Below are 57,671 nucleotides of genomic sequence, written 5' to 3' on the forward strand. Positions count from 1 at the left end.
GGCGATCGCGTTCGACGTCGTCCGTCGGCCGGCGCCGGACATCGCCACGGTCCTGGGCGGCGGGTGGATCGCGTCGGGACCCGCGCTCGCGTCGCGCCAGCCGCGGGCGGTCTGGCCCGAGGGACTGCGCACGATGACGAGGGAGGCCGCGGGCGAGGTGCAGACACCCCTGCAGGGGCCGGCGGCGGCGGAGCTCCGCGCCGGGGACCGGGTGTGGTTCCGGCATGCCAAGAGCGGCGAGGCCTCCGAGCGCCTCGACCGGTACCACCTCGTCGACGGCGATCGCGTCGTCGGCGAGCTGCCCACCTATCGCGGCGAGGGAAAGGCGTTCCTGTGACACGTCCCGGCGGGATCTGGCAGAACTGGGGGCGGACCGCGTCCGTCCGTCCCGTGCGGGTCGAGCGTCCCCGCACGCCCGAGGGCGTGCAGCGCGCGGTCGTCGCCGCGGCCCGCCAGGGTCTGCGGGTGAAGGCCGTCGGCGCCGGCCACAGCTTCACCGGCATCGCCGTCGGCCCGGACGTCCTGCTCGAGCTGGACGACCTCCAGGGTGTGACCGCCGTCGACGAGGCGCGGCGCCGGGTGACGCTCCTCGCCGGAACCCGGCTGCACCGGATCCCGCGGCTCCTCGCCCCGTACGGACTCGCGATGGAGAACCTCGGCGACATCGACCGGCAGTCGATCTCGGGGGCGATCTCGACCGGCACCCACGGCACGGGGACAGGGTTCGGCGGGCTCGCGACCCAGGTCGTCGGGGCGACGCTCATCACCGCCTCAGGGGAGTTCCTGCGCGTCGACGAAGAGCATCAGCCCGAGCTCGTGCCCGCGATCGCCCTGGGCCTGGGCGCACTCGGGGTCCTCGTCGAGGTCACCCTCCAGTGCGTCCCCGCGTTCGTGATGCACGCGGTCGACGCGCCGGCGCCGCTGGACGAGACGCTGGAGCGCGTGCACGAGCGCGCGGCGGACGCCGACCACTTCGAGTTCTACTGGTTCCCGCACACGGACGTGGCACTCACGAAGACGACCGACCGGCTGCCCGAATCGGCGGTGCGCCATCCGCTGCCGCCGGTCGGGCGGTGGGTGGACGAGACGCTGCTGTCCAACGGGGTCTACCGGCTCGTGTGCGCCGCCGGCGTCGTGGCGTCGCCGATCACCGCGCCGTTCAACCGTCTCGCGGTGAGACTGACCGGGAACCGTGAGTACACGGACCTCTCGCACCGCGTGCTCACGCAGCGGCGCACCGTGCGCTTCCGGGAGATGGAGTACGCCCTCCCGAAAGACCAGGTGGTGCCCGCCTTCGAGGAGATCCGCGCTCACATCGCACGGCGCGGATGGCGGATCGAGTTCCCCGTCGAGGTGCGCTTCGCCGCGGCCGACGACCGATGGCTGTCGACCGCGCACGGCCGAGACAGCGCGTACATCGCCGTCCACCGGTACTGGCGGCATGACCCTCGGGCGTACTTCGACGCCGTCGAGCGGATCTGCCTGGACCACGGCGGACGCCCGCATTGGGGCAAGCTCCACGGTCTGGATCGCGACGCGCTCCGGGAGCGTTACCCGCGCTTCGACGACTTCGTCGCGCTCCGCGACCGGCTCGACCCGGAGCGGCGCTTCGAGAACGCCTATCTGACGCGGGTGCTCGGCGACTGACCGCGCCGGCGTCCAGCGGGCGTTCGGGGCCGCGGGGATAGGATGGGCCGAAAGAGCTGAAAGGGGGGCCGGGATCCATGGAAGGGCTCATTCCGGTATTCATCGTCGTCGGTGTGATCGTCGTCCTGGCCGTCGTCGTCGGCATCTACCTGTGGTCGACGTACAACTCGCTCGTGCAGCTGAACGTCCGCGTGGACGAGGCCTGGAGCGACATCACCGTGCAGCTCAAGAGGCGCGCCGACCTCATCCCCAACCTCATCGAGACGGTGAAGGGGTACGCCGCGCACGAGAAGGCCGTGTTCGAGAACGTCACCCGCGCGCGCGCCGAGACGCTCTCGGCGAGCGGCCCGGCGGAGGCGGGGGTCGCCGAAGGACACCTGCAGCAGGCCCTGAAGAGCCTGTTCGCGGTCGCCGAGGCGTATCCGCAGCTCCAGGCCAGCCAGAACTTCCTGCAGGTCCAGCACGCCCTCGTCGACACCGAGGACAAGGTGCAGGCCTCGCGCCGCTTCTACAACGGAGGCGTCCGCGAGCTGAACACGAAGATCAAGGTCTTCCCGAACAACCTGTTCGCACGGAACCTCGGATTCTCCGAACGGGAGTTCTTCGAGGTCGTGGACGGCGCCGCGATCGCCGAGCCGCCGCGCGTCCAGTTCTGAGGCGGGAACCGCCCGCGAGAGGTCCCGCGTCCGAAGAGGGCGCGGGACCTCTGCGCGTCTCCCCGGGGGCGTTCCGAGCCGTGTGATCGGCTCAGCGCACGGCGAGCCGTATCACCTCTGCGTCCACACGGACGTCGCCGTAGACGCTCCATGCGTCCGTCCGGTAGGTGACCGACGCCGCGGACCCGGCGCGGTCCGTCCCCTCGGCGGTCGCGACGAGGACGCCGCCGGTGGCGGAGAACGACGGCGGGTCCAGCTCCAGCGCCGGCATCCGTTCGATGCGGAAGCTCAGGCGATCCAGCGTCGACAGGTCGGCGGCCCAGGGCACCCGGATCCCGCAGTTCTCGGGCGGGGACCCGGCGGACGCCGTCTGCGTGCAGGCGGTCAGATAGTCCTCGAGCTGCGCACGGGCGCTCGCGACGCCCTCCTCGGTGAGCCGCGGGCGCAGGGAGACGGCGGCCTCCTCACCGGGGAGCACCACCGCGCGCACCTCGCCCGACACGAGGGAAGCGGGCGCCGAGGCCACGTCGTAGACGCCGGGAAGCAGTGCCACCGGATCATCGGCCTCGCCGAGCGGCGTCGTGCCGATCCGGGCGCCGCCCCAGGGGCGGGACACGAGCAGCCCGCCGACGGGCGCGTCCGTCAGCCTCCACGCGCCGTCCCGACGTTCGAGCCGCGCGTCCGTCTCGTGCTCCCGGCCGTCGAGCGTGAAGGACACGCGGACCCGCGCCTCGTCCCCGCGCTCCGACGCGGTGAGGACGCGGGGCGCGCTCGGACGCTCGCGCGCGGCCTCCAGCGCGTCCGCGGCACGCTCGTCGACCCCGACCCCGACCCCGACGCCGAAGGCCCTGACCGCCTCCGCGTCTCCGTCCGCGATCGCGCGGAAGGCCGCCAGCGCGGTGTCCGCCGCCGATGCGGGCGGCCGGGAGACCGACCACCAGAGTGCGCCCCCGCCGACCAGCACCAGGAGCGTCAGAGCGATCGCGACGAGCCGCCCTCGGCGGGACCGAACCGGGGCGGACGTCACGCCGCGGGCTCCGTCTCGTCTGCGTCGTCGACCTCGCGCGCCGCGTCGTCGGGCTCTCGGTCCTCGGAGGCCGTCGGGGATCCCGAAGGCGTCCCGCTCGAGTGCGGAGGGCGTCGATCGACGGCGTGGCGAGAGACGGCGCCGCCGACGCGGAGCGCATCCGCGAGGTCGTCGCTCGCGTCGCCCCAGTGCGAGACCGACAGGTGAGCGAGCCGCTGCCAGGCGGCGGCGAGACGCAGCTCCTCCGCGATGCGGGGCGCGTCCTCCGCGGGGCGGGCCTGCGGCTCCCACCAGGCCGACTGCACGCGCAGGGTCTCGGTCGCACGCTCGGCCTTCAGGTCCACCCGCGCGGCGATCCGGTCCCCGACGAGCACGGGGAGGGAGTAGTAGCCGTAACGGCGCTTGTGGGCCGGGGTGTAGATCTCGATCCGATAGTCCAGTTCGAACGCCCGCAGGGCACGCTCGCGGAACCACACCACGGGGTCGAACGGGGTCAGCAGGGCCGTCGCGTCGATGCGACGGGGGAGGACCGCCTCCGCGTGGATCCACGCCGGCAGCGCGCGTCCGCCGCGCTCCCATCCCCGGACCCGCACCGGACGCACCTCGCCGGCGTCCTCGAGATCCCGCAGCGACCGCTGCACCAGCGCCCGGTCCCGGAGGCGGTAGTAGTCGGCGATGTCGGCGGCCGTGCCCACTCCGTGGGCGCGGGCGGCGCGACGCACGAGCTCGCGCACCGCGTCCTCCCGGGGGATCTCCCGGGCGCGGACCTCGGCGGGGATCACGTCCTCGGCCAGTGCGTAGCGCCGCTCGAACCCCACGCGCCCGGCGATCGCGACCTCCCCGACGCGCCAGAGGAACTCCAGGGCGTGCTTGACCTCGTCCCAGTCCCACCAGGGCCCGCGGGGACGCGGTGCCTCCCCGCGGATGTCGGCCGGTCGGGAGGGGCCGCGCTCGCGGAGCTCGGCGCGCACGGCGTCCAGCGTGCGCGGAGACCCCCGGTAGGCGTCCCCGCCGTACTTCGCGCGGAAGTCGTCCATCCGGAAGCGCCACAGGGCCCAGTCGTCCGCGGGGACGAAGGTCGCCTCGTGCGCCAGGTACTCGACGTACCGGGACGAGGGGCGCAGGAATGCACGGTCCAGGACGGCGGGATCGTACGCGCCGAGGCGGGAGAACAGGGGCAGGTAGTGCGACCGGGCGAAGACGTTGACCGAGTCGATCTGCAGCACCCCCATGCGCTGCATCGCCGTGTGCAGGTGGCGTGCCTGCGGGGATGCGGGACGTCGTCGGGACAGGCCCTGCGCGCCGAGGGCGACGCGCCGGGCCTCGGCGGAGCTGAGGGTGTCGGTCACGCGGGCCAGCGTACCCGCCGGCTCCGACATGGCCGCGGGGCCCGGCGCGTGTGGTCGTGCACGCCCGCACGAGCCGGGGCCTGCCCGTAGACTTGGCGGATGAGCGACCGGCGTTCGAACGAGACAGGCCGTCAGCGCCTGCGCGAGCTGCTCCAGAATCGCACCGTGTCCGGCGAGGTGGACCAGGGACTCCCCTCCGGTCTGCGCATCGCCACCGCGTACTCGTGGCGGTTCCTGGTGATCGCGGCCGCCGCGGGAGTGCTGATCTGGCTCATCATGCTCCTGAAGCTCCTGGTGATCCCGTTGATGGTGGCCATCCTCGTGACCGCTCTGCTGTGGCCGGCGTTCGCGTGGATGCTGCGGAAGCGGTTCCCGCGCTGGCTCGCGGTGACCGTGTCGCTCGTCGGCACCCTCGTCATCGTCGTGGGTCTGCTGTGGCTGGCGATCTGGCAGATCCGCCAGCAGTGGGGAGAGGTCCAGGCCCGCACCGCGACGGCCGTGGAGGATCTGCGGACCTTCCTCATCGAGGGGCCCTTCCACCTGTCCGCCGCGCAGATCGAGGCGTACATCGACCAGGGCATGGCCCTGCTGCAGGAGCAGGGCGAGGCGTTGTGGTCCGGCGCCCTGGCCATCGGCACGACCTTCGGGCACGTCGCGACCGGCGCGGTGCTCGCGCTGTTCATCCTCATCTGCCTCCTCGCAGACGGCGCCGGGATCTGGCGCTGGACGCTCAAGCTCTTCCCGAAGGCCGGGCGTCCCGCCGCGGACGCCGCCGCACGCAACGGCTGGGCGACGGTGATGAACTACGCGCGGACCCAGCTGCTGGTGGCGACGATCGACGCCACCGGCATCGGGCTGGGCGCCTTCCTGCTCGGCGTGCCGCTGGCCGTGCCGGTGGCGGTCCTCGTGTTCCTCGGCTCGTTCATCCCGATCGTCGGGGCCGTCGTCACCGGGGCGCTCGCGGTGTTCCTGGCCCTCGTCTACAACGGGCCGTGGATCGCCCTGTGGATGCTCGTGGTGGTCCTCGGCGTCCAGCAGCTGGAGGGACACGTGCTCCAGCCGATCCTCATGGGCTCGGCCGTCAAGGTGCATCCGCTGGCCGTCGTCCTCGTCGTGGCCGGCGGTGCGATGATCGCCGGGATCCCCGGCGCCCTGTTCGCCGTGCCCCTCGCCGCGTTCGCGAACGTCGCGGCGGTGACGATCGCGAGCGGCGCCTGGCGCACCGGCGCCGATCCGCACGGCGACTACATCTGGCGGACCGTCCCCGCCCCCCGACGACCACGCAACGGGGAAGCCCGATGACCCCCGCGGACCCGACCACGACGACGAGGAGCGAGCACACGGTGCAGAACGACCACACGGATCCCCGGCCCGGATCGACCCCGACAGCGGTACCGTCCCTGGCCGAGATCGAGGAGGCCGCGCGCGGACTCGACGGCGTGGTCACGCACACGCCGACGCTGCCGTCGCGCGCCGTCGGGGACGTCCTGGGGTCGCCCGTCCTGCTGAAGATGGAGAACCTGCAGCGGACCGGGTCGTTCAAGATCCGCGGCGCCGTGCACCGCCTGTCGCGGCTCACCGCCGAGGAGCGGGCGCGCGGGGTCGTGGCCGCATCGGCCGGGAACCACGCGCAGGGCGTCGCGCTCGCCGCGCAGGCCCTGGGCATCCGCGCGACGATCTTCATGCCGATCGGCGTCCCGGTGCCCAAGCTCCTGGCCACGCGCGGCTACGGCGCCGACGTGGTGCTGGAGGGAGAGACCGTGGCGACCTCGCTGCGGCTGGCCGCGGAGTTCGCCGAGCGCACCGGCGCGGTCCTCATCCACCCCTTCGACCACCGCGACGTGGTCATCGGGCAGGGCACTCTCGGGCTGGAGATCGTGGCGGACGTCCCGGAGGTCGACACCGTCATCATGGGCATCGGCGGGGGCGGCCTGATCGCGGGCGTCGCCGCGGCCGTCAAGGCGTCGGCGGCGCGGGCGGGTCGCACCGTGCGCGTCATCGGCGTGCAGGCGGAGAACGCCGCCGCCATGCCGCCCTCCCTCGGAGCGGGGGAGCCCGTCGAGATCGTCACCCGCCCGACGATCGCGGACGGGATCCTCGTGGCCAAGCCCGGCGACGTGCCGTTCGAGATCGCCCGGGAGCTCGTGGACGAGGTCGTCACCGTCAGCGACGACGACATCGCCCGCGCGCTGCTGGTCCTGCTGGAGCAGGCGAAGGTCGTCGTGGAGCCGGCGGGGGCCGTCGGCGTCGCGGCGATCCTCGCCGGCAAGGTGACCGGCACCGGGACGACGGTCTCCGTCCTGTCCGGCGGCAACATCGACCCCCTCCTGCTGCAGCGGATCGTCTCCCACGGCCTTGCGGCCTCGGGCCGCTACCTCACGATCCGGATCCCCCTTCCGGACCGGCCGGGACAGCTCGCGCGCGTGTCAGAGCTCATCGCGCAGGCCGGCGCGAACGTCATCGAGGCCATGCACACCCGGCACGGACACGGGCTGCAGATCAGCGACGTCATCCTGGAGCTCAGTGTGGAGACGCGGGGCCCCGAGCACTCCGAGCTCACGCTCGACACGCTGCGGGCCGCGGGCTTCGAGCCGATCGTCGTCCCGGACTGACCGCGCACACGACACCGCCCCTCTCCGGATCGGAGAGGGGCGGTGTCGTGCGGGCCGGCGCTGCGGAGAGCGTCAGCCGGCGAAGGTCTCGACCTTGACGATCTCCACGTCGATCATCCGGCCGTTCGGGGCCTCGTACGAGGTCTTCTCGCCGACCTTGAGGCCCTGGATGGCGCTGCCCAGCGGGCTCGCCTCGCTGTAGACGTCGAGGTCCGTGCCGCCCGCGATCTCGCGGCTGCCGAGGAGGAAGACCTCCTCGCCGCCCGCGACGACGGCGGTGACGACGGTGCCGGGCTCCACGATGCCGCGGCTGGCGGGAGCCTCGCCGACCTTGGCGGTCTTCAGCAGCTGCTCCAGCGTGCGGATCCGGGCCTCCTGCTTGCCCTGCTCGTCCTTGGCGGCGTGGTATCCGCCGTTCTCCTTGAGGTCGCCCTCCTCGCGAGCCGCTTCGATGCGCTTGGCGATCTCCTCGCGGCCGACGGTGGACAGGTGCTCCAGCTCGGCGACGAGGCGGTCGTACGCGTCCTGAGTGAGGAAGGGGACCTGAGCGTCGTTCGACACGGCGATACTCCTTAATTCGGATCCCCGCGGCGACGGCCTGCGGGGATATGGCAAGACGCCCCGGCACCGTGCCGGGGCGTCGTTGATCGAGACGAGCCTATTCGACCCAGCAGGTGTTCACCAAACCCGTCGTCGCGAGACCGACGGTCGGGACCTTCTCGGTGAACGCCCGCGAATGCTCCGCGGAGGCCGGGTAGTCGAGCACGCGCCATCCCACGATCCCGAACTCCTCGTCCTGGGCCTCGACGATGCAGTGCACGTCGCGATCCCGCGGAGCGGTGATCTGGAAGGAGACCGTCACGGCGTGCTCGTCGAGGACCTCGAACCCGGTGCCGGTCACGTCGACCTGATCCGCGGTGGAGCGCACGGTGATCCATCCGGCGACGACGATCACGATCGCCGCGAGGGCGCCGCCGATGATCCAGGGAAGCCTGCCGCGTCGGGTGCGGCCGTAGCGCTCGTCGAGCTGGGCGGGCGTGGTCACGGGTGGGGTCTTCCGATCGTTAGGCTGGATTCCAGGCTAACGCGTGGGGCCAGGAAGGGCGGACACATGATCGATGCGCTCGTGCGGGCGGCGGTGTCGCCGTCTCCGACCCCGACACCCACGGTGGACCCGGAACTGGTGACGCCGGGGCCCTGGGGCTTCGCGATCGTCGCGATCCTCGTGATCGGGGTCGTCGTCCTCATCTGGGACATGCAGCGCCGGATCCGCCGCGTGCGCTACCGCGAGGAGGTCCGCGCCGAGCTGGACGCGGAGGCGCAGGCAGACGCGGCCGTCGAGGCGACGACGGCGGACGACCAGGCGGTGGATCCGGAGGACGCCGCAGGCGACGGACCGCGGGGCTCAGCCGGGAAGACCGAGTGAGGGCGACGCCGGCGCCAACGCGATGAGCAGGCACGCGGTCCAGTGGCAGAGGAACGCCAGGACCGTGCACACATGGAAGATCTCGTGGAACCCGAAGTGGCCGGGAGACGGGTTCGGGCGCTTCATCGCGTAGACCACGGCGCCGAGCGTGTAGAGCACGCCGCCGACGCACACGAGCACCATCATCGCGACGTTCGCGAGGACGAGGTCCACGATGTACATCACCGCGGCCCATCCGAGCAGCAGATAGAGCGCGACGTACAGCCAGCGCGGCGCGTGGATCCAGAACACGCGGAACAGGATCCCCAGGATCGCGCCGCTCCAGACGAGCGACAGCAGGAGGATCCCCTTGTCCGGGGGAAGCGCGAGGACGGCGATCGGCGTGTACGTCCCCGCGATCAGGAGCAGGATGTTGGCGTGGTCGATGCGCTTGAGCACGACCTTCACCCGAGGACCCCAGTTGAACCGGTGGTACACGGCGGAGTTGCCGAACAGCAGCAGGGACGTCGCCATGAACACGGCCGCCGCCCACTTGGCGGGGACCCCGTGTGCGAGCACGATGAGGACGACGCCGGCGGCGATCGCGACGGGGAAGGTGCCCGCGTGGATCCAGCCCCGCCAGGTCGGCTTGATGTCCGCCTGTGCGTCCGTGGCCGCAGCCTCCATGAGCGGCAGCTGAGGGAGGTCGGGGGCGGCGTTCGGGTTCGCGCTGCTCATCTGCTCACTCTAGGCGCCCGCCCATGCCGACATCGGCACATATTCACAGGCGACGCCCGCCCGTACGGGTCCGCCGACCAACCCCGCGGAGGCGGGGCGCGCGCGGTAGCGTAGGGGAGTGAGTGCACGGTCAGAACAGGGGAGCGGACCGCTCTACCGGTTGTACGGTCGGCGACTGCGGCGTCGCCTGGACCCGGCGACCATGCCCCATCACGTGGCGATGATGATCGACGGCAACCGGCGGTGGGCGCGTCAGCTCGGCTACGAGTCCGCCGCGCACGGGCACCGCGCCGGGGCGGCGAAGATGCGGGAGTTCCTGCAGTGGTGCGACGACCTCGGGATTCGCGTCGTCTCGCTGTACCTCCTCTCCGCGGACAACCTCCTCAAGCGCGACCCGCGGGAGCTGGCCGACCTCATCGAGATCATCGGTGAGCTCGCCGACTCGCTGTCGCACCAGCCGACCTGGAGGGTGAAGCACGTGGGGCGTGCCGAGATCCTCCCCGAACCGTTGGCCCGCGTGCTCGCCGACGCGGAGGAGCGCACTCGCGAGAACACGGGGCTCCACGTGAACCTGGCCGTCGGGTACGGCGGGCGCAACGAGATCGTGGACGCCGTGCGGAGCATCATCGTGCAGCACGAGGCCTCCGGAGGCACGCTCGAGGACCTCGCCGCGCATCTGACCCCGGAGATGATCGGGGAGCATCTCTACACGGGCGGGCAGCCGGACCCGGACCTCGTCATCCGGACGAGCGGCGAACAGCGGCTGAGCGACTTCCTCCTCTGGCAGAGCGCCCACAGCGAGTTCTACTTCGTCGAGGCGCTCGGACCGGACCTCCGCGAGGTGGACTTCCTGCGCGCCATCCGCGACTACGCCGACCGGGATCGCCGCTTCGGGAAGTGACGCCGCGCGTCCGGTCGTCCCGACCGCGGGTCGCCCTCGGGCAGAATGGCCGGATGGGTGCGCTCGAGGACTACGTCGACTCCTTCGCCGGCACGGACGGCTACCTGAACTGGGCCGCGTTCGGCCCGTTGTCCCCGGCGGCCCGCACCGCTCTGATCGCCGACGCCGAACGGCAGGCCGACGGTCGCCCGGCGGCGCTCGCCGCCGTGTGGGCCCGCGAGGGGGAGGCCCGACGCGGACTCGCCGGGCTCCTCGGGGCCGCGGAGGAAGACATCTCCCTCCACTCGGCCTCCGGACCCGCTCTGCAGCACGCCTTCGCGGGGCTCTCCGGCCACGTCGTCTGTTCCACGGCCGAGTTCCCGAGCATCACCGTGGCGCTCGCCCGCGCCGCCGAGGCGTCGCGGGGCGCCCTGGTGCCGAGGTGGATCCGCCCCGCGGAGGCCGTCGTGACGGCCGCCGCCGTCCGTGACGCCCTCGACGACGACGTCACCGCGCTCGCCGTGAGCCACGTGGACTTCCGCACCGGTCACCGGGCGGATCTGGCGGCTCTGCGGGAAGCGCTCGGGCCGGATCGACTCCTGATCGTCGACGCCGTGCAGTCCTTCGGCGTCGTGGCGGAGGACTGGGCGCTCGCCGACGTCGTCGTCGGCCACGGGTACAAGTGGCTGCGTGCGGGCCGGGGCACCGGGTTCGCGCGCTTCGCTCCGTCCGCCCGGGAACGGATCGCCCCGGTGCTGAGCGGCTTCGCCGGGACGTCCGCCGCGGGCTACTTCGCCGATGTCATCCCCGACCCCGCACCCACCGGGCGCGCGTACGCGGTGAGCAGTCCCGATCCGCTGGCCGCCGGCCGTCTCGCGGCCGCCGTGAGCGAGACCGCCGCGGCGGGCGTCGGCGCCGTGGCGCGGCGGGTGGATGAGCGGGTGGGCGCCGTCCTGGACGTGCTGGACCGCCATCGGGTACCGATCGTCTCGCCCCGGGACCCCGCGAGACGGGCCGGGGTCGTCGCGCTCGCGCCGCGGGATCCGGCCGGTCTCGGCGGCGTCCTCGCCGACGCGGGGATCACCGCGACGGTGCGCGACGGCCGGGTGCGCTTCGGCGTGCACGCCGGCACCGGGGAGCCCACGGTGGCGCTGCTCGACGACGCCCTCGCCACGGCGGCGGAATTCATCTCCGCTTAACCGACGCTGCCGCGTGTCGGAGTCGCGTCGCGTGCTCCCGCGGTCGTACGGTCATGGCATCGGGCACGGTGCCCGATCGAGTCGGCCGTGAAGGATCGCGACTCGTGGCCCTGGTCGACTCGCCTAACACCGGGAATCCCCGGGTCGGGAGAGGGTCGTGGCCGCACCGTTCACTCAGCAGACTCAGGCAGCTCACCAGCGCAGCACCCGCGACGGCGGGGAAGGCGGGCCCGGACAGGACCTGCGCACCTACGTGCTCGACACGTCGGTGCTGCTGTCCGATCCCCAGGCGTTCTTCCGCTTCGCCGAGCACAGCATCGTCCTCCCCGTCGTCGTCATCGGCGAGCTGGAGGGCAAACGCCACGACCCCGAGATCGGGTACTTCGCGCGGCGGGCGCTGCGCCACCTCGACGAGCTGCGCGTCGAGCACGGACGTCTGGACTTCCCCGTCCCCATCGGCTCGGGCGGCACGCTGCGCGTCGAGCTGAACAACACCGATCAGTCCGTGCTCCCCAGCGGGATCCGCCTCGGCGACAACGACAGCCGCATCCTCTCGGTCGCCATGCACCTCGCGCAGGACGGCCAGGACGTGACGGTGGTCTCGAAGGACCTCCCGATGCGGGTGAAGGCGGCCTCGCTCGGCATCAACGCCGAGGAGTACCTCGCCGAGCAGGCCGTGGACTCGGGCTGGACCGGCATCGCCCCGATCGACCTCTCCGGGGACGAGATCAGCGACCTGTACGAGAGCGAGGTCGGATCCAGCGACCAGGTGACGGGCCTGCCGGTCAACACCGGCCTCATCATCCACTCCGAACGCGGCTCGGCCCTGGGCCGGGTCACCGGGGACGGGGAGTTCGCGCTCGTCCGCGGAGACCGCGAGGTGTTCGGGCTGCACGGGCGCTCCGCCGAGCAGCGCATCGCGATCGATCTGCTCCTGGACCCCGAGGTCGGCATCGTCTCCCTCGGCGGGCGGGCCGGGACCGGCAAGTCGGCTCTGGCGCTCTGCGCCGGTCTCGAGGCGGTGCTGGAGCGGCAGCAGCAGCGGAAGATCATCGTCTTCCGGCCGCTGTTCGCCGTCGGCGGGCAGGAGCTCGGCTACCTCCCCGGTGACCAGGGCGAGAAGATGAACCCCTGGGGCCAGGCCGTCTACGACACCCTCGGATCGGTGGTGTCGACCAACGTCATCGACGAGGTGGTCGAGCGCGGCATCCTGGAGGTCCTTCCGCTCACCCACATCCGCGGGCGGTCCCTGCACGACGCCTTCGTGATCGTGGACGAGGCGCAGTCGCTGGAGCGCAACGTCCTGCTCACGGTGCTCAGCCGGATGGGGCAGAACTCGCGCGTCGTGCTCACCCACGACGTCGGCCAGCGCGACAACCTCCGCGTCGGCCGCCACGACGGCGTCGCCAGCGTGATCGAGACGCTCAAGGGGCACGAGCTGTTCGGGCACGTGACCCTGCAGCGGTCCGAGCGTTCGGCGATCGCCGCGCTCGTCACCGAGCTCCTGGAGGGCGGCGAGCTCAGCTGATCCGACGACGAGGGGCCGCCGGAACATCCCGGCGGCCCCTCGTCGTCCCGGCCCGGCCGTTCCCGCCGCGTCGGATGCGCGTGAGCGGTCGTCCGGGTTAGCGTCGATGCAGCAGGACGCGGACGAAGGAGTTCAGATCATGCAGAGAGCAGACACGGCGGAACGGAGTCTTCCCCCGGTCGCGGTCGACGAGAAGCCGCGGTGGACACCCGTGAAGATCGTCGTCTGGGCGCTCATCGCCCTGGTCGGCGGCGTGGCGTGGACGATGCTCGCGATCGTCCGCGGCGAGACGGTGAACGCCATCTGGTTCGTCTTCGCCGCAGTCGCGACCTACCTGATCTTCTACCGCTTCTACTCGAAGTACATCGAGCGGCGGCTCACGCGACCGGACGACCGCCGCGCGACGCCCGCGGAGGCCAAGGCGGACGGGAAGGACTACGTCGCCACCGACCGCCGCGTGCTGTTCGGGCACCACTTCGCGGCGATCGCCGGCGCCGGGCCGCTGGTCGGCCCCGTCCTCGCGGCGCAGATGGGCTATCTGCCGGGGACCATCTGGATCATCGTCGGCGTGGTGCTCGCCGGCGCCGTGCAGGACTACCTGGTGCTGTTCTTCTCGATGCGGCGCGGCGGGCGCTCCCTGGGACAGATGGCGCGCGACGAGCTCGGGCGCTTCGGCGGAGCCGCCGCGATCCTCGCGACGCTGCTCATCATGATCATCATCACGGCGATCCTCGCCCTCGTCGTCGTCAACGCGCTCGGGGAGAGCCCGTGGGGCGTCTTCTCGGTGAGCATGACGATCCCCATCGCGCTGTTCATGGGCGTGTATCTGCGTTGGATCCGACCCGGACGGATCACCGAGGTGTCGATCATCGGGTTCGTGCTCCTCATCGCCGCCATCGTCGGCGGCGGCGCGGTGGCGGCCACCGACTGGGGACAAGCGATCTTCCATCAGGAGCGCCTGACCATCGCATGGGCCATCATCATCTACGGCTTCATCGCGGCGGTCCTGCCGGTCTGGATCCTGCTCGCCCCGCGCGACTACCTCTCGACGTTCATGAAGATCGGCGTGATCGTGGCGCTCGCCGTGGCGATCGTCTTCGTCCGGCCGGAGATCTCCGTCCCGGCCTTCAGCGAGTTCGCCGGCGGCGAGACGGGACCGGTGTGGTCGGGCCCCCTGTTCCCGTTCCTGTTCGTCACGATCGCGTGCGGGGCGCTCAGCGGGTTCCATGCGCTGATCGCCTCGGGCACGACGCCGAAGATGGTCGAGAAGGAGAAGCAGACCCGCTTCATCGGCTACGGCGGAATGCTGATGGAGTCGTTCGTCGCGATCATGGCCCTCGTCGCGGCGGTGTCGATCGACCGGGGCATCTACTTCGCCATGAACTCGTCCCCGGCGGCGACGCTCGGCACGATCGAAGGCGCCGTGCAGTTCGTGAACGGGCTCGGGCTCGCCGGCGTGAACCTGACGCCGGAGATGCTCTCCACGACCGCGGCGAACGTGGGGGAGGAGTCGATCATCTCCCGCACCGGCGGTGCACCGACTCTCGCCCTCGGCCTCGCGCACATCATGCAGCAGTGGATCGGCGGCACCGGGATGATGGCGTTCTGGTACCACTTCGCGATCATGTTCGAGGCGCTGTTCATCCTGACCGCCGTGGACGCCGGCACCCGGGTCGCGCGCTTCATGCTGCAGGACTCGATCGGGAACGTCATCCCGCGCTTCAAGGACACGTCCTGGCGGGCCGGGGCGTGGATCTGCACGGCGGTCATGGTGGCCGGGTGGGGTGCGGTGCTGATCATGGGCGTCACGGATCCGCTCGGCGGCATCAACACCCTGTTCCCGCTGTTCGGGATCGCGAACCAGCTGCTGGCCGCGATCGCGCTCGCGGTGGTGCTCACGATCGTCGCCCGCCGGCGCACGTTCGGGGTGCTCTGGGTGGTGGTCGTCCCGCTCGCATTCGTGACGGTGGTGACCGTCACCGCGTCGCTGTACAAGATCTTCTCCCCGGTGCCGGCGGTGGGCTACTGGGCTCAGCACTTCGCGTTCCGCGGGGCGCTGGAGGCGGGCGAGACGAGCTTCGGGACCGCGGGCACGGTCCAGGCGATGGAGGCGGTCGTGCGCAACACCGTGGTGCAGGGGACGCTGTCGATCGTGTTCCTCGTGCTCACCCTCATCGTGATCGCGATGTCGGTCTGGCGGGTGATCCAGGCGTTCCGCGGCACGGAGGTCATCGATCACGAGGATCCGGCGGTCCCGTCGCGTCGCTTCGGGGCGGCGGGCCTCATCGCCTCCCGCGAGGAGCGCGCCGTGCAGAAGCAATGGGACGCGCTGCCGGACGAGCTGAAGCCGGTCCAGGGGCACTGACATGATCGGTGTGCACGATGCGGCGCCGGGCGCCCGTGCGGCGTCGGCCCCGCACGGCGTCGGCCCCGGAAGGCGTGGACCCGCGGCCTCAGCCAGGGACGGCGTGGCTTCGCGGGTGACCGTGGGAGGGGACGCCCGCGGTCCGGCCCGGCGCGCGGTCGAGGGGCTGCGGCGCGCGTGGCGGGCGGTGGCCTGGTACGTCAACGGCGTGACCGGTCAGTCGCGGTACGCGGCCTACCTGGCGCATCAGCGCGCGGCGCATCCGGACCGCGTTCCGATGACGGAGCGCGAGTTCTGGCGGCGACACTACGCCGCGCAGGACGCGGATCCGGGCGCCCGCTGCTGCTGACCGTCTGCCGCCCGCTGCGGACCGTCTGCCGGCGTCCATCCCGGCCTCATCCTGGCCTCATCCCGGTCCCGATCTGCACACCTTGTCCCGATCTGCACACGGTTCATGAGTATTCGTGTGCAGATCGGGCAGATGTGTGCAGATCGGGGGGGGGGGGGGGGGGGAGGGAGAGAGAGACGAGTCGGGAGAGGGACCGTGAAAGGGGTCACCGATAGTCCTGGAGACGGCGGAGAGCTCCGAGGATCGCGGCCTGGACCGTGGGCCAGTCATGGATGATCTGCGCGTAGTCGAACCGCAGGGTCTCGTATCCGAGCCGGGAGGCCACAGCGTCGCGGCTCCGATCCCGGTGACGGTGGGCCGAGTCGTCGTGGTTCTCCTTCCCGTCGGCCTCCAGGATGAGACGGCCGCCGACGACGACGTCCACGACGCCGACGCCGTCGATACGGACCTGACACTCCACCGGGATCCCCAGGATGTGCAGGCGCAGGCGAAGGAGCGACTCCAGACCGCTGTCCGCATCGCCGCGGGCGAGGTCCACGAGCCACCGTGCCCGAGCCGGGAGAGCGGCACGGATGCGGCTGCGCGCCGCACGCGATAGCAGGCTCATCCGCCACGCCGACTCGAAGGCGGCGAAGAAGGCCTCGTCGCCTTCGCACCGATGGAGATGCACCAAAGCCGTCGGCAGATCGGCGCGCCCGAGCGGGGGACGACCCCGATAGTAGTGCGATCGACAGTCACAATCGGCATGGGGGTGCACGTGCCGGGCAGCTCCCATCCACACGTGGAGGCTGGTGGAGTCGGACAGCACCCAGATCCCTCGCCTCCGCAGTTCGCTGACGCACGTCGGTGCGCCTCCGTGCGCGATCGCCGTCCGGAGGTCATCCGCCACGGACGGCACCGCGAAGACGCCGTCACGGATCCGGATGATCTCGCCCTCGGCGACCAACCGCGACAACATTCGGCGGGTGAAGCCGAGAGCTTGGAGCTGTGTTCCTCGGGCGACGCCGCCGAGGCGGGCGAGCGTGAGCGGCGCGGAGAGCATGCCTGTCACGCTGCCGCATCCCGACCGCCGAGAGAGGACGGTCGCACGATCGGTGGACAACGTGGAGGATCGCCGTGAGGTGGAGGAGGAAGCTCGTGCCCCGATCTGCACACTCGAGCCCGATCTGCACACCTTCGCCGGGTTCTCCTGTGCAGATCGGGACGAAGTGTGCAGATCGGGACAGGGGCGGAGCCAGGGGGGAGGGGGAGGGGGAACGGACAGGCCCGGAGACGACGGATGCCGCGGCCCCGAAGGACCGCGGCATCCGCGGAAGCGGGTTGTCAGCCGGCGTGCGTCATGGAGAGCAGGTCGAGCTTCTGGTCGAGCACCTCTTCGGTGATCTCGCCGCGCTCGACGTAGCCGAGGTCGATCACCGCGTCGCGCACCGTGATGCCCTTGGCGACGGCGTGCTTGGCGATCTTCGCGGCCGCCTCGTAGCCGATCACCTTGTTCAGCGGCGTCACGATCGACGGCGACATGCCGGCGAAGGCGGCGGCGCGCTCGACGTTGGCCTCCAGGCCGTCCACGGTCTTGTCCGCGAGGACGCGCACCGCGTTGGAGAGCAGTCGGATCGACTCGAGCAGTGCCGTGCCCATGACCGGGATCGCGACGTTCAGCTCGAAGGACCCGGAGGCGCCGGCCCACGCCACGGTCGCGTCGTTGCCGATGACGCGGGCGCAGACCATGAGGACGGCCTCCGGCACCACCGGGTTGACCTTGCCCGGCATGATCGAGGAGCCCGGCTGCAGGTCGGGGATGTGCAGCTCGCCGAGACCCGTGTTGGGGCCGGAGCCCATCCAGCGCAGGTCGTTGTTGATCTTCGTCAGCGACACTGCGATCGTGCGCAGCGCGCCGGACGTCTCGACGAGGCCGTCGCGGTTCGCCTGGGCCTCGAAGTGGTCCTTGGCCTCGGTGATCGGCAACTCGGTCTCGGCGGCCAGCAGCGCGATGACCTTCTGCGGGAAGCCGAGCGGGGTGTTGATGCCGGTGCCGACGGCGGTGCCGCCCAGCGGCACCTCGGCGACCCGGGGGAGCGCGGCCTGGACACGCTCGATGCCGAGGCGGATCTGACGCGCGTAGCCGCCGAACTCCTGGCCGAGGGTGACCGGCGTCGCGTCCATGAGGTGGGTGCGGCCGGACTTGACGACGTCCTTCCACAGCTCCGCCTTCGCCTCAAGGGCGACGGCCAGGTGGTCGAGGGACGGGATCAGCGTGTCGATGAGCGCCTGGGTGACGGCGATGTGCACGGAGGTCGGGAACACGTCGTTCGAGGACTGCGACGCGTTGACGTGGTCGTTGGGGTGCACGGTCGCGCCGAGGATGCGCGTCGCGAGCGTCGCCAGCACCTCGTTCATGTTCATGTTCGAGGACGTGCCGGACCCGGTCTGGTAGGTGTCGACGGGGAACTCGCCGTCGTGGCGGCCCGAGGCGACCTCGTCCGCTGCCTGGGCGATGGCGTCCGCGATCGCGCCGTCGAGCGTGCCGAGCTCCTTGTTCGCGAGGGCGGCGGCCTTCTTGATGCGCGCGAGGGCGGCGATCTGCGCGGACTCCAGCCCCTTCCCGGAGATCGGGAAGTTCTCCACCGCGCGCTGGGTCTGCGCCCCGTAGAGCGCGTTGACGGGCACGCCCACCTCGCCCATGGTGTCGTGTTCGATGCGGAACTGATCGTCCGCGCCGGTGTGCTGGGTGTCGGTCACTTGCTGTTCCTCCAGTTGTGACGGGGTGACGGAAGGGGGATGACTCAGGGCGCCGGGATCAGCGCGGGGCGTCGAGCGCCGTGTCGTCGGCGAGGCCGACCGACACGATGGGCACGGCCGTGCCCTCGGCGAGCCGGTAGTTCGCGCCGACGATCCCGAGGCGTCCCTCGGCCACGGCGGCGCTGATCAGCTCGGAGGACTGGATCAGGTCGGCGACCGTGTTGCGCAGGTGCTCTCGGCCCACCAGTTCGGCGTCGATCTCGTCGGGACGGGTGACACCGGTCGCCGCGACGACCTTGCGCGCGGCGGGCACGATCGGGGCGATGAGGCGCCAGATGTGCGGGGGGAGCGGGGCGGCGTCGATCGCCGTCCCGTCGATCGCGGCGCGCACGGCGCCGCAGCTGTCATGCGCGAGCACGACGATCAGCGGGACCCGCAGGATCTCCACCGCGTACTCCAGGCTCGCCACGATCGACTCGCCGAGGACCTGGCCGGCGTTGCGGACCACGAACAGGTCGCCGAGGCCCTTGTCGAAGATGATCTCGGCGGCGAGGCGGGAGTCCGCGCAGCCGAACAGGGTCGCCATGGGCGCCTGTCCCTCCGCGAGCTCGTGACGCTTGCCCACGTCCTGGTGCGGGTGCTCCGGGCGGCCGGCGACGAAGCGACGGTTTCCCTCGAGCATCTCCTGCCACGCCTGGTCCGGGGTGAGCTGAGTCGTCATTCATCCTCCTGACGCGCGTCGATCTGCGCGAGCTGTGGTTCCAGTCCCTTCGCGATCCGGGCGGCGTCGTCGGCGCTGAGCGACCCGTAGATCAGCACGTAGTCGTCCCCGGCGGGTGCGCCGAGCGCGTACGAGACGTTGCCGTTGTCCGCGGGGCGGGCGATCGTGAAGACCTCCCATTCGCGCCCCTCGATCGTGACCCGGTCCTTGGGGGAGGCCCCGTTGAGGGGAATCGCGGCCCAGGCCGGTTCGGCATCGATCGCCTGAGCGATCCGGGCGAAGCCGCGCGCCGTGTCGCCGGTGGGAGCCATCGTCACGTCCCAGACGGTGTACGCGCCGCCGGAGAGCTCGGCCTTGTTCACCCGCCAGTTCTTCGGCACCTCGGGCACGACGACCGGACCGCCGACGGCGGTCTCCGCGTCCTTCGCGATGGCGGCGAGGTCGATCGGCGGGCGCTCGCCGGGCTCGCCGCGGGGGACGATGAAGACGATCACGAGGACGACCCCGAGGGTCACCAGCATGGCGGCCAGGAGGTTGCGGAACGTCTGGCTCGACCGGTACGCGGCGGAGGAGGCGGCCTTGCGGTCCGCCGTCTCCTGGGGGGTCTCGGGGCGGCCGAGCTCGGCGACGACGGGGGCGGAGGATCCGCGGGAGGAGCGGCTCACGACGCGGACACCTGCCCGTTCGCGCCTTCCCTGGCCGATTCGAGCCGGCGCTTGGCTCCGAGAAGCCACTCCTCGCAGCGCGCGGCCAGCGCTTCGCCACGCTCCCACAGCGCCAGCGAGTGCTCGAGGGTCGGAGCGCCCTGCTCGAGCTCGGCCACGACACGCACGAGCTCGTCGCGGGCCTGCTCGAAGGTGAGGGTGGCGGGGTCGGCGGTGCCGCCCGCCGGGGCGGTCTCGAACTCCTCGCTCGCGCTCACCCCTTCATCCTACCGGCGCGGTTCGGACATCCGATCCGGGGCGGAGCCCGCCTCTGTGGCGGGTGCCTCCGGTCGTTCCCCCTCGGACACGGCATCGACGGAGCCGTGGTCGAGCGTCACCGTGATGCGGGTGCCGGCCGGGGCCTGGGCAGCGTCACGGAGGATCACGCCGCCCTCCCGGTGCGCGATCGCATAGCCGCGTGCCAGCGTCGCGGCGGGGGAGAGCGCCCGCAGAGACGCGCGCAGCTCGGCCGTGCGCCGCGAACCATGGTCGACGCCCCGGACGACGGCGTCGCGCCCGCGGGCCACGAGCAGGTGGATCTCCTGCGCGCGACGCTCGATCAACGGCTCCGGAGAGCGCAGCACGGGGCGGGAGCGGAGCTGTTCCAACTGCGCGATGTCGTGCGTCAGGCGCTGGGTCAGCCGCGTCGTCGCCCGGGCGCGCAGCTGCGCCACGAGCGCACGCTGCTCGCCGACGTCGGGGACGACGCGCTTGGCGGCGTCGGTCGGGGTCGAGGCGCGCAGGTCCGCCACGTCGTCCAGCAGCGGGTGGTCGTTCTCGTGCCCGATGGCGCTGACCACGGGCGTCGTGGCGGCAGCGACGGCGCGGATCAGGCGTTCGTCGCTGAAGCCCAGGAGCGTCTGCGGATCCCCGCCGCCGCGGGCGACGATGATCACGTCGACCTCCGGGTCGGCGTCGAGCCGCTTCAGCGCCGCGAGCGTCTCCGGCACGCATCGATCGCCCTGGACGGCGGCGTGCACGGTGCGGAACCGCACGTGCGGCCAGCGCAGCTCGGCGTTGCGGTGCACGTCCTTCTCCGCGTCGGAGTTCTCACCCGTGATGAGACCGATGACGTGCGGGAGGAAGGGGATCGCCCTCTTGCGGGACGCGTCGAACAGGCCCTCCTGTCGCAGCTGGACCCGCAGCCGCTCCAGCCGCTCGAGCTGATCGCCCAGGCCGACGTGCTTCATCATCGAGACGGCGAAGCTGAAGTCGCCCGCCTTGACGAAGTAGTCCGCCTTCACGGCCGCGACGACGTGGTCGCCCACGCCGAGGTCGGACGGGATGCGCGCCCGGACGCTGGACCAGATGCGGATCGAGATCTGTGCGTCGGAGCGGGTGTCCTTGAGCCGGGCGAAGACGTTGCCGCCGCGGAAGTTCCAGGAGGTGATCTCCCCCTCGACCCAGACGGTGTTCCATCGCGCGACGAAGTCGCGGATCGTGGCGTTGAGGCGGGCGACCGACGTGGGGGCGTCCGGCGTGGAGTCGCGCGGGGCGACGGCGTCGGCGGGCGGCGGCTCGCCGGGCACGTGCGCGGCCTCGAAGGAGGTCATGTCCAGGTCCTCCTCGGGGGAAGCGCCGGTAGGATCGGCATTGTGACTTCGACTGCTGTTGCGCTCCCCGTGCCGCGGGTGCCGCGCGAGCGCCGCGCCGAGCGGGCGCGTCTTCAGGATATCCCCGTGGACGGACACAAGCGGGTGCTGCTGGCCGCGCCCCGGGGGTACTGCGCGGGCGTGGACCGCGCGGTCGTCGCCGTCGAGAAGGCGCTGCAGCGGTTCGGCGCACCGGTGTACGTGCGCAAGCAGATCGTGCACAACATCCACGTCGTCACCGAGCTCGAGGCCCAGGGCGCGATCTTCGTCGACGAGGTCGACGAGGTCCCCGAGGGGGCGCACGTCGTCTTCAGCGCGCACGGCGTCTCTCCCGCCGTCGTGAACGCCGCCGCGGATCGGGGCCTGCACGCCATCGACGCCACGTGCCCGCTGGTCACCAAGGTCCACCGAGAGGCCGTGCGCTTCGCCCGCGACGACTACGAGATCCTCCTCATCGGCCACGACGGGCACGAGGAGGTCGAGGGCACCGCGGGGGAGGCTCCCGAGCACGTCACCATCGTGAACTCCCCGGACGAGGCGGACACCGTCGAGGTGCGCGACCCCTCCAAGGTCGTGTGGCTGTCGCAGACGACGTTGTCCGTGGACGAGACGATGGAGACGGTGAACCGGCTCCGCGCCCGGTTCCCCGAGCTCCACGATCCGCCCTCCGACGACATCTGCTACGCGACGCAGAACCGGCAGGTCGCGATCAAGAAGGTCGCCAAGGACGCCGATCTGGTGATCGTCGTCGGATCCGCGAACTCCTCCAACAGCGTCCGCCTCGTCGAGGTCGCGCTGGAGTACGGGGCCCGCGCCGCCTACCGCGTCGACTACGCCGACGAGGTCCGCCAGGAGTGGCTGGACGGCGTGACGACCGTCGGCGTGACGAGCGGGGCCTCCGTCCCCGAGGTCCTCGTGCGGGAGGTGCTGGACGCGCTCGCGGAGGCGGGATACGGCGATGTCGACGAGGTCCGCACCGCCGAGGAGGACCTGATGTTCTCCTTGCCGAAGGAACTGCGTCAGGACGTGTCGGGCCAGCGCGACGACCGCGCGCTGGGCGGACGACTCCGATGAGCGCCGACGGATCCGAACCGACGCTGATCGGATCCGTGCAACGGGCGCTGCGCCTGGTCGACATCGTCGCGAACTCGCCGCGGCCGATCCCGGTCAAGCTGCTGGCCCAGGCGACCGGCCTCACCCCGGGGACGACATACAACCTCGTGCGGACGCTGATCCACGAGGGCTACCTCGCGACCGAGCCCGACGGCCTCGTCCTCGGCGCGCGCTTCCCGGCGTTCCAGGACGCGGCGCCGGCGCGCGGCGTCTTCCTCGCTCAGGTGCGTGCGGCGCTGCGGCAGGTGGCCGAGGATGTCGGCGCGACGGCGTACCTGTCCCGTTTCGACGACGGCGAGGTGCATCTCGTGGACATCGTCGACGTGGACCACGACCCGCGGGTGGAGCTGTGGGTCGGCATGCAGGACGGTGCGCATGCGACCGCCCTGGGAAAGCAGATCCTGTCGGTCCTGCCGCAGGACGAGCGCATGGACTACCTGGCGCGGCACCCCCTGGCAGAGCTCACCCCGCGGACCATCAGCGACCGTGAGCGGCTGTTGGAGCAGCTCGAACGCTCGCGCCGCTGGACGGTCGAACGGGGGGAATACGCGCTCGGGTTCACGTGTCTCGCGGTGCCGGTGCTCGCTCCGGGGATCATAGCCTCCCTCGCGATCTCGGTCCGGGCCGACGGAGAGCATCCCGTGGGCGAGGACGTGATCGCGCGACTGCAGGATGCGGCGCGCCAGCTGTCGGTCGCGCTGGGCACCGCCGGGCTGTCGGGGCGCGGGCAGTTCACTATCTGAATTCCTGGCTCTCGTGCAGGAATGAGGAGAGCGCTATCCTTGGTCGCACGACGTCGTAATCGCGTCCACGGGAGGGTCAGCGTCCCCAGCGCTCCTGATCCCTGAGCCCCGGGAGTCCCCAGCCCCCGGGGCATTCTTCTTTTCCGGCCCGGCCGGTCGAGCGGGTGCACAGGCCACCACGGCTACGATGTCGGGGTGTCCGATCCCCGACCCCAGTACGGCGAGTACGCCACCCCGGAGGAGCAGCGCCGTCGCGCAGGCCTGCCCGAGGAGGTGACACCGCCCCCAGCAGCCACGGTGGCGCCCGCCACTGCCGCCCCGGCGACCGCGGCACCGGCCCCGACCGACAGGGCCGCTGCGCGCACGCCGCGGCCGGCGGATCGACTGATCACCATCGCGCTCCTCGCCTACGGGCTGGTCAACGTGATCATGTCCGTGATCTCGTACTCCGACGTGTCGCGGCTGATGAGCGAGAGCATGCGGATCCTCGGCATCGACGGCGAGTTCACGAACTACGAGCAGGGGCGGCTGTGGGCGACGATCGCATCGATCGTGCTCATCGTCGGGTGGACCGCGACCGCGGCGTGGGCGGTGACTCGTCTCCGCCGTGGGCGCACCTCGTGGTGGGTCCCGCTCGTCGGGGCCGTGGTGTCGACGGTCCTCGCGTCGATCTGCCTCAGCGTCGCCCTGCTGGGCGACCCGGCCTTCCTGGCGTACCTCGGCGGTGCCTCGACCCGCTGACCGCGCGGAGGGCCGGCGCGGGTGCGGACGGCCGCTCAGACGCTCCCCTCCCACACCGCGCGGGCGCCCGCATCGCCGGTCAGGATCACCAGGACGAGGGTCCCGATCGCGCTGACGAGCGCGGCCGCCGCGATCACCACCCGCACGGGACGGGGCCAGGCGGCACTCTCCTCCGACGGGTCGGGCCGACGGCGGTCCGCGATCCACACGGCCATCCCGGTCGGGGCCAGCGAGATCGCCCAGGGGATGAGCATGAGCGCGAGCGCCTCGTGACGCTGGACCGCCGGGGCGCGGCCGACGGTGTCGGCGAGGGACCCGCCGGTCGCCGCCGTGAGCGGGATGAGCACGGCCACGAGGACGGCCGCCGCCGGCAGTGCCGCACCCACACGGCGTCGTGCGGCGGGCCACAGCGCGCAGACGATGAGCGCGATCGCGGTCAGCGGGGTGAGGACGACCGCGGCATGCACCAGCAGCGGATGCAGCGGCAGTCCGGCGAACGAGGCGGCCTCCAGCGGCGTCATCGCGTCCATACTGAGAGAACGACGCACACCGCGTCCGGGTTCAGATGAACCGCCGGCGCTTCCGTCTCGTGTCACAGAGGGAGGCGGACTGTGGAAGACGACGAACGGCTCGCGGCGCTCTACGACGTGCACGCCGGGCCCATCCGGCGCTACGTCGTGCATCTGACCGGCAACGCGTCGTCGGCGGACGACGTCGTCCAGGAGACGCTGCTGAGGGCGTGGCGGACGCCGAGGATCCTGGAGCAGGAGGCGGCCACCTCGCGCGCCTGGATGCTGACCGTCGCCCGCCATCTCGTGATCGACGAGGCCCGGAGCGCCCGGCGCCGCCACGAGCGCGCGGTTCCGGAGGTGCCCGAGGGCACCGCGCCGGACGACACGGACCGCCTCATCGACGCTCTGCTCATCGAGGACGCGCTCGCCGCGCTGAGCGCGGAGCACCGGGCCGTCATCGTCGCGGGCTACTTCGGCGGGCGCAGCGTGGAGGAGATCGCGGGCGAGCTCGGGATCCCGAAGGGGACCGTGAAGTCGCGCATGCACTACGGACTGAGAGCGCTGCGACTGGCACTGCAGGAGAGAGGGGTGACCCGGTGAGCGGGGAACACGAACGCTACGCGACCTGGGACGCCGCCTATGCGATGGGGGCGTTGTCCGCCGCGGACCGATCCCGGTTCGAGGCGCACCTGGCGCACTGCGCGCGGTGCCGGACCGCGGTGTCCGAGCTCACTCCGGTGGTCGGACTGCTCTCCCGGATCCCCGCCGAGCGGGCGGAGAGCCTGGGCGCCGCGCCGCGGGACCCCGCCGCCGATCGGCTCCGTGAGATCGCCCGGGCGCGACGGCGTCGCCGACAGCGCCTCGTCTGGGCGGCCGCGGCCGTCGCCGCCGCGGTGGCCGTGGCCGTGCCGATCGCCCTCGTCGCCCTGAGCCCGCACCCCGCGGTGTCCGTCGCTCTGGAGCCGGCGGTCTCCGTGCCGGTCACGGCCACGGTCGAGCTGACACCGGTCGCCTGGGGCACACGGATCGACATGGAGTGCGCGTACGGGGCGAATGCGCCCGATGCCGGCTGGACCTACGTGCTCACGGTGATCGACGCCTCCGGCGCGGCGACGGAACTGTCCACGTGGACGGTGGAACCGGGCCGTACCGCGCGGGTGTCCGCCGGCGTCGCCGAACGGCTGCCGGACATCCGAGCGGTGGAGGTCCGCAACGCCGCCGGCGATGTCATCCTGCGCCAGGACCTGGAGACCGAGCGGATCGGATGAACCGCGGGCCGTGTCGTCTCGTTTCACCGGTGACGCTTCACGGCGGAGCGCGGGAAGGACGAGATCATGCGCAGGACACTCGCGATCGGGGCGCTCGCCCTCGGAATGCTCCTGGCGGGCTGCGGCTCGCCGGGAGCGGCGGAGACCTCGGCGCCTCCGGCCTCGGATGCCGGCGGGTACGGCGACGCCCCCTCCTCGGGTGCGGACCTCATGCTCGCCGAGACGGCGCTCGGGGAGATCGTCGTGACCGCCGACGGAATGACGGCGTACGTGTTCGACAAGGACACCCAGGGCGCGGTCGAGAGCGCGTGCACCGGTGCGTGCCTCGGCAACTGGCCGCCGATCCTCGCCGCCGGATCCGAGCCGGTGGGGGACGGGATCACGGGTGAGCTGGGCACGATCGACGCCCCGGACGGGAAGAAGCGGATCACGCTGGACGGGTGGCCGCTGTACACCTTCGCCGGGGACGCGGCGGCCGGGGACGTCGCCGGGCAGAGCGTTCAGGACGTGTGGTGGGTGGTGGACGCGACGGGGGCGAAGGTCGGGGGATGAACGACACCGCGCCGCCGGGTGATCCGGCGGCGCGGTGGTCCCGGCTCTCCGGGATCAGGTCGGTCGGCGCCGCTGCAGCGGCACGCGAACTCAGCTCTGGGACTGGCCGTACGAGCCGAGCTGACGGGTCGACTCGACGACCCGTGCGGCCATCGCGGTCTCGGCGACCTTGCCCCAGGCGCGGGGGTCGTAGAGCTTCTTGTTGCCCACCTCGCCGTCGACCTTCAGCACACCGTCGTAGTGGGAGAACATATAGCCCGCGATCGAGCGGGTGAAGGCGTACTGCGTGTCGGTGTCGATGTTCATCTTGATGACGCCGTTGGCGACCGCCAGGGCGATCTCCTCGTCCGTCGAGCCCGAGCCGCCGTGGAAGACGAGGTCGAGGGGCTTCGCGTCGGTACCGTACTTCTCCGCGACCTGGGCCTGGATGTCGCCGAGCAGTTCCGGGCGCAGCTTGACGTTGCCCGGCTTGTACACGCCGTGCACGTTCCCGAAGGTGAGCGCCGCGATGTAGCGCCCGTGCTCGCCCAGACCGAGGGCCTGGACGGCCTGGTCGACGTCGGCGAAGGTCGTGTAGAGCGCGTCGTTCGAGCCCTCGTGACGGACGCCGTCCTCCTCGCCGCCGACGACGCCGATCTCGACCTCGAGGATCGCGTTGATGTTCTTCATGCGGGGGAGGAGATCCTTGGCGATCTCGATGTTCTCGGCGAGCGGCACCGCCGAGCCGTCCCACATGTGCGACTGGAAGATGGGGTTGCGGCCGGCCTTGACCTCTTCCTCGGAGGCGGCGATGAGCGGCTCGACGAAGCCGGCCAGCGCGTCCTTCGGGCAGTGGTCCGTGTGCAGCGCGACCGTGACCGGGTACGACTTCGCCACCTCGGTCGCGTACTTCGCGAAGGCGAGGGCGCCGGTGGCGCGGGCCTTCACGGTGTGCCCGGCGAAGTAGTCGGCGCCTCCGGTCGTCACCTGGATAATGCCGTCCGATCCGGCCTCGGTGAGGCCCTGCAGGACGGCGTGGATCGTCTGCGAGCTGGAGACGTTGAACGCGGGGTAGGCGAATCCGCCCGCCTTCGCGCGATCGAGCATCTCTGCGTACTGATCCGGGGTGGCAACGGGCATGGCATCTCCTGTGCTGAGCGACGGGGTCAGTGCCACTCTATCGCCGCAGATCCGCGTGATCCGATCCGTTTCGGACGCCGTCGAACCGTCAGAACTTCGGTGCGCGAAAGAAGCGTGTTTCTTTCGGTCGACGTGGGCGCAAAAGCCGCGATCCCTGCGCGCTCTGCTTCTAGGCTGGCGGCATGGTGACCCCCGTCGAGAAGACCGCCCCTGCCGATTCGTCCTCCTCTGCGGAGCTGAGCCCCCTGCGTCCCGACCGCAACCTGGCCCTGGAGCTGGTGCGTGCGACGGAGGCGGCGGCGATCCGGGCGGTGCCGTTCATCGGGCGCGGCGCCAAGGAGGCCGCGGACGGCGCCGCCGTCGACGCCATGCGGGCGTTCCTCGGGACGGTCGACTTCGACGGCCGCGTCGTGATCGGCGAGGGGGAGAAGGACAACGCCCCGATGCTCTTCAATGGCGAGCAGGTCGGCACCGGGCGCGGGCCCGGATACGACATCGCCGTGGATCCGATCGACGGGACCTCTCTGACCGCCGCCGGACGCCAGAACGCCCTGTCGGTCATCGCGGTGTCCGACCGGGGCACGATGCTCGATGCGTCGAGCATCTTCTACATGGACAAGCTGGTCACGGGTCCCGCCGGCGTCGGCGTCGTGGACATCCGCCTCCCGATCGGCGAGAACATCCGTCGTCTCGCCGCCGCGCTGGAGAAGCCAGTGGAGGAGATCGTCGTCTCGGTCCTCAACCGTCCGCGACACGACGACCTCATCCGCGAGATCCGTGAAGCCGGTGCCGGGACCCGCCTGATGAGCGACGGCGACGTCGCCGGGGGGATCAACGCGGCCCGGCATGGTGCGCGCACCGACATGTGCGTCGGCATCGGGGGCAGCCCCGAGGGCATCGTCACCGCCTGCGCGATCAAGGCCCTCGGCGGGCACATCCAGGGGCGGCTGTGGCCGCGGGACGACGAGGAGCGCCAGCGCGGCATCGATGCCGGTCTCGACATGGACAAGGTCTACGAGGCCGACGACCTCGTCCGCGGCAACAACACGATCTTCGTCGCGACGGGCGTGACGGACGGGCAGCTCGTGGCGGGCGTGCGCCGCGAGGGCGGCTACCTCTACACCGAGAGCATCGTGCTGCGCAGCCACTCCGGGACGCTGCGCCGCATCGCCTCGGAGCACCTCGTCTCCAAGTGGCTCTGAGCCGGTACGGCGCATCGTCGGGGAGTGATCGAGGCCGGCCGGGGAGCCGAACGAGTCGGTGATCGCCGGTCGGTCGTCCGCGGCATCGTTATCGAGCCGAAACAGCCTTCACATCGTGGCGCGGGGACTTCCCGGCTGAGCCTGGCACAATAGGTCCCGCCTGCAGCGCATCGGGAGGGCTCCGGTCGCGCGCGACGAGAGGGGCGAACGGATGGCTTCCGAGAACGTGTACCGGCAGACCTCGGTCACCGACACCGGCACCGTCACCGTCATCGAGATGGACGCGGCGCGTCGGCCCGATGTGCTTTTCCGCGTCCGCAGGCCCGAGGGCCAGGAGATCAGCGCCTGGTGGATGATCGGTGCGTTCGTGCTCTTCTCCGGCGCAGTGATCGCCCTCCTCAGTCTCGTTCCCGGCGGGGCGTGATCTGCTCCGACTCCTGACCCGACTCCCCGGCACTCGTCAGGTCGTTCGCCCCGTGGTCGTCCGCCGCGTGGTATCGGTTCTCCTCGTCACCCGGGTCCGCCGGGTCCAGCCTCGTGCGGAGCTCCCCGAGGTCCGCGGTGATCAGAACCGTCTGATCGCCCTCTGACGCCGCGCTCGGTTCTTCTGCGCTGAAGGTCAGTTCTTCGGCGCTGAACCGGCGCGTCGCGTCGGTGATCCTGGCCGGCTCGGCGAGGGCGGAGGCGTCGACACCGGGGAAGCGCCGGGCGGTGACGAGAACACGGCTCTCCAGGGATCCGGCGAATCGGTTGTAGCTGTCCACGGTCCGCTCCAGTGCCCGCCGGAGGTCGTCGGCGTGCCCCGCGAGCGTGCCGAGGCGGTCGTATAGCTGGGTCCCGAGGGAGAGCAGCGCCCGAGCCTCGTGAGACACCTCCTGCTGGGTCCAGGTGTAGGCGACGGTCTTGAGCACGGCCCAGAGGTTCACCGGTGAGGCGAGGGCCACACGGCGCGAGAAGGCGTAGTCGAGGAGCGTCGGATCCTCGTCGATGGCGGCGGCCAGGAGCGATTCCGTGGGCAGGAAGCAGATGACGAACTCGGGCCCGGCATCCAGCCCTCCCCAGTAGGCCTTCTTGGCGAGCGCGTCGACGTGGGCTCGGACCGCGCGGACGTGCTGCTGCATGAGCGTCCGGCGCCGTGCGTCGTCGGTCCCGGACAGCGCGCTTGCCTCCAGATAGGCGTCCAGCGGCACCTTGGCATCCACGGCGATCGACGCGCCGCCGGCCAGGCGGATCACCATGTCCGGGCGGCCCCGGCCACGATCGGACGTGATCGTCGCCTGCAGGTCGAAGTCCACGTGTCGGGTCAGCCCCGCCGCCTCCACCACGCGGCGGAGCTGCGTCTCGCCCCACACACCCCTCGTGGCGCTGGAGCGCAGCGCGCCGGCGAGGGACTCGGTCGTGGCGCGCAGCGCCGCATCGGACTCCTGCGCGAGGCGCAGCTGCTCGCTGAGCGCACCGAACTGCGCGTGGCGGTCCTGTTCGAGCGTGGAGACCTTCCGCTGCATCTGCTGCAGGGACTCCGCCACCGGCGCGAGGGCCGTGAGCACCGCGTTCTCGCGCTGCGCTCGATCGGCGGCGACGCGCTGCTGCTCACGCGCGTGCTCGACCGCGTCCCGATACAGGTCGTACTGGCGATCCCTGTCTTCGCGAAGCGCGGCGGCCTCGGCGGTGAGCCCGGCCACCGCGGACGCGGATCGGGCACGCGCCGCGAGCCAGCCGAGACCGGCGCCGACGGCGAGGGCCACGAGGGCCACGACGACGATGGTTGCTTCCATGCGCCCATCCTGAGCGGTGCCACCGACATCGGCGGGTTCGGCTCGGTTTCGGGGCGGCAGTCGGGGCTTCGGGGTCCGCTTCGGGGGGTGATCACCCCGAGATGCGCCCCAGAACCGGCATCGGGACTCGAAGGACTCAGGCGACGGCGCGCGCGGGCTCCGGCACGGGCGCCGGAGCGATCCGGACGCCGACCGCGTCGGCGAGCTCCTCGATCGTGCGGGAGTCGTTGCGACGGGCGGCGTCGATGACGATCTGCGCACAGGCCCGTGCATCGGCGAGGGCGTCGTGGTGCGGGAACTCGCCGAACCCGGCGGCGGCCGCGGCTCGGGGGAGCCGGTAGGAGTCGAGGTCGTAGACGCGGCGAGCCACGTTCAGACTGCACAGCGAACGATACGGCGGCACGGCGTCGCCGGTCGCCTCACAGGCGCGCCGGAGCACGTTCAGGTCGAAGCCCGCGTTGTGCGCCACGAGGACGTCTGCGCCCGCGAAGCCGCACAGGCGATCGAGCTGATCGCTCCATGCGGGGGCATCGGCGACCTGATGCGCCTGGATCCCGTGGATCCGCACGTTCCACTCCTGGAAGTGGTCGTGGCCCGCGGGCGGGCGGATCAGCCAGCCCGCCGTGGCCACCACCTCGCCGTCGCGGACGCGGACGAGCCCGACCGAACAGGCGGATGCGGGGGAGGAGTTCGCCGTCTCGAAGTCGATCGCGGTGAAGTCCAGGGGCACGTCCCCAGCCTCCGTCCGAAGACCCCGCCCGGCGTTCAGGCGCGCCGGGTGACCGTGGATCGGCGCGTAGGCTGACGCCATGGGATCGGAGCGCGCGACGAGTTTCGGGTCGGAGAGCGGAAGCTACGAGACCGGGCGCCCCGATTACCCGGCGGAGGCCGTGGCCTGGCTCCTCGAGCCGCTGGGCGACGGCCCGCGTGCGGTCGTGGACATCGGCGCCGGAACGGGCAAGCTCACGCGCGGCGTGCTCGGGCTCGGCGGCGTGACCGTGACCGCCGTCGACCCCGATCCGCAGATGCTCGCCGCGCTCCGGGCGCGCACACCCGCCGTGCCCACGGTGCGGGGGACCGCGGAGGCCCTTCCTCTGTCGGACGCCGTCGCCGACGCCGCCGTCATGGGGCAGGCCTGGCACTGGGTGGAGCCGGTGGCGGCGTCCCGCGAGGTCGGGCGCGTGGTGCGGCCCGGTGGCGTGCTGGGTCTCATCTGGAACGTGCGCGACGAGCGGGTCGCGTGGATCCGGCGGCTCACGGCGATCATGCACGGCAGCGCCGCCGAGCGGATGATCGCCGAGAACAGCGTGGTCGTCGCCGATCCTTTCGGTCCGGTGGAGGAGCGGCGATGGGAGTGGACCCGCGCGATGACGCGTGTCGAGCTTCACGCCATGGCTCGCTCGCGCAGCTATGTGATCACCGCCTCCACGGACGAGAAGGACCGGATCCAGCGGGAGATGGACGCCCTCTTCGACGAGCTCGGGCTGGCGGAGAACGAGACCCTCGACATGCCGTACGTCACGGTCGCCTATCGCGCGATCCGCGGATCCTGAGGCGGGCCCCGCGCCGGTAGACTCGTACCCCGTGGCTCTCACCATCGGAATCGTCGGACTGCCCAACGTCGGCAAGTCCACCCTCTTCAACGCCCTCACCAAGAACGACGTGCTCGCGGCGAACTACCCGTTCGCGACGATCGAGCCGAACGTCGGCGTCGTGAACCTCCCGGACGCGCGGCTGGACGTGCTCGCCGGGATCTTCGGGAGCGAGCGGATCCTCCCGGCCACGGTGTCGTTCGTCGACATCGCCGGGATCGTGCGCGGGGCGAGCGAGGGGGAGGGGCTGGGCAACCAGTTCCTGGCGAACATCCGCGAGGCCGATGCGATCGCGCAGGTCGTGCGCGGCTTCGCCGACGACGACGTCGTCCACGTGGACGGCGAGATCAACCCGAAGGGCGACCTGGAGACGATCAACGCCGAGCTCATGCTCGCCGATCTCCAGACTCTCGAGAAGGCGATCGTCCGCCTGGAGAAGGAGGTCCGCGGGCGCAAGACCGACCCCGTCGTCCTCGAGACCGCCAAGGCGGCTCAGGACGCGCTGGAGCGCGGACAGCTCCTGTCCGTGTCGGGCATCGATCTGGCCCCGATCAAGGAGCTGGGCCTGCTCACGTCCAAGCCCGTCATCTTCGTCTTCAACGTCGATGAGGCGGTGCTCACCGACACCGCCCGCAAGGCGGAGCTGGAGGCGCTGGTCGCCCCGGCGAAGGCGATCTTCCTGGACGCGAAGATCGAGTCCGAGCTCATCGACCTCGACCCGGAGGACGCGGCGGAACTGCTCGCCTCCACGGGCCAGGAGGAGTCCGGGCTCGACCAGCTCGCGCGCATCGGCTTCGACACCCTCGGGCTACAGACGTACCTCACCGCCGGGCCCAAGGAGGCGCGCGCCTGGACCATCGGCAAGGGCTGGAAGGCCCCGCAGGCCGCCGGCGTCATCCACACGGACTTCGAGAAGGGCTTCATCAAGGCGGAGGTCATCTCCTTCGACGACCTGGTGGAGACCGGCTCGGTCGTGGAGGCCCGCGCAAAGGGCAAGGCGCGCCTGGAGGGCAAGGACTACGTCATGCAGGACGGCGACGTCGTGGAGTTCCGCTTCAACGTATAGCGCAGGAAAGAAGGAGCGACACGCTTACATGAGCGTCTCAGCTGCGTGTACTCCCACGACATCTCGGTTGCCGGGAGCGAACCGCGGCGTGACCCGTGACCGTGTCAGCGCCTCGCTCAAAGCGCGCTTCGCGCGAGAGACGGCCGACGGGAGAGAGAGCACTGCCACGGCTACCCTCGAAGCTGTGACGGTGCCGTCCCGAAGGTACGGGTGAAGGCGTAAGAGAATGCGGAGGGCGTGGCGTAGCCCAGTCGTCCTGCGACGTCGGCGACACTCTGGTGACGCAAGAGTGGTATCGCTGCGAGGAGACGAGCGCGGGATCGCCAGGAAGCTGGACTCATCCCGGTTTCTGCGCGGAATCCCCGGGTGAAGGTTCGTTCGCTCATCTGAGCTTCCCCCGCCCAAGTGGCGTTGTCGGCGGCGAGGTCCGGGGCAGCGAGATAGTGCCGGCACAGTTGCGCGAAGGGCGCGGCCCTCGGGATCGGGATGTGCAGTGGCACGTCTTCGAGCAGGGACGACTCTTGCAGGATCAACTCCAGCACGCACTTGTCCCTGTCGCTCAGTCCGTCGCGCGGATCGATGTCCGACGAGGACGCGAGCAGTTCCCTGAGGAGCGGCCCGACCTCGACGACCCGACATGCTGATTGTGGCCACCAAGGGACCGCCGACGGTTCGATGTAGAGACTGTGGGTCTCCACGTCCAGCATCCGTACCTGATGGCGTCTCCGAGGGGGAATCAGGACGGCTCTCTCCCGAGGGACCGTCCACGCTCCGTGTTCGGTCTCTACCTGCATGGTTCCGGTCGCGGCGTAGAGGAACTGCGCACGGCGATGCTCATGCCATGCCAAGAGGTGTGTCGGGGGGTAGGCGGTTGCGATGGGAAGCACCGGCGTCGGCAGCGCGTCGACGGCGGCAAGAGTGACATCCCGCATCTCTCCAGGCTAATGGCCGAAACTCGAAGCATCTCGGCTGGTGATCGAATGCATGCGAGGCGTCCACCCACTGGAATGAGTCCAGTGATCGTTCTCTCACTCGTCCTCATCGGTGTTATCACCGGCCTGACCACGGTGCTTTTCGGATTCGGCGGCGGGTTCGTCACCGTCCCTGTGATCGTCTGGGCGGATGCCGTAGTCGGACCGCAGGCCGGAACAGTCGCGATCGCCACCTCAGCTGTCGTCATGGTCGTGAATGCATCCGTCGCCACGGCGACCACTTCCCGTCAGACGCTCTCTCACCTTCGAGGCCGAGGTGCGCTGGTGGTCCTGCTCGCCGTTGGCGGGCTCTTGGGGGCCGTGGTCGCCTTGCTCGTGCCGCCGGGAATCAGCTCGTGGGGATTCATGGCGTACGTCGCCGTCACGATCGTCGACGTTCTCGTCCGGCCCGGGTTCGTCCGTTCCGTTGACACCACACCCGACGGCGTCTCCCGCTCTGCGATCCCGACCGCTTGGGGCCTGCCGATCGGCGCGATCGCGTCGCTCCTCGGAGTCGGCGGCAGCGTCATGACCGTGCCGCTCCTGAGACGCGGCGGATCGCCGATGAGTCAGGCCACGACGCTCGCGAACCCGCTCACTCTCGCGATCAGTGTCCCCGCCGCCGTTGTGTACCTGTTTGCGCGCCACGACGAGGGAGCAGGGGGGATGGTGCTAGCGGTCGGAGTGGTTGATCTGGGCGCTGCGGCGCTTCTTCTCGTCGGTGCGGTTCCGATCATCGTGCTGCTGAGGCGTCGCCCGCCTCGAATCCCGGACCGCGTCCACGCATGGACCTACGTCGGGCTCCTTGTCGTCGCGTTGGGAGCGATGCTCGTCTCGTCGCTTCCGACGTCTCCGGTGCCGGTTGAGTGACGGATCGCGGATGTAGGTCCCCAGGGGCAACGCGACGCTGCCGGGCGTTTCTGACCTCATCCGGATCAATCGTGTCGGGGAGGGGGCCTTCGGCAGCGAGAGGTGGAGACGCTGATCTCAAGGATCCCGTTCACGCTGGCAATTCGTTACGCGTAACGTTATTGTCGGGGGATGACCTCCCGACCCACGGTCGGCGCAAGATCCGGCCGGAAACCCTCGGTCGATCTCGGCCAACTGCTCGCCGCCGCAGCGGACCTCGCGGACGACAACGGACTCGACGCCGTCACCTTCCGTGCGCTCAGCGAGCGGCTCGGCGTCTCTCCCATGGCGGTTCATCGTGCCAGCGGTGGGATCGACGCCCTACGCCACGCGCTCATCGCGTCGCTCGTTGAGGAGGCTGTCGCCCGCGTCTCATGGCCGGAGGCGTGGCGTGATGTCGTGACGATCTTCGCCTACAGCCTGCGAGATCTGCTGCTGCGGCATCCGCTCGTGCTCGAAGCGCACAGGCAGGCGGCGCTCGATGCCCCCGCCGCCGACGACGTAGCGCATCGGGTCGTCGATGCCCTTGCCGTTGCCGGGCTCTCTCCGGAAGAAGCGGCGTACGGTTACGCCGCCGTGCATGACTTCGTCACAGGGCACGTGGCGATCCGGCTTGGGCGCGGCGAGATCGAACTGATGCGGATCTCAACGTCCCGCCGCGACGTCTCTGTGTTCGTTGAGCACAGCGACTACGACCGACGCTTCGAGGCCGGCCTCCAACTTCTGCTCGCGGGGATCGAGAAACAAACGTTCAAGGCTTGATCGGGGACCGACCATGGAGACTGTGGATCTTCCTGAGACTCGCACTCTCGCCGTAGCAGGCGGTCGTAGGATCACCTGGTGTGAACTCGGCGACCCGGGTGGTATCCCCGTGCTCGCATCGCACGGCTCCCCGGGCTCGCGTTACCAGCTGCTGCCCCTGCACAGCGCGGCTCGCGTGGCGGGTGTCCGCCTGATCGCTCCTGATCGACCTGGGTTCGGCGGTACGTCACCGAAACGCCAGGACGGGTTCCACACATGGGATGCCGACGCGCTGGCACTCCTCGAAGCACTCGGGCTGGGGAAGGTCGCGGTGCTGGGCTTCTCCGGCGGTGCCGGATATGCGCTCGCTCTTGCCTCAGCGGCACCAGCCCGTGTGTCTCGACTGGTCCTCGTGTGCGGCATGATCCCCGGCGCCCCGCGATCGGCACTGGTCGGACGCATCCCCATAATCTCGGTGCTGTATCGGGTGAGCAGGTGGTGCCCGGCACTTGCGACCGCAATGCTCGAGGGACGCGGCCCATTCCGGAACACCCGCGAGGCGAACGTCGCCGCCTGGCCGTCGGCAGACCGCGCCGTGATGTCCGACCCTCACGCGAAGACACTCGCGGCAGCAGACGTCGCCGCCAGCACCGCACAGGGAGCACGGGCCGGCGTCGAGGATCTCGGACGCTACCACCGCCCGTTACCCGAGGGGATCGAATCGATCGGACACCCGGTGCGACTGCTGCACGGCACCGCAGACGGCAACGTGCCCATCGGTGTCGCACGCTGGGCGGCATCACGCCTGCCATCCGCAACGCTGCACGAGATCCCCGGGGCAGGCCACTACTTCGCCATGACATCTCCTGACCTCGTCTTACGGGCATTGCAGGCGGCGCCCTGAGCCCAGGTGGAAGTCGTCGCAGTCTCCGGCTCAGTAGCCGGCGATTCCGCTCGGCCAACTGAGCTCGACCCCCTGCCGCTCGAGAGCGGCCTGGAATCGCGTGAGCCGGGCGGGATCGCTGTGGATCTCGCGGGGCTCGACGCCGTCGTCGATGCAGGTGGCGGCCAGGGCACCGGCCGCCTCGCCGATGTTCCACTCGACGGGGTGCAGTCGGTAGCACCCGTTGGTGATGTGCGTGGTGCCGATGTTCTTGTTGGCGGCGATCAGGTTGCGCATCCGCTGCGGGATGAGCGCTCCGAGCGGGATCTGGAACGGGCACGAGGGCACATCGATGTAGTTGTCGCCGCCCGTCGAGGGGTGCAGGTCGATGCGGTACATGCCGATCCCGACCGAGTCGTGGAACAGGCGGGCACCCGCGTCGCCGCGGATCGTCATCGAGATGTCGTTCTCGGTGACCGTCGTGAGCGCCCGGATGCGGCGAGACTCGCGGAAGTACGGGGCCTGCGCGAGACCGTCCGCCGTGCCCATCACGTCGGGGCGCAGCCGCAGGCCGTGCAGGCCGGTGCCGCCGTCGGGCCGGGGCGCCTCGGTCTGCAGCCAGTACAGCATCGACCGGCTCAGCTGCCGGGCGTCCTCGAGGCGGCGGGCGACCACGTCGGCGGGCTGATCGATCACCGGGGCATCGAAGTAGTCGATCGACGGCCAGTTGACGAGGGTGATGTCGCTGTCATAGAAGCCGGGCTCGAAGAGCTTGCGGGCCGCGATCCTCCGGTAGATCCAGAGGTTCTGATCGCCCGGGTCCTTGCTCTGATCCGCCTGCACGGTGAACGGATCCTCATCCGTGTTCGGCACGAACGAGCGGGGAGCGGCCTCGAGGGTGCGCGGGTGCGGCGAGGTGAGGCCGAGCAGCGGGCCCCACCAGAAGTCCGGCCGGACGGCGCGCCACTTCTCGTACTGCGTGGGCTTGTCGATGGTGTGGTCGCCCTCGACGTGGTCCACCGCGAAGCACACGCTGAGCGCCTGCCAGTTGTCGGGCTGCGCCTCCTCGGGCGCGCTGGGCTCGCCGGTGTCGTGACGGGACTCGAACCCCGTGACGTATTCGGTGCCGGTCAGTGGCAGCAGCTCGCCCGTCTCGGTCGCGTCCAGGACGTAGCGCGCCTGCACCCGCACCTCGCGCTGGTCGTCCAGGCGGCGCACGTGCACGGCGGTCACCTCGTCGCCGTCTACGTCGGCGCCGACCGCGACGGCGGGCTTGATCAATTGCAGCCGACCCGCGGACAGCCACGGGGCCAGCATGCCGGTGATGACGGCCGCACCCACCCGGGGCTCGGAGCAGAGCTTGGACACCGAGCCCGCGCCGGGGTTCAGACGGGGGTGCTGCCGGGCCGCCTCGGTCAACGGGAAGTGGTCGCGGTAGTACTGCCGGATACCGTCGCGCAGCGCCCGGTAGCGGCGGGTCGCGCCCATCTCCTCGATCCACGGGTGCTCGTCGACCGGCACGCCCTGCGAGGTGAGCTGACCGCCGAGCCAGTCGTACTGCTCGACGAGGATCACGCGCCGTCCCGCCTCCAAGGCGGCGAGGGCGCCGGCGACTCCGCCGAGGCCGCCTCCCACGATCAGGATGTCCGCGGTCATGTCCGTACTCACAGTGCTGCCACCGTCTCTCCTTCGGCGAACGTGCACGGCAGCAGCCGTTGCCGTTCGAGGTCGTCTCTTCCCTGGATCTGCGCGGCCAGCAGCCGCAGAGATTCCAAGCCCATCTCCTCGCGGGGAACCCGGAACCCGGTCCAGCGCTGCTCCTCGGCGAGAGCCTTGGTGGGCTGGCCGAGGATCGCGAGGGAGAGGTCGTCCGGCACCCGGACGCCGTGCCGGTCCGCCTCCGCGCGGATCTCCTCCGCGCGGTAGTCAGCGCCGAGGACCGCGGCGGTGGCGGCGTGGTCACGGATCAGCGTGAACGCCTCCGACGCCGAGAACGCCTCACCGTTGAACAGCATGGGCCGAAGGCCCGCGGACGCCATGGCCTCGCGGTAGCCCTGCACGCGGTCGGCGGCCGACTCACTGGTGCCGAGGTCGCCGAGGAAAGCGATGCGACGGTGGCCGAGGGTCAGCAGGTGCTCGATCACGGTACGGGTCGCGCTGCGGTAGTCGGCGCCGACGTAGGGCACGACGCACTCGTCGGAGTCGCGGCGGCCCACGAAGACGAACGGGAAGCGCTGGGCCGACAGCGCCTGGATGTCGTACTTGTCGCCCTGGCGTCCGAGCAGGATGCATCCGTCGGTGATCGAGATGCGGTTCCATCCGGTGTCCGACAGCGTGCGGCGGCCGCTGCTGCGCGTCGGCGCGCTCGTGAACAGCATGAGGTCGACGCCGACCTCCTCGGCGCCCGCCTCGATGCCCTCGAGGAAGGGCGAGTAGTAGTCCGCGCTCCCCTTCGGGAAGACCGACTCGTACGTGAACACGCCCACGATGCTGTTGCGGCCGCTGGCGAGCGCCTGCGCGAACGGGTTCGCGGTGTAACCGGTGCGCCGGATCGCGTCCAGCACGCGGGATCGCGTGTTCTCGCCCACGCGGTGTTTGGCGTCGGACGTGCCGTTCAGCACGTGCGAGACCGTCGCCTGGCTCACTCCGGCCATGCGTGCGACGTCTGCCTGTGTGACTCGCTGTGTCACTGATCCACCACCGTTGATTATGCGTATTAGCGCCGAGGATTCGGATGATTCCCTACCACCATGACGGGCGCACCGGCGCGGGTCAAGCCCGCTGATGAACGCTTTCGGAGCATAGAACTGCGGAGAGCCTTTGATTCCCCGGGTTCAGCGGGGAGGGGGTTAATGATCACGTTCTGGTAACAGGGCGGATCAGGCCGATCGTCTGATGATGCGTATAACCTACGCGCGCGACACGCGTCAACTCGGTATGGCCGCGGTCATCCGTCCCTCGACACGGGAGTTGAGCATGCGGAAACCCGGGAGAGCGCCCATCGAGGTCGAGGGCGACGTCCCCGACACCTGAGCGCCGACGCCGGGATCAGCCCACCAGATCGTTGAGGCTACGCAGAAGGAGTGGATCGTCGAAGGATCCGGCGCCGTCCGGATAGGACACGCGGAACGCGACGGACTCCCCGGGCAGCAGTGTGACGAGCGCGTCGTCGACCTCGGCATCGGGATGCACTCGGTCCGCCATCAGAGTGAGGTCGCGCACCAGGTTCTCGGCGGTGACGCGAACGACGGAGCCGCCGTCGACGGGTGTCGCCGCGACCTCCAGTCGTGCCGGCTCCAGGGCGGTGTCCCGGGGCTCGGCAAACTCTCCGACCGCCCGGTGGGCGCCCGCGGCCGCCACGAGGAGCTCGGCGCGAGGATCGTCGGCCTTCTGGACGGCTGCGGGGATCGGGAGGCGGGACGCTCCGCGGGGCGCGACGACGAGGGGGAGCGAGGTCTCGGCACGCACCGCGCCCGAGAGGTCGATCCGTCGCAGGACGAGGTCCGTCTTCCAGGGCTCGGCGGCGCCGTTGAGCAGAACGATCTCGCCGTCGACCGGATCCGCCACGATCCGTCGGGGCGCGTAGGCCTGACGCAGCGCGTACCAGAGCGGCTTGCGTCGCTCGCCGTAGTCGATCGCCGACCACGAGGTCACGGGCCAGCTGTCGTTCAGCTGCCACAGGATCGTTCCGGCGTTGCCGGGCCGGGTGCGGAAGCGATCGATCGCGAACCGCATCGCCGCCGCCTGGTTCCACTGCATCGCCCAGTGCCAGTCCGCCATGTCCCGGGGCACCCGCGCATGGGCGAGAAGACCGTCGCGGAGCTTGGCGTTGCCGTTCTCCGCCTTCTGGTGCACGAGCATCCCCGGGGATTCGGGCGTCAGCGGCCGGTCCCGGACCGCGCCCGTCAGCGTGGTCCAGGTCGGCGGGCCCTGCCAGCCGAACTCGGCGGCGAAGCGCGGTGTGTGCCGTCGGTAGGTGCGCCAGTCGTCGCGGTTCCACTGCTCCCACAGGTGCGACGGTCCGTGCTGCTCGTCGTTCGCCCGTCTCCCGTCCGGGCTGAACGGGCTTCCGGGTGCGTACGGCACCCAGGGGGCGAGCTCATGGACCAGATCCGGGAGCAGCCCGCGATAGTACTCCTCGCCCCACGTCGCGCCGTCCAGGGAGCGCTGCCATCCCCAGTCGTCGTAGCCCATCAGGTTCTCGTTGTTGCCGCACAGCAGAACGAGGGACGGATGGTCCGCGAGCCGGGAGATCTGGGCCCGCGCCTCCGCCTCGATCTCGCTGCGAAGCGGCTCCTCCTCCGGGTAGGCCGCGCACGCGAACAGGAAGTCCTGCCAGGTGAGCAGGCCGAGCTCGTCGCACGTCTCATAGAAGTGCTCGGACTCGTACAGTCCGCCGCCCCACACGCGGATCAGGTTCACGTGCGCATCGAGCGCCTGCTGCAGCCGCCGGGTGCAGCGGGCGTCGTCCACGCGCGTCACCAGGGCGTCGTCCGGGATCCAATTGACCCCCCTTACCGGCACGGGCACGTCGTTGACGTGGAGGGCGAAGGGCGTGCCGAGGTCGTCGGGGTTCGTGTCCCAGTGCACCGTGCGGAAGCCGACCCGGCGCGTCCGCGTGTCGAGCAGGACGTCGTCTCGGAGCAGGGACGCCGCGACCTCGTATCTCGGCTGAGCGCCGTAGCCGACGGGCCACCAGCGCTGCACGTCGCGCACGTGCAGCGTGAGCGCGGCGTGGTCGCTGCCGCGGGGAATCGTGACCTCGGCGCGCTCCTCGCCCGTGCGCAGGACCAGGCGCACGTCGTCGTCGACGCCGGGTTCGCGACGGATCACCACGTCGGCTGTGATCGTGCCGTCGTCGTCCTGCGGTTGCGCGTGCAGCGTCAACCGCTCGATGCGCGCGACGGACCAGGACTCCAGGGCGACCGGTCGCCAGATGCCGCTCGTCGCGGTGTGGATCCCCCAGTCCCAGCCGAAGCTCGAGGCGGACTTGCGGATCGCCTCGTACGGCAGCGGATACGGCCGTGGCCGCGCCCCGAGGATCGCGCTCTGCTCGATCGCCCAGCGGACCGGCGAGGTGAAACGCACCTCGAGTCGGTTGGTGCCCTCGCGCAGCTGGGACGTGACGTCGGCACCGTGCGGACGGTGCTGGTTCCGCGCCGAGAACAGGGCCGCGCCGTTCAGGAACACGTCGGCGATCGTGTCGAGTCCCTCGAAGAGCAGGTCGTGGCGCGCCGCGGGGCCCGGATGCCAGTCGAACGAGCTCTCGTAGACCCAGTCGGTCTGTCCGATCCACCGTTGCGCGGCCTCGTTGTCGTCCACGAAGGGGTCGTCGATGACGCCCGCGGCCAGAAGGTCGACGTGCACGCAGCCCGGCACCTCTGCCGGCAGAGGATCCGTGAGGGCGGCGGCCGGCCCGGGTCCGCCTCCGGCGCGCACGGTCCACCCCTCATGCAGGAGCCGGCGCTGCAGGCTCATGCGCGCACCGCCGTCGGGGCGAAGCGTGGAGAGAAGCGCTGGTCCAGGACGAGGCATCCGGCCCCGATCGCCGTGACGTTGTCGCCCAGGGTCGTGCCGCGCACCACGACTTCGTGGAGCTGCCCCGGGACCGCCCGGCGGTTCACGGCCGGCCTGACGATCGGCAGGGCGTACGGCGCCAGCTCCTGCCAGATCGGCCCGCCCAGGATCACGGTGTCGAGGTCGAGCATGTTCGTGATCGTGACGATGCCCGAGCTGAGATAGTGCGCCATCTCCTCCAGCATGTCGCGGGCGGATGCCGAGCCGCCGTCCGCCAGCGCGCGCAGGACGCGGAACCCCGCGGCCGCCTCGGCCGGCTGCACCTCGCCGAAGTCCGGCGGGAGGATGCCGCGGCGCGCCGCGGCGCGCATCACGACGTGGGCCGAGGCGACCGCGCCGAGCGCGGCGAACGCGCGCGGCTGCTCATCCGGTTCTCCGATCGCCGACACCGGGAGCAGCCCGATGTCGCCGAGGTTGCTCGAGGCTCCGCGCAGCACGTGGCCGTTGAGCACCAGGCCGACGCCGATGCCGGTGCCGACGTAGATGAAGGCGGAGTCAGGCGAGCGACGGGGGCCGGCCGCCCACTGCTCGGCCACCGCGCCGGCGATCACGTCCTTGTCGAGCACGGTGGGTAGCCCGGTGTGCTCCTGCAGGTGATCGCGAAGCGGGACGTTGACCCAGCCCGGCAGGAGAGGCGGGTTCAGCACGATCCCGGCGGAGACGTCCACCGGACCCGGCGACGCGATGCCGACGCCGATGATGCTCTCGCGGGAGACGCCGGAGTCCGCGATCAGCCGCTCCACGTGTGCGGTGATCTCCTCCAGCACCGGGAGGACCTCGGTGACGGAAGGGGTGCGGTGCGACAGGGACGCGACGGGCCGGCCGTGGAAGTCGAGCATCACGTACGTGATCGCGGACGGATCCAGGTGCACGCCGACGACATGCACGCCGCTCGGATTCAGGCGGAGGATCGTGCGGGGCTTGCCCACGCCCGCCGGTGCCTCTCTGCCGCCTTCGCGGACGAGGTCGCGTTCGACGAGGCGGCGCACGATGTTCGTGATGCTCTGGCCGGACAGACCGGTGAGGTGCGCGAGCTCGACCCGGGAGCAGCCGTCCTCGCTGCGGCGGACGGCGTCCAGGACGATCGTCTCGTTGAAGTCGGCGAGGTGAGGAAGCGTTCCTCCCCGTAGCGGGCGCGCGGTGCTCGATCGGCTCATTTCCTCAGTTTATCCATGCCATAGAGATACTCAAGGCGCCCCTGGGGTGCGTAATCGAGGCGATCGGCAGATTCCGTCACTCGCTTGACCAGGAATTAGAAAACACTTTAGATTAATCCGACGTAGCCTCATCCCGTTGACGAAGGAGTCTTCCGTGCGCCTTGATCGATCGTCTCGCCGTGCGTTCACCGCGGCTCTCGCTCTCCTGCTCGCCGCCGCCGGCGGGACGCTCGTCGCGTTGCCTGCCGCGGCGGCGACTCCCGGCGCGCATGCGTCCGCGGTGCTCGCTGCCTCGCCTTCGTACGACGGGATCCGCGCGGCCTGGCCGGGCGATCGCGACAAGGATCCCGCACACGCGGCGACCACGGTCGACGGCACCGAGTGCTGGACGATGTCGCAGGACCCGCTCAACAAGTACCTGTACGTCGACGTCGACACGGCAGCCAAGCCGTCCGGGTCGCGCTACGCCAACGTCGCCGTCACGTACTTCGACGCCGCCGCCACCTCGATGCGGATCGAGTACGACGGCTCGGCCTCACGGTTCCAGGCCTCGCCCTCGGCGACGCTCGAGGGCACCGGGACCTGGCGCACACACACGTTCCAGCTCGACGCCATCCGCTTCCTCGACGGCGCCAACGGCGCGGACTTCCGGATCGGGGTGAACGCGGCCGGCGGGGTGATCCCGCCGGTGTGCTTCTCTGAGTTGTCCGTCACGTTCAGCGACGTCCCGCGGCTGTCACTGGTCGATCCGAGCCTGTTGCTGACCACCGACGACGCGACGCTGGACATCGCGACCATGGCGGACAGCGTCGACTTCACGCTCAGCGCCGAGGACGGCACGTCGTTGCGCACGGGCGTGTTGGTGCCGGACGCCGACGGCTCCGCCGCCCTGGACGTGTCCGACCTCGGGCCGGGCTACTACGGCATCGCGTTCGGGGGCGACGTGCAGGGGGAGAGACTCGAACGGCAGGCCTCGTTCGGCATCATCACGCCGACGCCCGAGGGCGCTCTCGACCCGTCGGCCTTCTTCGGCATCAGCAGCCACTTCGGGCACTACGGAGCGGCGGAGGACGCTCTGATGGAGTCGCTCGCCGACATCGGCTACGGACACATCCGCGGCGACGTCAACTGGGAGCTCATCGAGAAGAGCCAGGGCGTGTACTCGTTCGACCGTTACGCGTTCCATGCCAAGAGCGCGAAGGCGCTCGAGCTCGGCATGCAGCCGATGGGCGTCGTCGCCTATCGCAACCCGTTCTACGACGGCGGTGTGACCCCGAGCACCCCCGAAGGGCTCGCCGGCTACGGCGCCTTCGCCGCCGCGACCGCGGCGGAGTACGCGCCGGAGATCCGCGACTTCAACATCTACAACGAGTTCAACGGGCGAGGGTTCAACAACGGAGCGTGCGGGATCACGGCCGCCTGCTACGTCGATCTGCTCAAGGCCGCCTACGGTCCGATGCACGCCGCGAACCCGGACGTGAACGTCATGGGGCCGATCACATCCGGGATCGATGCGGCCTGGTTCGACGAGTTCTTCGCGAACGGCGGCATCGACGCGATCGACACGTTCGCCTTCAACGTGTACGGGTACGCGTTGCACGGCCAGAACACCCCGCCGGAGGACACGCTGCTCGTTTCGGCTCTCCCGGACGTCGTGGATCGCGTCGCGGCAGAGGCGGGGGACCGGGATGTGCCGGTCTGGATCACCGAGAACGGCTGGCCGACACATGCCATCGGATCCACTCCGGCGCAGCAGGCCGAGGACCTCGTCCGCGCGAGCGTGCTCGTGATGGCCGCCGGCGTCGACGTCTATACCTGGTACTCGGCCCTGGACGACGGCACGGATCCGAACGAGCGGGAGCACAACTTCGGCATCTTCACCCGCCCGGACGAGGCTGCTCTCGGCGTCTCGCCGAAGCCGGCCGCGGTGGCCGCCGCCGTGCTGATCCGACAGGTGACCGGCAAGCAGCTGCAGCCGCGTGAAGACCTCGGGGACGCGGGGGCGTACTCCTATCCGTACACCGACGCCGACGGGGCGATCCGGGTCCTGTGGGCACCTGACGGCGCGGCGGTGCGCGTCACCGGCACCGGGCCGCTCACGCTGACCGACAGCCGCGGCGCGGTGACCACCTTCACGCCCGGCGCGGACGGGACGGTCCTGGACCTCGACGCGGACCCGGTCTACCTGTCCGGAGCGGTGGATGCCGTGATCGCCTCGGAGGACGCCCCGGAGCTCGCCCTCCCGTCCACGAGCATCGCCGGCGATCCGGTCACCGCGGTCGTCACCATGGACCGTTCCGCGCTGCATGGTCCGCACCGGGGACTGACCGCGTCCGCGCCCGGTACCGAGAGCGCGGGCTTCTCCGTCGATGCCGGAGTGCTCACGAGCACCCTGACCCTGCCGGCCACACGCGAGCGCGGCGTCCGCGGCGTGCGCGTGGCCGTCTCCGACTCCCGCGGCGGGGGCGAGCCGACGACGCTGGCATTGCTGTCCGCCCGCACCGACACAGTCGACCAGTTCTCCGTCGCGGCCCAACCCCGCATTCTTCCGGGAGATGGCCGGAGGGAGCATGTCGTGGACGTGGCGGTGACGAACAACGGCCCGGCGCCGGCTGCTCCCGGGGCCATCCGGTTCGCGATCGCGAGCGCGCAGGGGGAGCGGCCGGCAGACGAGCCGATCGGCGCCGGTGAGACCGTCACCTATCGCGTGGACGCCGGGGATCCCGTCGGCTATGTGCCGCAGCGCTTCCGGATCGAGGCGGGGGAGGGGGCCCGCGGCGCCTCGGTGAGCGGCGAGCTCACCTTCAGCGCGATCGAGCGCGAGGGGAGCAGCGCTGCGACGTCGATCGATCTGAGCGCGCTCGGGTCCTGGGTGTCGACCACGGGGCCGTTGTCGGGACCCGCGGACCTCGGCGGCACGCTCGCGGTCGCGTACGACGACGGTGGCCTGGTCCTCGACGCGACCGTCGTCGACGAGTCGCATCACGGTGCGCGCGAACCGGCGGACCTGTGGCAGACCGACTCCATCCAGTTCGCCGTATCGGATCGATCACCCCGCGCGGACGGTGCGCAGAGCGTCGAGATCGGCGCCGCCCTCCTCGACGGCGGGGTCGCCGTGCAGACGTTCATCGCCCCCGTGGGGCAGGAGAAGGGCCCCACGCCGGAGGCCGCCGCGGACATCGTCCGGGACGAGGCGGCGGGGACCACGCACTACATCGTCCGGCTGCCGTGGGCGGCGCTCGGCTTCGACGGCGCTCCGTCCGAACCGTTCGCGATGTCGTTCCTCGTGAACGACGACGACACCGGGGCGGCCGCCGGGGATTCGCGCGCGGGATTCCTGCAGTGGGGATCCGGGATCGGCACGACCCCGAAGAACCCGCACCTGTTCCGCGACGCGCAGCTCGTCGGGTGACCGGCGCGGATCAGCGCCCGAGCTGGAGCGTCGCGGGGCGGGGGGAGAACTTGTTGTCGAGCACCAGGCAGGCGGCGCCGATGGCGGCGACGTCGGCACCGAGGGCGGTCCCGGTGATGGTCACCTCGTGCAGCTGGCGGGCGATCGCGCCCTCCGTGACGATCGGGCGGATGATCCGGAGGAAGCGCTCGGAGAGGTGCTCCCACATCGCACCGCCGATGATGATCGCATCCACGTCGAGGAGGTTCGCCACCGTCAGGATGGCGGACGCGGTGGAGCGGGCGGCGCGATCCAGGATCTCGATCGCACCGGCGTCTCCGGCGTCCGCGCGGGCGCACAGGTCGTGGAACGCGGCCTCCGCCGTGGCGGGCGTCGACAGATCGGTGTCTGGCGGGAGCACGCCGGCGGCGACGCCTTCGGCGGCGAGGCTCTGCGGCGATCCCGCCTGCCAGAACGCGCGGAACGGCTGCGTGTACCGATCGCCGAACTCATCGGCGGAGACGGGGAGCAGGCCGACGTCCCCGGCGTTGCTGGAGATCCCGCGCACGACGATGTCGTCGATCACGATACCCAGGCCCACGCCGGTCCCAAGATAGAGGAACACGAAGTTCCGGGGCCCGTCGGTGCCGCCCGCCCACTGCTCCGCGACCGCGCCCGCGATGACGTCCTTGTCCAGCAGGACGGGCAGCCCCGTCGCCTCGTGGATGTTGTCGCGCAGTGGGACCTGGTGCCAGTCCGGCAGGTGCGGCGGGTCCAGCACGAGGCCGCGGGTGACGTCTACGGGCCCGGGGGAGGCGATCCCGATGCCGAGGATGCGATCGCGCTCGATCGGGGCGGCAGCGATGAGGGATGCGATCTGCTCGTTGATCTGCGCCAGCACGGAGTCGGGATCCTGGACGGCGGGCGTCGCGTGGCTGGCGTCGACGACGACGCGGCCGGTGAAGTCGAGCAGCACATAGGTGATCACCGCCGGATCGATGTGCACGCCGATCGCATAGCAGCCGCTCGGATTCAGATCGAGCATGGTCCGGGGCTTGCCGAACGCCACTGCCTGCTTGCCGGTCTCCACGATGAGCTGCTGATCGAGCAGCCGCCGGCAGATGTTGGAGACGGTCTGCGCGGACAGCCCGCTCTCCTCCGTGAGCTCGACGCGGCTGCGTCCCCCTGGTGCGCGGCGGATGGCGTTGAGCACGACGGCCTCGTTGAAATCCGCCACCCGTGGCATGTTCGTTCCGCGGCTCTGACTCTGCGTCACGGAGACTCCTCCCTCACCGGCGACGTCGCTGGTGTGCGGCTGTCGCACGCGTCGGCTTATTCTAGTTGGTTTACAAAATGGCGATCCCGCAGATCGTCATGCGGATCCTCCGGCCGCCCCTTGTGCCCGCGCATCCGTTCCCCTAACTTATTCAATAGAAGTGAAGAAGTAAGTGGATCCGTCCTGCGCCATTCCGACGGAGCTCCGCGACGAAGAAGTCGAACAAGGGAGAACCATGCGTCTACGACGCCGAACGACCGCGCTCACAGGCGTGGCGACCGGAGCGCTCATCGCCTCGGTCCTGACCGGAGGGATCGCCGCAGCGCCGGCCGTCGCCCTCAGTCCCGACGCCACGGCCGTCTTCTCGGCCACACCTCAGCTCGACGGAGTCGCGAAGGTGCGGCCCGGCGATGCGTCGAAGGATCCCGCCGCCGTGGCGGCGACCGTCGACGGCGTCGAATGCTGGCAGATGCAGAACGATCCCTACGTCCGCTACGTGTACGTCGACGTCGCCGATGAGGTGATCCCCGACGACGCGGCCCGGGCCATCGTCACGGTCGACTACTTCGACGCCGGGACGAGCGGCTTCGACATCCACTACGACGCGAAGTCCGGGCCGTGGACCGGTTCCACCAACCAGCAGCTCACCGACACCCAGACGTGGAAGACCGCCACCTTCGAGCTGACGGACATCAACTTCGCGAACCGCTCGAACGGCAGCGACTTCCGTCTCAACGTCAAGGCGGGTCAGGGATCGATGCCGCCCGTGTGCTTCTCGAAGGTCGAGGTCACGTTCACGGATCAGCCCGTCGCGGCGCTCGACTCGCTGGCGATCATGAGCCCCTCATTGATCTTCAAGGAGGGGGAGTCCTCCGTGCAGGTGGCGACACCGGCGGACGAGGTGAGCTGGCGCCTGGGCGACGAGAACGACGTGGAGCTGCGCACCGGCACCGCCGCCGTGGCCGACGGGGAGGGCGCGGTCGACCTGACCGACCTGCCGTTCGGCTACTACACGCTCGACGTGACCGCCGAGGTGAACGGGGTGCCGGTGACGCGAACCACGAGCCTCGCGGTGCTGGACGATCCGCCGCCGGCGTGGAACGCCGAGAACGCCTTCCTCGGCACGCAGATGCACCGTGGCTGGCAGGCGCCGGTGTACGCCGACGCGCTCATGGATGCCATGGTGCTCTCCGGCTACGGGCTCAGTCGAATCGAGACGACGTGGGGCGAAGTCGAGAAGGCCGCCGGCGAGTACACCTTCGACGGCAAGGGCGTGGAGACCGTCACCGGACTGGCCGGGCGCGGCCAGCAGGTCATGTGGAACGCCGGCCTGGACAACCCGCTGTACGACGACGGACGCACCCCGGCCAGCCCCGAGGCGATCCAGGCGTTCGCCGCCTACGCCGCGGCGACCGCGGAGCACTACTCGTCGGCCGGGCTCTCGCATGACGTCGGGATCCTCAACGAGTACAACTCCTCGGGCTTCAACGACGGCACGTGCGGGCTCACGGCGGCGTGCTACCTCGACATCCTCCGCCCGACCTACGACGCCGTGCATGCGGTTGACCCGGACGCGAACGTGATCGCCCCGATCACGGCGGGAGTCCAGCTCGCCTGGGCACAGGACTTCATCGCCCAGGGCGGCCTGGACAAGGTCGACACCTACGCCACGAACTACTACGGCTACCAGGAGAACGGTCCGGGGACCCCGCCCGAGCAGGCCACGGACCTCGCGAACCTCGCGCAGCTCGCTCAGCTCATCGACGACGCCGACGGGGATCGCCATATCCCGCTGCGGGTGACGGAGAACGGCTGGCCGACGCACACCGCCGGCTCCACGCAGGAGCAGCAGGCGGACTACGCGATCCGCGGTCCTGTGCTGGCTCAGCTCGCCGGGGCGGACGAGTACCTCTGGTACGACCTCTACGACGACGGGTTCGACGGCGGCGAGCGGGAGAACCGCTTCGGTCTCATCAACCGTGCCGACGACACCGCGTGCTGGCTCTGGGTCTGCCCCGGCGGGGAGTACGGGTACGGGGCCGTGCACGGCATCAGCCCCAAGCCCGGCTTCGTGTCGCAGGCGGTGCTGATCCGCAAGACCGCGGGACTGGAGATCGGCGCCCGGGAGGACCTGGGCTCGGAGAGCGCCTACGCGGTCCCCTACGCCGGTGACGGCCGGTCGACCCGCGTGCTGTGGAGCACCGGGACGGACACCGTGACGGTCACGTCGGCCTCCGGCTTCACGCTGACGGACCAGTTCGGCGGCGCGCAGGAGATCCCGGCCGGCGACTTCACCCTCCAGCTCACGGGTTCGCCGGTGTTCGTCGAGGGCGAGGTGACCGTCGCATCGGCGGCGCCGTCCTTCACCGTGGAGGTCCCCGAGACCTCGGTGCAGCAGAAGCAGCTGCCGGTCACCGTGCGCGTCGCCGACGGGGTGAAGCGCACGGGCGAGAAGATCACCGTCTCGGCGGACGGCGTGGAGAAGACGATCAAGCTCAAGGATGGCGAGGCGCAGCTGACGCTCCCGGCGATCGACCAGCTCGGGGAGCGCGAGATCACCGTCTCGGTGGCCGACAAGCACGGGGCGCCGCTGGCTCAGGTGCGCGGCGCGACCCGCGTGATCGACCCCTACACGGTGTCGGCACGTCCGGTGATCGAGGGCGCTGACGGCGTGTATGCCTACGGGCTCGACATCACCGTCGTGAACAACGACGCCGATGACGCGCTGACCGTGGACACGATCGACTGGGCCCTCGGGGCTCGTCGCGGAACCGTCGGGGATCCGACCGCGGTCGAGGCCGGCGGATCCGCCACCGTGCGCGTGGACATCGCCGAACCGACGCTGTTCGGGACGGAGACGTACGCCGTCACGGCCCGTGCCGGCGTCGGGGATCGTGCGGACTCCGGTCCGCTGAGCTTCTCGCCGATCGAGCCCGAGGGCGCAGCCGCACTCGCGCCGATCGACCTGAACGCGCTCGGCCAATGGAAGCCGATCCGCTCCGGGACCCGCACCGGTCCGGAGGATCTCGGCGGCTCCCTCCAGTACACCGCGACCGGTGACGCCCTGGTGATGCATGCGACGATCACCGATGACGTCCATCTCGCCGACCGCGCCGACCCGGCGCTGAGCTGGCAGGCCGACTCCGTCCAGTTCAACACGTACGACCTGTTCCCGACCGTGCTCGGCGGAGAGCGCGTCGAGATCGCCGCATCACTCGGCCCGGACGGCCCCGCGGTGTACACCTTCACCCCGCCGGCCGGGCAGGAGGCCGGGCTCACCCCGGGCGCCGTGGCCGACATCGTCCGCGACGACGCGGCCGGCACGACGACGTACACCGTGTCGGTGCCCTGGGCATCGCTCGGCTACGACGGTCCGCCCGCGGGGGTGTGGGGCCTGTCGTTCCTCGTGAACGACGCCGACGGCGACGTGCCCGGAACGGATTCCCGTGCCGGATATCTGGAGTGGGGAGCCGGCGTCGGCGCGGCGCCGAAGAACCCGGCGCTGTTCAAGTCCGTGCAGATCGTCGGCCTCGGCTGACGGGTGAGGACGCCTCGGTGAGCATCTCCTCAGTCCGCGCTCGGCTGCGATCCGCGTGGCGCGGTGTCGTCGCCGACGCGCGGTTGCAGGATGAGCTCGCCGGGGCGTCCCCACGGCGCGTGCGGCTCGGCGCCCTGGCGCATCCGTCGCTGCGCGCCGGCTGGCTGTTCCGGCTCGCGGCCGGCGGCGGTCGGCTGGGACGGTGCGCCCGGAACGCGCTGCTGAGCCTGCATGCCTGCGACGTGTCGCCGGGTGCCCGGTTCGAGGGCGCCCTGCATCTGCCGCATCCGCACGGCATCACGATCGGGATCGGCGTCGTCGTCGGCGATCGGGTGGCGATCTACCAGGGGGCGACCCTCGGCGCCGACCGGGCCGGTCGCTATCCTGTGATCGCGGATCGGGTGCGCCTGTTCCCGATGAGCGTCGTCGCCGGAGGGATCCACGTCGGCGCCGGCGCGACCGTCGGTGCCCTGTCCTTCGTGTCGCGGAGCGTCGCTCCCGGAACGACGGTCCGCCGGGACGGCGCCGATCGACGCGAGAGCGCGCACCCGGAGGCGCGCGTCCCCGAAGGAGCATCATGACGACCCGCCCGAACGCGCCGTCCCCGCGGATCCTGCTCGAGGACTCGTACGCGACCTACCCGCACGGCAACGGCTACTACGGAGAAGGAGGGCGTCGGGTCGCCCTCGGACGGGCCGACGCCTCGGCCGAACAGGGCGCCGGTGAGATCGTCGGGGTCCGCTGGGACGTGGAGGGAGATCCGGAGCCGGAGGTCCTGCTGCCCGCCGACGTTCTCGCGGAGGAGGCCGGGACGGCGTTCCCGGTCTGGACGCCCGAGCACTCCACGCGGTCCGTGCCGTGGTTCGACATCGCCCTGGGCGCTCCGGTGCTGATCTGCGCACGGGGATCGGCCGTGCTGCGAGTGCAGCTCGCGGGGCCCGGGCGGACGCCGTCCGTCGTGTATCGCGCCGCGGACGGCTGGAGCCTCGACGGGCTGACGAGCGTCACGGCGGACGGCCGCACGGCCGTGATCTCCGAAGGACGCCGCCGAGACGACGGCGGATCGGAGCACCGCGCGCTGCTGCTGGATCTGGCGAGCGGCGCGACGCGCGAGATCGTCCGTCATCCATGGCGCGCGAACCACTTCCACTTCTCGCCCGCCGACGAGTCCTGGATCGGCTACGCGCACGAAGGAGCCGCCACCGCGATCGACGATCGGCTCTGGGCGTGGCATCCGCAGCACGCGCCCGAGGGGCGTCCGGTCGTGGACCAGCGGGCCCTCGCCGTGGAGCGAGGGACACGCGGAGAGCAGGACGCCGTCGCGCTCGGCCATGAGCGCTGGATGTTCCACGACACCGGCGCGGTCGTGATCGTCTACGGCGAGAGCCCCGTGGGGCCCCGGGGCGTGTACGAGGTGTTCGTTGACGAGCGCGCGCCGCGGCTCGTGTCGGCCGGCGACCGCGACTGGCATGTGGGCGTCTCGCGGGACGGTCGTCGGATCGTCGTCGACACCACCGGTCCCGCCGACGCGCCGGGTCGCGGGTGGGCGGACGCGGGGACCGCCAGCACGATCGTCCTCGTCGACGCCGCGACCGGGTCTCGTCGTACGCTCGCCGAGACCGGGTTCATCGCGCATCCGTATCACCCGCACCCGTCGTTCACCCCGGACGGCTCGGCCGTCGTGTTCTCCCACGTCGAGCGCGATGCGGCGGGCAGGATCCTGCGCCGGGGCGCCGCCGTCGTCCCGGTGGCCTGATCGCTGCCCGTCCGACCGTCCTTTCCCACCCTCCAGGAGAACCGTGCAGCACCTCACCCATGCCTCCGACGTGACCGTGATCGGCGGCGGCCCCGCCGGCGTCGCCGCAGCCATCGCCGCGGCGCGCAACGGGGCCCGCGTCGCCCTGATCAACAACCGGCCGGTGCTCGGCGGCAACTCGTCCAGCGAGGTGAGGGTGTGGATCGTGGGCGGCACCGCGCACGGGGCGCAGAAGTTCGCCCGGGAGACCGGGATCATGGGAGAGCTGTTCCTGGAGAACCAGTGGCGCAATCCCGAGGGCAACCCGGTGCTGTGGGATCACGTCCTCCTCGACGCGGTCCGTGCCGAGGAGAACATCACGCTGTTCCTCAACACGGATGTGCACGAGGTCGACGCGCACGGTCCCGAGGATGAGCGGATCATCCGCGCGGTGACCGGCTGGCAGGCGGGATCCGAGAAGCGCATCCGGTTCACCTCGCCGGTGTTCGTCGACTGCACCGGCGACGGGCTGGTGGGCCATCTGGCCGGCGCGCGGTTCCTGACCGGGCGGGAGGATCGTCGCGCGCACGGCGAGCCGTGGGCGCCCGAGGCCGCGGACGCCGAGATGCTCGGCAGCACGATCCTGTTCTACACGAAGGACACGGGAGCCCCCGTGCGGTTCGTCCCGCCCGGGATCACGAAGGACGTCGCGGCCGCGGGCATCCCGATCCACCGGCACATCGACACGTCCATGAACGGCTGCGACTACTGGTGGATCGAGTGGGGCGGCGAGCTCGATGCCGTCGACGACAACGAGGCCATCCGCGACGAACTGTGGGGCGCCGTCTTCGGGATCTGGGATCACATCAAGAACTCGGGCGAGTTCGACGCCGACACGCTCACGCTGGAGTGGGTCGGGACCGTGCCGGGCAAACGCGAGTACCGCCGGTTCATCGGCGACCACGTGCTCACGCAGCACGACATCCTCGGTCAGACGCGCTTCCCCGACAACATCGGTTTCGGCGGCTGGTCGATCGACCTGCATCCCCCCGGCGGGGTCTACTCGGATGCGGCGGGATCGCGGCACCTGCACGGTCCCGGCGTGTATGAGATCCCGTTCCGCTCGCTGTACTCCGTGAACGTGACGAACATGCTCATGGCGGGGCGGGACATCTCCGCCACCCACGTGGCGTTCGGGACGACGCGGGTGATGGCGACGTGCGCGGTGACCGGTGAGGCCGCCGGGACGGGAGCGGCGATCGCGGCGCGCCATGGCGTCACGCCGCGGGAGGTCGGCGCCACGCACCTCGCGGAGCTGCAGTCCGCCCTCGTGCGGCAGGACGCATCCGTTCTCGGCATCCCGTGGGCCGACGCCGCCGATCTGGCGTTCACGGCGACGGCGACGGCCTCCTCGACCCTGCGCGCGCTCGAGGCCGTGGGCGGCGACGTCCCGATCTCCCTCGCGGAGCGGGACTTCGCGCTGTTGCTGCCCGTGCATCCGAGGCTCGACGTGCTGCGGCTCGGGGTCGACGCGTCGGCGCCCGCGACGGTCGTCGTGGAGCTGTGGGGGACCGGCAACGGGATGAACCACATCCCGGTCGAGCGGATCGCGGTCCGTGAGGTGGAGGTGGGCGCCGGGCGGGGAGAGCTGGAGGTGCGGTTCGATCACGAGCCGGCGCAGCCCGCCGACGCCGTGGTGATCGTGCGGCGCCACCCGGACCTCGCCGTGCTCGTCGGCGACGAGCGGGCGCCCTACGGCGTGCTCGGACTGCTCGCCCGGGAGCCCGGTGTGCTGCGCGCGGATCCGCAGACGAACGAGTGGTCCGCGGTGGAACTGCGGCGCCGCGCACCGCGCTTCTCCGTGTCACCCCGTACCGACGCCTACGGCGCGGACCGGGTGATCGGTGGTCTCGCACGCCCGTTCGACGGCCCGCAGCTGTGGTCGTCCGAGACGCTCGCGGAGGAGGAATGGCTCGAGCTGCGGTGGGACAGCGCGCAGCGGATCGGGCGCGTGGAGCTGATCTTCAACGACGACGTCGACGAGGACCTGATCAACCTGCATCACCACGCGACGCCGTTCCTCGTGATGCCCGAGCTCGTGCGCGACTATCGCATCGAGGCGCAGGTCGGCGGGGCCTGGCGGGTGCTCGCTGAGATCGCGGGGAACAGGGTGCGGCGCCGGGTCCATCCGGTGGAGCCGGTGTCGGCGGATGCCGTGAGGATCGTCGTGACGGCGACCAACGGCGACCCTCGCGCGATGATCTCGGCGGTCCGCGTCTTCGCCTGATCCCGAGTACGCGGCCGCGGGCCGGGCGGCGAAGGGTGCGGTGGAGGCCGCGTTCGCGGATGCGGAGGCGCTGCACGAAGCGCTTCCTGCGGTGCGCACCGCCTGGGCGGCCGGCACGATCTCCGGCGCGCACGTGCGGCAGATCGTGAGTGCGGCAGACGTCGTCCGCGAGGCGATCCGGAACGGGGCCGTCGTGCCCGAGACTCTTGGGCTGTTCGAGGCGGCGGTCGTCCCGGTTGCGGAGGGGGACTCGGCGCCGCGCACGCGCGTGCACGCGCGGCAGGTCGCGGCGGCTCTCGTTCCGCAGACGGTCGAGGAGCGTCACCGGGGGGCGGCGGCGGAGCGCTGCGTCACGATCCGCTCGCTGGACGATGGTCTCGCGTTGCTCACGGCGGTGATCCCCGAGGTGTACTCGGTCGCGATCAAGGACCGACTCGCGCAGCTGGCTCAGGTGATCCGCGCGCAGAGCTCTCACCCGGGTCGTGACGACGAGTTCGAGGAGATCGTGGGCGGCCTGGATGAGTCCGGGCATGGCGTGTTCTGGCTCCATGAGAACGAACTGGATCCCTGGGATGCGGCTGTCGACGAGGTGACCGACGACCTCCCCGACAGCACCGGCGGCGCTCCGGTTCTGGGGCGGATCGTGGACGAGCGGACCGCGGATCAGATCCGGGCCGACCTGTTCGTGGACCTGCTGCTCGCCGCGGACCCGACTGCGGTGCACGGGACGGGGCTGGAGGGCATCCGCGGGCGCGTGCAGATCACTCTCTCCGCGCCGACGCTGACCGGGGCGGATGACCATCCGGCAGAGCTGGATGGGTACGGTCCGATGGATGCGGAGACGGCGCGGGCCCTCGCCGGGGCGTCCGGAGAATGGTCCCGGCTCTTCACCGACGCGACCGAGATGGTCACCGTGACGGACGCATACCGTCCCACCGAGGCCATGCGCCGACATCTGCGGGCGCGCGATCAACGGTGTCGGTTCCCGGGGTACCGCCAGCCCGTGCATCGGTGCCAGATCGACCACCATCACGATCACGCCCTCGGTGGTCCGACCGCGGTGGACAACTTGGCGCACTTCTGCCCTGCCCACCATGTGCTGAAGCATCCGGACGTTCCCGACCCGCACCGGTGGGCGGCGCGGCAGCTCCCTGACGGAACCATCGAATGGCGCAGTCCTCTCGGTCGCACCTACCGCGACAGGGCACCCCGCCGCGTCGCCTTCATCTGACGCACCGAGCCGCGATCGTGCGCACCGCGCGCCGAACATCGCGCGCCGAAACACCGCGGGACCAGGGGTTGACTCCCTCTCGTTGACAAAATCAATCAAGTTGAATTAGCGTAACGAGAAGCCGGACTGCTCCGGCATCCCGCCGGGATCACGGCATCCGCGAAGGCGGACGGGCTTCAACGAAGAGGACAGCAGTGCACGACAACCGGGTCATCACCGAGGAGCGTCTCGAGCGTTTCATCGCGGAGTTCCTCACGCCCGCCGTCTACCGTGCTGTGAGCCCCCTGCAGGTCTCCGCGTGGGAGGTCCCGGACGAGCCCGTCCCCGCCGCCGAGGCGCTCGCCGCCCCCTACGTCCCCGTCGAACTGCCGCTCGCCTGGGGACGCCCGTGGTCGACCGTCTGGTTCCACGGCGCCGGAACCATCCCGACGGAATGGTTCGACGACGACGGCGCGCTTCCCGCACGCACCCGCCTCGAGGTCGTCGTCGACCTCGGCTTCTTCGGCGATCGTCCCGGCTTCCAGTCCGAGGGGCTCGGATACCGCGCGGACGGCACGATCATCAAGGCCGTCTCCCCGCGCTCGTCCTACCTGCCGTGGAGCGGCGGTCCCGGCGATGAGGTGGACGTCTTCGTCGAGGGCGCCGCGAACCCGGACGTCGCGGGCGACTACGACTTCCTTCCCACCCCGTTCGGCGCCAAGGAGACCGCTCCGGACGCGCCCCTGTACACCCTGCGAACGTTCGGGGTCGCCCTGCTCGACGAGACGGTGTGGGAGCTGTG

General features: G+C 70.9%; 51 protein-coding genes and 1 pseudogene (2 of these 52 cut by a window edge). 31 read left to right on the plus strand and 21 right to left on the minus strand.

Annotated elements, in window-relative coordinates:
* The 3 genes from V6R91_RS14075 to V6R91_RS14085 all read left to right on the plus strand — a co-directional run.
* A protein-coding gene (locus V6R91_RS14075; protein ID WP_336395790.1) for an alanine racemase crosses the window boundary here: on the plus strand, window positions 1-337 show its 3' end. Its footprint begins 911 nt before the window's first position; only the last 337 of its 1,248 coding nucleotides appear in the window; the start codon falls outside the window, past its left edge; it ends in the stop codon at window positions 335-337.
* A complete protein-coding gene (locus V6R91_RS14080; RefSeq protein WP_271061605.1) occupies window positions 334-1,647 on the plus strand; it encodes a D-arabinono-1,4-lactone oxidase in 1,314 nt (437 codons plus the stop codon). The genes V6R91_RS14075 and V6R91_RS14080 overlap by 4 nt, the downstream gene beginning before the upstream one ends.
* Before the next feature lie 77 nt (window positions 1,648-1,724).
* Window positions 1,725-2,303, plus strand: a complete 579-nt coding sequence (locus tag V6R91_RS14085) for a LemA family protein (RefSeq protein WP_271061604.1) — start codon at window positions 1,725-1,727, stop codon at window positions 2,301-2,303.
* Between the two features lie 91 nt (window positions 2,304-2,394).
* Here V6R91_RS14085 and V6R91_RS14090 read toward each other — a convergent pair whose 3' ends face one another.
* Window positions 2,395-3,330, minus strand: coding sequence for a hypothetical protein (locus tag V6R91_RS14090; protein WP_336395791.1), 936 nt, complete (start codon window positions 3,328-3,330; stop codon window positions 2,395-2,397).
* Entirely contained in the window at window positions 3,327-4,679 is a 1,353-nt protein-coding gene (locus V6R91_RS14095; RefSeq protein ID WP_336395792.1) for a winged helix-turn-helix domain-containing protein, read from the minus strand. Before V6R91_RS14095 ends, V6R91_RS14090 begins: the two co-directional genes overlap by 4 nt.
* 99 nt (window positions 4,680-4,778) lie before the next feature.
* Here V6R91_RS14095 and V6R91_RS14100 point away from each other — a divergent pair, with 99 nt between their 5' ends.
* Together V6R91_RS14100 and ilvA are read left to right on the plus strand one after the other, a co-directional pair.
* Window positions 4,779-5,981: an AI-2E family transporter gene (locus V6R91_RS14100; RefSeq protein WP_271063080.1), complete on the plus strand. Its 1,203-nt coding sequence runs from the start codon at window positions 4,779-4,781 to the stop codon at window positions 5,979-5,981.
* A complete protein-coding gene (gene ilvA / locus V6R91_RS14105; RefSeq protein ID WP_219085887.1) occupies window positions 5,978-7,291 on the plus strand; it encodes a threonine ammonia-lyase in 1,314 nt (437 codons plus the stop codon). Before V6R91_RS14100 ends, ilvA begins: the two co-directional genes overlap by 4 nt.
* 72 nt (window positions 7,292-7,363) lie before the next feature.
* Here the strand turns inward: ilvA and greA are convergent, their stop codons facing one another.
* Window positions 7,364-7,852 carry a transcription elongation factor GreA gene (greA, locus tag V6R91_RS14110; RefSeq protein WP_336395793.1) on the minus strand — a complete coding sequence of 163 codons (489 nt, stop codon included), beginning with the start codon at window positions 7,850-7,852 and terminating at the stop codon, window positions 7,364-7,366.
* Between the two features lie 97 nt (window positions 7,853-7,949).
* Window positions 7,950-8,336 (minus strand): DUF4307 domain-containing protein, encoded by a 387-nt coding sequence (locus V6R91_RS14115; protein WP_271062881.1) that lies wholly within the window; start codon window positions 8,334-8,336, stop codon window positions 7,950-7,952.
* Window positions 8,337-8,402: 66 nt separating this feature from the next.
* Between V6R91_RS14115 and V6R91_RS14120 the strand changes: the two genes are divergently transcribed.
* Complete coding sequence (locus tag V6R91_RS14120) at window positions 8,403-8,717, plus strand: hypothetical protein (RefSeq protein ID WP_067245164.1); 315 nt, start codon at window positions 8,403-8,405, stop codon at window positions 8,715-8,717.
* On the opposite strand, the gene trhA is transcribed toward V6R91_RS14120, so the two are convergent.
* Window positions 8,697-9,434, minus strand: a complete 738-nt coding sequence (gene trhA, locus V6R91_RS14125) for a PAQR family membrane homeostasis protein TrhA (RefSeq protein ID WP_336395794.1) — start codon at window positions 9,432-9,434, stop codon at window positions 8,697-8,699. The genes V6R91_RS14120 and trhA overlap by 21 nt on opposite strands.
* A gap of 118 nt (window positions 9,435-9,552) precedes the next feature.
* Here trhA and V6R91_RS14130 point away from each other — a divergent pair, with 118 nt between their 5' ends.
* The 5 genes from V6R91_RS14130 to V6R91_RS14150 all read left to right on the plus strand — a co-directional run bounded on the left by V6R91_RS14130 (window position 9,553) and on the right by V6R91_RS14150 (window position 15,755).
* Window positions 9,553-10,335, plus strand: a complete 783-nt coding sequence (locus V6R91_RS14130) for an isoprenyl transferase (RefSeq protein ID WP_067245167.1) — start codon at window positions 9,553-9,555, stop codon at window positions 10,333-10,335.
* A gap of 53 nt (window positions 10,336-10,388) precedes the next feature.
* On the plus strand, window positions 10,389-11,513 hold the full coding sequence (locus V6R91_RS14135; RefSeq protein WP_336395795.1) for an aminotransferase class V-fold PLP-dependent enzyme: 1,125 nt from the start codon (window positions 10,389-10,391) through the stop codon (window positions 11,511-11,513).
* 241 nt (window positions 11,514-11,754) lie between these two features.
* Window positions 11,755-13,041, plus strand: coding sequence for a PhoH family protein (locus V6R91_RS14140; protein WP_271062883.1), 1,287 nt, complete (start codon window positions 11,755-11,757; stop codon window positions 13,039-13,041).
* A gap of 139 nt (window positions 13,042-13,180) precedes the next feature.
* Window positions 13,181-15,406, plus strand: a complete 2,226-nt coding sequence (locus tag V6R91_RS14145; RefSeq protein WP_336395796.1) for a carbon starvation CstA family protein — start codon at window positions 13,181-13,183, stop codon at window positions 15,404-15,406.
* A 115-nt stretch (window positions 15,407-15,521) separates the two neighbouring features.
* A complete protein-coding gene (locus V6R91_RS14150; RefSeq protein ID WP_336395797.1) occupies window positions 15,522-15,755 on the plus strand; it encodes a YbdD/YjiX family protein in 234 nt (77 codons plus the stop codon).
* A 205-nt stretch (window positions 15,756-15,960) separates the two neighbouring features.
* On the opposite strand, the gene V6R91_RS14155 is transcribed toward V6R91_RS14150, so the two are convergent.
* The 6 genes from V6R91_RS14155 to xseA form a co-directional block, all read right to left on the minus strand.
* Complete coding sequence (locus tag V6R91_RS14155) at window positions 15,961-16,797, minus strand: type IV toxin-antitoxin system AbiEi family antitoxin domain-containing protein (RefSeq protein ID WP_336395798.1); 837 nt, start codon at window positions 16,795-16,797, stop codon at window positions 15,961-15,963.
* A 281-nt stretch (window positions 16,798-17,078) separates the two neighbouring features.
* Entirely contained in the window at window positions 17,079-18,494 is a 1,416-nt protein-coding gene (locus V6R91_RS14160) for a class II fumarate hydratase (protein WP_336395799.1), read from the minus strand.
* A gap of 58 nt (window positions 18,495-18,552) precedes the next feature.
* Window positions 18,553-19,215 (minus strand): carbonic anhydrase, encoded by a 663-nt coding sequence (locus V6R91_RS14165; RefSeq protein WP_067250216.1) that lies wholly within the window; start codon window positions 19,213-19,215, stop codon window positions 18,553-18,555.
* Window positions 19,212-19,880 carry a DUF4245 family protein gene (locus V6R91_RS14170; RefSeq protein ID WP_336395800.1) on the minus strand — a complete coding sequence of 223 codons (669 nt, stop codon included), beginning with the start codon at window positions 19,878-19,880 and terminating at the stop codon, window positions 19,212-19,214. Before V6R91_RS14170 ends, V6R91_RS14165 begins: the two co-directional genes overlap by 4 nt.
* Window positions 19,877-20,137: an exodeoxyribonuclease VII small subunit gene (locus tag V6R91_RS14175; protein ID WP_336395801.1), complete on the minus strand. Its 261-nt coding sequence runs from the start codon at window positions 20,135-20,137 to the stop codon at window positions 19,877-19,879. The genes V6R91_RS14170 and V6R91_RS14175 overlap by 4 nt, the downstream gene beginning before the upstream one ends.
* A gap of 9 nt (window positions 20,138-20,146) precedes the next feature.
* Window positions 20,147-21,472, minus strand: coding sequence for an exodeoxyribonuclease VII large subunit (xseA, locus tag V6R91_RS14180; RefSeq protein ID WP_336395802.1), 1,326 nt, complete (start codon window positions 21,470-21,472; stop codon window positions 20,147-20,149).
* Window positions 21,473-21,541: 69 nt separating this feature from the next.
* Between xseA and V6R91_RS14185 the strand changes: the two genes are divergently transcribed.
* The 3 genes from V6R91_RS14185 to V6R91_RS14195 all read left to right on the plus strand — a co-directional run bounded on the left by V6R91_RS14185 (window position 21,542) and on the right by V6R91_RS14195 (window position 24,108).
* Window positions 21,542-22,585 (plus strand): 4-hydroxy-3-methylbut-2-enyl diphosphate reductase, encoded by a 1,044-nt coding sequence (locus tag V6R91_RS14185; RefSeq protein ID WP_378821807.1) that lies wholly within the window; start codon window positions 21,542-21,544, stop codon window positions 22,583-22,585.
* A complete protein-coding gene (locus tag V6R91_RS14190; protein WP_271062005.1) occupies window positions 22,582-23,367 on the plus strand; it encodes an IclR family transcriptional regulator in 786 nt (261 codons plus the stop codon). Before V6R91_RS14185 ends, V6R91_RS14190 begins: the two co-directional genes overlap by 4 nt.
* A 195-nt stretch (window positions 23,368-23,562) precedes the next feature.
* Window positions 23,563-24,108: a DUF6264 family protein gene (locus V6R91_RS14195; RefSeq protein ID WP_271062004.1), complete on the plus strand. Its 546-nt coding sequence runs from the start codon at window positions 23,563-23,565 to the stop codon at window positions 24,106-24,108.
* Window positions 24,109-24,143: 35 nt separating this feature from the next.
* Here V6R91_RS14195 and V6R91_RS14200 read toward each other — a convergent pair whose 3' ends face one another.
* Window positions 24,144-24,629, minus strand: a complete 486-nt coding sequence (locus V6R91_RS14200; RefSeq protein WP_336395803.1) for a DUF2231 domain-containing protein — start codon at window positions 24,627-24,629, stop codon at window positions 24,144-24,146.
* A 90-nt stretch (window positions 24,630-24,719) separates the two neighbouring features.
* Here V6R91_RS14200 and V6R91_RS14205 point away from each other — a divergent pair, with 90 nt between their 5' ends.
* From V6R91_RS14205 to V6R91_RS14215, 3 genes are all read left to right on the plus strand, one after another.
* Window positions 24,720-25,220, plus strand: coding sequence for a sigma-70 family RNA polymerase sigma factor (locus V6R91_RS14205; protein ID WP_336395804.1), 501 nt, complete (start codon window positions 24,720-24,722; stop codon window positions 25,218-25,220).
* Complete coding sequence (locus V6R91_RS14210; protein WP_336395805.1) at window positions 25,217-25,888, plus strand: zf-HC2 domain-containing protein; 672 nt, start codon at window positions 25,217-25,219, stop codon at window positions 25,886-25,888. The genes V6R91_RS14205 and V6R91_RS14210 overlap by 4 nt, the downstream gene beginning before the upstream one ends.
* Window positions 25,889-25,954: 66 nt before the next feature.
* A complete protein-coding gene (locus V6R91_RS14215) occupies window positions 25,955-26,440 on the plus strand; it encodes a COG4315 family predicted lipoprotein (protein WP_336395806.1) in 486 nt (161 codons plus the stop codon).
* A 90-nt stretch (window positions 26,441-26,530) separates the two neighbouring features.
* On the opposite strand, the gene fbaA is transcribed toward V6R91_RS14215, so the two are convergent.
* Window positions 26,531-27,559 carry a class II fructose-bisphosphate aldolase gene (fbaA, locus tag V6R91_RS14220; protein WP_336395807.1) on the minus strand — a complete coding sequence of 343 codons (1,029 nt, stop codon included), beginning with the start codon at window positions 27,557-27,559 and terminating at the stop codon, window positions 26,531-26,533.
* Between the two features lie 182 nt (window positions 27,560-27,741).
* Between fbaA and glpX the strand changes: the two genes are divergently transcribed.
* Complete coding sequence (gene glpX / locus V6R91_RS14225; protein ID WP_067247511.1) at window positions 27,742-28,761, plus strand: class II fructose-bisphosphatase; 1,020 nt, start codon at window positions 27,742-27,744, stop codon at window positions 28,759-28,761.
* A gap of 211 nt (window positions 28,762-28,972) precedes the next feature.
* Window positions 28,973-29,185 carry a UDP-N-acetylmuramyl pentapeptide phosphotransferase gene (locus V6R91_RS14230; protein WP_067247508.1) on the plus strand — a complete coding sequence of 71 codons (213 nt, stop codon included), beginning with the start codon at window positions 28,973-28,975 and terminating at the stop codon, window positions 29,183-29,185.
* Here the strand turns inward: V6R91_RS14230 and V6R91_RS14235 are convergent.
* Complete coding sequence (locus tag V6R91_RS14235) at window positions 29,160-30,536, minus strand: DNA recombination protein RmuC (RefSeq protein WP_336395808.1); 1,377 nt, start codon at window positions 30,534-30,536, stop codon at window positions 29,160-29,162. The genes V6R91_RS14230 and V6R91_RS14235 overlap by 26 nt on opposite strands.
* Before the next feature lie 136 nt (window positions 30,537-30,672).
* Window positions 30,673-31,266, minus strand: coding sequence for a 3'-5' exonuclease (locus V6R91_RS14240; RefSeq protein ID WP_336395809.1), 594 nt, complete (start codon window positions 31,264-31,266; stop codon window positions 30,673-30,675).
* A 79-nt stretch (window positions 31,267-31,345) separates the two neighbouring features.
* On the opposite strand from V6R91_RS14240, the gene V6R91_RS14245 reads away from it, so the two are divergent.
* Window positions 31,346-32,089 (plus strand): class I SAM-dependent methyltransferase, encoded by a 744-nt coding sequence (locus V6R91_RS14245; protein ID WP_336395810.1) that lies wholly within the window; start codon window positions 31,346-31,348, stop codon window positions 32,087-32,089.
* Between the two features lie 31 nt (window positions 32,090-32,120).
* On the plus strand, window positions 32,121-33,194 hold the full coding sequence (ychF, locus tag V6R91_RS14250) for a redox-regulated ATPase YchF (protein ID WP_219085113.1): 1,074 nt from the start codon (window positions 32,121-32,123) through the stop codon (window positions 33,192-33,194).
* 170 nt (window positions 33,195-33,364) lie between these two features.
* Here ychF and V6R91_RS14255 read toward each other — a convergent pair whose 3' ends face one another.
* Window positions 33,365-34,126 carry an AraC family transcriptional regulator gene (locus V6R91_RS14255; protein WP_336395811.1) on the minus strand — a complete coding sequence of 254 codons (762 nt, stop codon included), beginning with the start codon at window positions 34,124-34,126 and terminating at the stop codon, window positions 33,365-33,367.
* An 84-nt stretch (window positions 34,127-34,210) separates the two neighbouring features.
* Between V6R91_RS14255 and V6R91_RS14260 the strand changes: the two genes are divergently transcribed.
* The 3 genes from V6R91_RS14260 (at window position 34,211) to V6R91_RS14270 (ending at window position 36,719) form a co-directional block, all read left to right on the plus strand.
* Window positions 34,211-35,035: a sulfite exporter TauE/SafE family protein gene (locus tag V6R91_RS14260; protein ID WP_336395812.1), complete on the plus strand. Its 825-nt coding sequence runs from the start codon at window positions 34,211-34,213 to the stop codon at window positions 35,033-35,035.
* Between the two features lie 171 nt (window positions 35,036-35,206).
* Window positions 35,207-35,836, plus strand: a complete 630-nt coding sequence (locus V6R91_RS14265; protein ID WP_336395813.1) for a TetR/AcrR family transcriptional regulator C-terminal domain-containing protein — start codon at window positions 35,207-35,209, stop codon at window positions 35,834-35,836.
* A gap of 109 nt (window positions 35,837-35,945) precedes the next feature.
* Window positions 35,946-36,719 (plus strand): alpha/beta fold hydrolase, encoded by a 774-nt coding sequence (locus V6R91_RS14270; protein WP_336395814.1) that lies wholly within the window; start codon window positions 35,946-35,948, stop codon window positions 36,717-36,719.
* 30 nt (window positions 36,720-36,749) lie between these two features.
* Here the strand turns inward: V6R91_RS14270 and V6R91_RS14275 are convergent, their stop codons facing one another.
* The 4 genes from V6R91_RS14275 to V6R91_RS14290 all read right to left on the minus strand — a co-directional run bounded on the left by V6R91_RS14275 (window position 36,750) and on the right by V6R91_RS14290 (window position 43,432).
* Window positions 36,750-38,354: an FAD-dependent oxidoreductase gene (locus tag V6R91_RS14275; RefSeq protein ID WP_336395815.1), complete on the minus strand. Its 1,605-nt coding sequence runs from the start codon at window positions 38,352-38,354 to the stop codon at window positions 36,750-36,752.
* Window positions 38,355-38,362: 8 nt separating this feature from the next.
* On the minus strand, window positions 38,363-39,388 hold the full coding sequence (locus tag V6R91_RS14280; RefSeq protein WP_442928126.1) for a LacI family DNA-binding transcriptional regulator: 1,026 nt from the start codon (window positions 39,386-39,388) through the stop codon (window positions 38,363-38,365).
* Between the two features lie 358 nt (window positions 39,389-39,746).
* Window positions 39,747-42,176: a glycoside hydrolase family 2 protein gene (locus tag V6R91_RS14285; RefSeq protein ID WP_336395817.1), complete on the minus strand. Its 2,430-nt coding sequence runs from the start codon at window positions 42,174-42,176 to the stop codon at window positions 39,747-39,749.
* On the minus strand, window positions 42,173-43,432 hold the full coding sequence (locus V6R91_RS14290) for an ROK family transcriptional regulator (protein WP_336395818.1): 1,260 nt from the start codon (window positions 43,430-43,432) through the stop codon (window positions 42,173-42,175). The genes V6R91_RS14285 and V6R91_RS14290 overlap by 4 nt, the downstream gene beginning before the upstream one ends.
* Window positions 43,433-43,586: 154 nt before the next feature.
* On the opposite strand from V6R91_RS14290, the gene V6R91_RS14295 reads away from it, so the two are divergent.
* Window positions 43,587-46,844 carry a hypothetical protein gene (locus tag V6R91_RS14295; RefSeq protein WP_336395819.1) on the plus strand — a complete coding sequence of 1,086 codons (3,258 nt, stop codon included), beginning with the start codon at window positions 43,587-43,589 and terminating at the stop codon, window positions 46,842-46,844.
* Window positions 46,845-46,854: 10 nt separating this feature from the next.
* Here V6R91_RS14295 and V6R91_RS14300 read toward each other — a convergent pair whose 3' ends face one another.
* Window positions 46,855-48,099, minus strand: coding sequence for an ROK family transcriptional regulator (locus V6R91_RS14300; RefSeq protein ID WP_336395820.1), 1,245 nt, complete (start codon window positions 48,097-48,099; stop codon window positions 46,855-46,857).
* 235 nt (window positions 48,100-48,334) lie between these two features.
* On the opposite strand from V6R91_RS14300, the gene V6R91_RS14305 reads away from it, so the two are divergent.
* The 6 genes and pseudogenes from V6R91_RS14305 to V6R91_RS14330 all read left to right on the plus strand — a co-directional run.
* The gene (locus V6R91_RS14305) at window positions 48,335-51,637 is read left to right on the plus strand and encodes a hypothetical protein (protein ID WP_336395821.1); all 3,303 of its coding nucleotides are present in this window, start codon (window positions 48,335-48,337) and stop codon (window positions 51,635-51,637) included.
* A gap of 17 nt (window positions 51,638-51,654) precedes the next feature.
* Entirely contained in the window at window positions 51,655-52,218 is a 564-nt protein-coding gene (locus V6R91_RS14310) for a serine O-acetyltransferase (RefSeq protein WP_336395822.1), read from the plus strand.
* Window positions 52,215-53,393, plus strand: a complete 1,179-nt coding sequence (locus V6R91_RS14315; protein WP_336395823.1) for a hypothetical protein — start codon at window positions 52,215-52,217, stop codon at window positions 53,391-53,393. Before V6R91_RS14310 ends, V6R91_RS14315 begins: the two co-directional genes overlap by 4 nt.
* Before the next feature lie 43 nt (window positions 53,394-53,436).
* Window positions 53,437-55,659, plus strand: coding sequence for an FAD-dependent oxidoreductase (locus tag V6R91_RS14320; protein ID WP_336395824.1), 2,223 nt, complete (start codon window positions 53,437-53,439; stop codon window positions 55,657-55,659).
* 25 nt (window positions 55,660-55,684) lie between these two features.
* Window positions 55,685-56,890: pseudogene (locus tag V6R91_RS14325) on the plus strand (DUF222 domain-containing protein); the annotation flags it as partial.
* Between the two features lie 194 nt (window positions 56,891-57,084).
* Window positions 57,085-57,671 carry the 5' portion of an alpha-mannosidase gene (locus tag V6R91_RS14330; protein ID WP_336395825.1) on the plus strand. 2,470 nt of this gene lie beyond the right edge of the window, so the window shows 587 of its 3,057 coding nt (coding positions 1-587); the start codon lies at window positions 57,085-57,087; its stop codon lies off the right edge, out of view.

The organism is Microbacterium sp. CCNWLW41, from assembly GCF_037083505.1.

Excerpts from the sequence above, each read along its gene's own strand:
- V6R91_RS14085 (WP_271061604.1), top strand. The coding sequence starts at position 1,725 with ATGGAAGGGCTCATTCCGGTATTCATCGTCGTCGGTGTGATCGTCGTC.
- V6R91_RS14100 (WP_271063080.1), top strand. The coding sequence starts at position 4,779 with ATGAGCGACCGGCGTTCGAACGAGACAGGCCGTCAGCGCCTGCGCGAG.
- ilvA (WP_219085887.1), top strand. The coding sequence starts at position 5,978 with ATGACCCCCGCGGACCCGACCACGACGACGAGGAGCGAGCACACGGTG.
- V6R91_RS14120 (WP_067245164.1), top strand. The coding sequence starts at position 8,403 with ATGATCGATGCGCTCGTGCGGGCGGCGGTGTCGCCGTCTCCGACCCCG.
- trhA (WP_336395794.1), bottom strand. The coding sequence starts at position 9,434 with ATGAGCAGCGCGAACCCGAACGCCGCCCCCGACCTCCCTCAGCTGCCG.
- V6R91_RS14135 (WP_336395795.1), top strand. The coding sequence starts at position 10,389 with ATGGGTGCGCTCGAGGACTACGTCGACTCCTTCGCCGGCACGGACGGC.
- V6R91_RS14145 (WP_336395796.1), top strand. The coding sequence starts at position 13,181 with ATGCAGAGAGCAGACACGGCGGAACGGAGTCTTCCCCCGGTCGCGGTC.
- V6R91_RS14155 (WP_336395798.1), bottom strand. The coding sequence starts at position 16,797 with ATGCTCTCCGCGCCGCTCACGCTCGCCCGCCTCGGCGGCGTCGCCCGA.
- V6R91_RS14165 (WP_067250216.1), bottom strand. The coding sequence starts at position 19,215 with ATGACGACTCAGCTCACCCCGGACCAGGCGTGGCAGGAGATGCTCGAG.
- xseA (WP_336395802.1), bottom strand. The coding sequence starts at position 21,472 with ATGACCTCCTTCGAGGCCGCGCACGTGCCCGGCGAGCCGCCGCCCGCC.
- V6R91_RS14190 (WP_271062005.1), top strand. The coding sequence starts at position 22,582 with ATGAGCGCCGACGGATCCGAACCGACGCTGATCGGATCCGTGCAACGG.
- V6R91_RS14200 (WP_336395803.1), bottom strand. The coding sequence starts at position 24,629 with ATGACGCCGCTGGAGGCCGCCTCGTTCGCCGGACTGCCGCTGCATCCG.
- V6R91_RS14215 (WP_336395806.1), top strand. The coding sequence starts at position 25,955 with ATGCGCAGGACACTCGCGATCGGGGCGCTCGCCCTCGGAATGCTCCTG.
- fbaA (WP_336395807.1), bottom strand. The coding sequence starts at position 27,559 with ATGCCCGTTGCCACCCCGGATCAGTACGCAGAGATGCTCGATCGCGCG.
- glpX (WP_067247511.1), top strand. The coding sequence starts at position 27,742 with ATGGTGACCCCCGTCGAGAAGACCGCCCCTGCCGATTCGTCCTCCTCT.
- V6R91_RS14230 (WP_067247508.1), top strand. The coding sequence starts at position 28,973 with ATGGCTTCCGAGAACGTGTACCGGCAGACCTCGGTCACCGACACCGGC.
- V6R91_RS14235 (WP_336395808.1), bottom strand. The coding sequence starts at position 30,536 with ATGGAAGCAACCATCGTCGTCGTGGCCCTCGTGGCCCTCGCCGTCGGC.
- V6R91_RS14245 (WP_336395810.1), top strand. The coding sequence starts at position 31,346 with ATGGGATCGGAGCGCGCGACGAGTTTCGGGTCGGAGAGCGGAAGCTAC.
- V6R91_RS14255 (WP_336395811.1), bottom strand. The coding sequence starts at position 34,126 with ATGCGGGATGTCACTCTTGCCGCCGTCGACGCGCTGCCGACGCCGGTG.
- V6R91_RS14265 (WP_336395813.1), top strand. The coding sequence starts at position 35,207 with ATGACCTCCCGACCCACGGTCGGCGCAAGATCCGGCCGGAAACCCTCG.
- V6R91_RS14275 (WP_336395815.1), bottom strand. The coding sequence starts at position 38,354 with ATGACCGCGGACATCCTGATCGTGGGAGGCGGCCTCGGCGGAGTCGCC.
- V6R91_RS14285 (WP_336395817.1), bottom strand. The coding sequence starts at position 42,176 with ATGAGCCTGCAGCGCCGGCTCCTGCATGAGGGGTGGACCGTGCGCGCC.
- V6R91_RS14290 (WP_336395818.1), bottom strand. The coding sequence starts at position 43,432 with ATGAGCCGATCGAGCACCGCGCGCCCGCTACGGGGAGGAACGCTTCCT.
- V6R91_RS14305 (WP_336395821.1), top strand. The coding sequence starts at position 48,335 with ATGCGTCTACGACGCCGAACGACCGCGCTCACAGGCGTGGCGACCGGA.
- V6R91_RS14315 (WP_336395823.1), top strand. The coding sequence starts at position 52,215 with ATGACGACCCGCCCGAACGCGCCGTCCCCGCGGATCCTGCTCGAGGAC.